Origin of the sequence: Pseudomonas sp. CFBP13528 (genome assembly GCF_005233615.1) — a bacterium.
GTDB lineage: Bacteria > Pseudomonadota > Gammaproteobacteria > Pseudomonadales > Pseudomonadaceae > Aquipseudomonas > Aquipseudomonas fluorescens_AM.
Window position 1 is genome coordinate 1 of the sequence record NZ_QGAJ01000024.1, and the last position, 56,340, is coordinate 56,340.

General features: G+C 59.2%; 44 protein-coding genes, 8 tRNA genes and 3 pseudogenes. 22 read left to right on the top strand and 33 right to left on the bottom strand.

The window, feature by feature from the left end; genetic code table 11:
* Positions 1–383: 383 nt before the first annotated feature.
* Complete coding sequence (locus tag PspCFBP13528_RS25980; RefSeq protein WP_137201804.1) at positions 384–1,124, bottom strand: FKBP-type peptidyl-prolyl cis-trans isomerase; 741 nt, start codon at positions 1,122–1,124, stop codon at positions 384–386.
* A gap of 246 nt (positions 1,125–1,370) precedes the next feature.
* Between PspCFBP13528_RS25980 and PspCFBP13528_RS25985 the strand changes: the two genes are divergently transcribed.
* The 3 genes from PspCFBP13528_RS25985 to PspCFBP13528_RS25995 all read left to right on the top strand — a co-directional run bounded on the left by PspCFBP13528_RS25985 (position 1,371) and on the right by PspCFBP13528_RS25995 (position 5,222).
* Positions 1,371–3,179 carry a di-heme-cytochrome C peroxidase gene (locus PspCFBP13528_RS25985; protein WP_137201805.1) on the top strand — a complete coding sequence of 603 codons (1,809 nt, stop codon included), beginning with the start codon at positions 1,371–1,373 and terminating at the stop codon, positions 3,177–3,179.
* Entirely contained in the window at positions 3,176–4,342 is a 1,167-nt protein-coding gene (locus PspCFBP13528_RS25990) for a catalase family protein (RefSeq protein WP_137201806.1), read from the top strand. Before PspCFBP13528_RS25985 ends, PspCFBP13528_RS25990 begins: the two co-directional genes overlap by 4 nt.
* A 76-nt stretch (positions 4,343–4,418) precedes the next feature.
* Entirely contained in the window at positions 4,419–5,222 is an 804-nt protein-coding gene (locus tag PspCFBP13528_RS25995; RefSeq protein WP_178084457.1) for a GNAT family N-acetyltransferase, read from the top strand.
* Here the strand turns inward: PspCFBP13528_RS25995 and PspCFBP13528_RS28125 are convergent.
* Positions 5,212–5,310 (bottom strand): annotated as a pseudogene (locus tag PspCFBP13528_RS28125) (LysR family transcriptional regulator); the annotation flags it as partial. The gene PspCFBP13528_RS25995 and the pseudogene PspCFBP13528_RS28125 sit on opposite strands and share 11 nt — an antisense overlap.
* 104 nt (positions 5,311–5,414) lie before the next feature.
* Positions 5,415–5,915: an Lrp/AsnC family transcriptional regulator gene (locus PspCFBP13528_RS26005; protein ID WP_065888210.1), complete on the bottom strand. Its 501-nt coding sequence runs from the start codon at positions 5,913–5,915 to the stop codon at positions 5,415–5,417.
* Between the two features lie 119 nt (positions 5,916–6,034).
* Between PspCFBP13528_RS26005 and PspCFBP13528_RS26010 the strand changes: the two genes are divergently transcribed.
* From PspCFBP13528_RS26010 to PspCFBP13528_RS26020, 3 genes are all read left to right on the top strand, one after another.
* Complete coding sequence (locus tag PspCFBP13528_RS26010) at positions 6,035–7,069, top strand: histone deacetylase family protein (protein WP_137201808.1); 1,035 nt, start codon at positions 6,035–6,037, stop codon at positions 7,067–7,069.
* A gap of 48 nt (positions 7,070–7,117) precedes the next feature.
* Entirely contained in the window at positions 7,118–8,170 is a 1,053-nt protein-coding gene (locus PspCFBP13528_RS26015; protein ID WP_137201809.1) for an ornithine cyclodeaminase, read from the top strand.
* A gap of 148 nt (positions 8,171–8,318) precedes the next feature.
* Complete coding sequence (locus tag PspCFBP13528_RS26020) at positions 8,319–9,734, top strand: amino acid permease (RefSeq protein ID WP_065951123.1); 1,416 nt, start codon at positions 8,319–8,321, stop codon at positions 9,732–9,734.
* 153 nt (positions 9,735–9,887) lie between these two features.
* Here the strand turns inward: PspCFBP13528_RS26020 and PspCFBP13528_RS26025 are convergent.
* From PspCFBP13528_RS26025 to PspCFBP13528_RS26040, 4 genes are all read right to left on the bottom strand, one after another.
* Positions 9,888–9,964 (bottom strand) — tRNA-Asp (locus PspCFBP13528_RS26025).
* Between the two features lie 19 nt (positions 9,965–9,983).
* Positions 9,984–10,059: transfer RNA gene (locus tag PspCFBP13528_RS26030), tRNA-Val, on the bottom strand.
* Positions 10,060–10,236: 177 nt separating this feature from the next.
* Positions 10,237–10,313: transfer RNA gene (locus PspCFBP13528_RS26035), tRNA-Asp, on the bottom strand.
* A 19-nt stretch (positions 10,314–10,332) separates the two neighbouring features.
* Positions 10,333–10,408: transfer RNA gene (locus PspCFBP13528_RS26040), tRNA-Val, on the bottom strand.
* Between the two features lie 159 nt (positions 10,409–10,567).
* Here PspCFBP13528_RS26040 and rdgC point away from each other — a divergent pair.
* The 3 genes from rdgC to sugE all read left to right on the top strand — a co-directional run bounded on the left by rdgC (position 10,568) and on the right by sugE (position 13,030).
* Positions 10,568–11,488: a recombination-associated protein RdgC gene (gene rdgC, locus PspCFBP13528_RS26045; protein WP_137201810.1), complete on the top strand. Its 921-nt coding sequence runs from the start codon at positions 10,568–10,570 to the stop codon at positions 11,486–11,488.
* A 156-nt stretch (positions 11,489–11,644) separates the two neighbouring features.
* Positions 11,645–12,610 (top strand): bile acid:sodium symporter family protein, encoded by a 966-nt coding sequence (locus PspCFBP13528_RS26050; RefSeq protein ID WP_137201811.1) that lies wholly within the window; start codon positions 11,645–11,647, stop codon positions 12,608–12,610.
* Positions 12,611–12,715: 105 nt separating this feature from the next.
* A complete protein-coding gene (gene sugE, locus PspCFBP13528_RS26055) occupies positions 12,716–13,030 on the top strand; it encodes a quaternary ammonium compound efflux SMR transporter SugE (protein ID WP_065951125.1) in 315 nt (104 codons plus the stop codon).
* Positions 13,031–13,077: 47 nt separating this feature from the next.
* On the opposite strand, the gene PspCFBP13528_RS26060 is transcribed toward sugE, so the two are convergent.
* The 11 genes and pseudogenes from PspCFBP13528_RS26060 to PspCFBP13528_RS26110 all read right to left on the bottom strand — a co-directional run bounded on the left by PspCFBP13528_RS26060 (position 13,078) and on the right by PspCFBP13528_RS26110 (position 28,417).
* The gene (locus PspCFBP13528_RS26060; RefSeq protein WP_161594772.1) at positions 13,078–17,007 is read right to left on the bottom strand and encodes a type I polyketide synthase; all 3,930 of its coding nucleotides are present in this window, start codon (positions 17,005–17,007) and stop codon (positions 13,078–13,080) included.
* A complete protein-coding gene (locus tag PspCFBP13528_RS26065; RefSeq protein WP_101221117.1) occupies positions 17,007–17,822 on the bottom strand; it encodes an enoyl-CoA hydratase/isomerase family protein in 816 nt (271 codons plus the stop codon). The genes PspCFBP13528_RS26060 and PspCFBP13528_RS26065 overlap by 1 nt, the downstream gene beginning before the upstream one ends.
* A gap of 22 nt (positions 17,823–17,844) precedes the next feature.
* Positions 17,845–18,756, bottom strand: a pseudogene (locus tag PspCFBP13528_RS26070) (class I SAM-dependent methyltransferase).
* The gene (locus PspCFBP13528_RS26075) at positions 18,746–18,997 is read right to left on the bottom strand and encodes an acyl carrier protein (protein WP_065951129.1); all 252 of its coding nucleotides are present in this window, start codon (positions 18,995–18,997) and stop codon (positions 18,746–18,748) included. The pseudogene PspCFBP13528_RS26070 and the gene PspCFBP13528_RS26075 overlap by 11 nt, the downstream one beginning before the upstream one ends.
* A 57-nt stretch (positions 18,998–19,054) precedes the next feature.
* Positions 19,055–20,083: a fatty acid desaturase gene (locus PspCFBP13528_RS26080; protein WP_083217978.1), complete on the bottom strand. Its 1,029-nt coding sequence runs from the start codon at positions 20,081–20,083 to the stop codon at positions 19,055–19,057.
* 73 nt (positions 20,084–20,156) lie between these two features.
* A complete protein-coding gene (locus tag PspCFBP13528_RS26085; protein WP_137201813.1) occupies positions 20,157–21,857 on the bottom strand; it encodes a fatty acyl-AMP ligase in 1,701 nt (566 codons plus the stop codon).
* Positions 21,858–21,859: 2 nt separating this feature from the next.
* Positions 21,860–23,026 carry a 3-oxoacyl-[acyl-carrier-protein] synthase III C-terminal domain-containing protein gene (locus PspCFBP13528_RS26090; protein WP_161594773.1) on the bottom strand — a complete coding sequence of 389 codons (1,167 nt, stop codon included), beginning with the start codon at positions 23,024–23,026 and terminating at the stop codon, positions 21,860–21,862.
* Between the two features lie 31 nt (positions 23,027–23,057).
* Complete coding sequence (locus PspCFBP13528_RS26095; protein WP_137201815.1) at positions 23,058–23,804, bottom strand: 3-oxoacyl-ACP synthase; 747 nt, start codon at positions 23,802–23,804, stop codon at positions 23,058–23,060.
* 255 nt (positions 23,805–24,059) lie between these two features.
* Positions 24,060–25,934 (bottom strand): MFS transporter, encoded by a 1,875-nt coding sequence (locus PspCFBP13528_RS26100; protein ID WP_101221122.1) that lies wholly within the window; start codon positions 25,932–25,934, stop codon positions 24,060–24,062.
* Positions 25,935–25,991: 57 nt separating this feature from the next.
* Complete coding sequence (locus PspCFBP13528_RS26105) at positions 25,992–27,140, bottom strand: TDT family transporter (RefSeq protein WP_137201816.1); 1,149 nt, start codon at positions 27,138–27,140, stop codon at positions 25,992–25,994.
* A 77-nt stretch (positions 27,141–27,217) separates the two neighbouring features.
* The gene (locus PspCFBP13528_RS26110) at positions 27,218–28,417 is read right to left on the bottom strand and encodes an MFS transporter (protein WP_137201830.1); all 1,200 of its coding nucleotides are present in this window, start codon (positions 28,415–28,417) and stop codon (positions 27,218–27,220) included.
* Positions 28,418–28,523: 106 nt separating this feature from the next.
* Here PspCFBP13528_RS26110 and PspCFBP13528_RS26115 point away from each other — a divergent pair, with 106 nt between their 5' ends.
* Positions 28,524–29,063 (top strand): TetR/AcrR family transcriptional regulator, encoded by a 540-nt coding sequence (locus tag PspCFBP13528_RS26115; protein WP_137201817.1) that lies wholly within the window; start codon positions 28,524–28,526, stop codon positions 29,061–29,063.
* A gap of 130 nt (positions 29,064–29,193) precedes the next feature.
* Here PspCFBP13528_RS26115 and PspCFBP13528_RS26120 read toward each other — a convergent pair whose 3' ends face one another.
* The 4 genes and pseudogenes from PspCFBP13528_RS26120 to PspCFBP13528_RS28010 form a co-directional block, all read right to left on the bottom strand.
* Complete coding sequence (locus PspCFBP13528_RS26120) at positions 29,194–29,973, bottom strand: ABC transporter permease (protein ID WP_065888200.1); 780 nt, start codon at positions 29,971–29,973, stop codon at positions 29,194–29,196.
* Positions 29,970–30,902 carry an ABC transporter ATP-binding protein gene (locus PspCFBP13528_RS26125; protein WP_065951136.1) on the bottom strand — a complete coding sequence of 311 codons (933 nt, stop codon included), beginning with the start codon at positions 30,900–30,902 and terminating at the stop codon, positions 29,970–29,972. Before PspCFBP13528_RS26125 ends, PspCFBP13528_RS26120 begins: the two co-directional genes overlap by 4 nt.
* A 135-nt stretch (positions 30,903–31,037) precedes the next feature.
* On the bottom strand, positions 31,038–31,655 hold the full coding sequence (locus PspCFBP13528_RS26130; RefSeq protein ID WP_137201818.1) for a glutathione S-transferase: 618 nt from the start codon (positions 31,653–31,655) through the stop codon (positions 31,038–31,040).
* 108 nt (positions 31,656–31,763) lie between these two features.
* Positions 31,764–31,901 (bottom strand): annotated as a pseudogene (locus PspCFBP13528_RS28010) (cysteine protease); the annotation flags it as partial.
* Between the two features lie 112 nt (positions 31,902–32,013).
* Between PspCFBP13528_RS28010 and PspCFBP13528_RS26135 the strand changes: the two are divergent.
* Together PspCFBP13528_RS26135 and PspCFBP13528_RS26140 are read left to right on the top strand one after the other, a co-directional pair.
* Complete coding sequence (locus PspCFBP13528_RS26135) at positions 32,014–34,461, top strand: acyl-CoA dehydrogenase (protein ID WP_101221124.1); 2,448 nt, start codon at positions 32,014–32,016, stop codon at positions 34,459–34,461.
* A gap of 75 nt (positions 34,462–34,536) precedes the next feature.
* Positions 34,537–34,944: a PA2817 family protein gene (locus PspCFBP13528_RS26140; RefSeq protein ID WP_065951139.1), complete on the top strand. Its 408-nt coding sequence runs from the start codon at positions 34,537–34,539 to the stop codon at positions 34,942–34,944.
* 138 nt (positions 34,945–35,082) lie between these two features.
* Here PspCFBP13528_RS26140 and PspCFBP13528_RS26145 read toward each other — a convergent pair whose 3' ends face one another.
* The gene (locus PspCFBP13528_RS26145; protein ID WP_065951140.1) at positions 35,083–36,015 is read right to left on the bottom strand and encodes a LysR family transcriptional regulator; all 933 of its coding nucleotides are present in this window, start codon (positions 36,013–36,015) and stop codon (positions 35,083–35,085) included.
* Positions 36,016–36,104: 89 nt separating this feature from the next.
* On the opposite strand from PspCFBP13528_RS26145, the gene PspCFBP13528_RS26150 reads away from it, so the two are divergent.
* Complete coding sequence (locus PspCFBP13528_RS26150) at positions 36,105–36,731, top strand: alanyl-tRNA editing protein (protein ID WP_137201819.1); 627 nt, start codon at positions 36,105–36,107, stop codon at positions 36,729–36,731.
* A gap of 57 nt (positions 36,732–36,788) precedes the next feature.
* Here PspCFBP13528_RS26150 and PspCFBP13528_RS26155 read toward each other — a convergent pair whose 3' ends face one another.
* Both PspCFBP13528_RS26155 and PspCFBP13528_RS26160 read right to left on the bottom strand, forming a co-directional pair.
* Positions 36,789–38,363 carry an alkaline phosphatase D family protein gene (locus tag PspCFBP13528_RS26155; RefSeq protein WP_065951142.1) on the bottom strand — a complete coding sequence of 525 codons (1,575 nt, stop codon included), beginning with the start codon at positions 38,361–38,363 and terminating at the stop codon, positions 36,789–36,791.
* Positions 38,360–38,914, bottom strand: coding sequence for a GNAT family protein (locus PspCFBP13528_RS26160; protein ID WP_137201820.1), 555 nt, complete (start codon positions 38,912–38,914; stop codon positions 38,360–38,362). Before PspCFBP13528_RS26160 ends, PspCFBP13528_RS26155 begins: the two co-directional genes overlap by 4 nt.
* A 188-nt stretch (positions 38,915–39,102) precedes the next feature.
* On the opposite strand from PspCFBP13528_RS26160, the gene PspCFBP13528_RS26165 reads away from it, so the two are divergent.
* The 5 genes from PspCFBP13528_RS26165 to PspCFBP13528_RS26185 are packed head-to-tail and all read left to right on the top strand — an operon-like array spanning position 39,103 to position 44,508.
* Positions 39,103–39,510, top strand: coding sequence for a biopolymer transporter ExbD (locus PspCFBP13528_RS26165; RefSeq protein WP_137201821.1), 408 nt, complete (start codon positions 39,103–39,105; stop codon positions 39,508–39,510).
* A 2-nt stretch (positions 39,511–39,512) separates the two neighbouring features.
* Positions 39,513–40,253 (top strand): energy transducer TonB, encoded by a 741-nt coding sequence (locus PspCFBP13528_RS26170; protein WP_137201822.1) that lies wholly within the window; start codon positions 39,513–39,515, stop codon positions 40,251–40,253.
* Between the two features lie 24 nt (positions 40,254–40,277).
* Complete coding sequence (locus tag PspCFBP13528_RS26175; protein ID WP_137201823.1) at positions 40,278–42,563, top strand: TonB-dependent receptor; 2,286 nt, start codon at positions 40,278–40,280, stop codon at positions 42,561–42,563.
* Between the two features lie 24 nt (positions 42,564–42,587).
* Positions 42,588–43,235 carry a MotA/TolQ/ExbB proton channel family protein gene (locus PspCFBP13528_RS26180; protein ID WP_065949098.1) on the top strand — a complete coding sequence of 216 codons (648 nt, stop codon included), beginning with the start codon at positions 42,588–42,590 and terminating at the stop codon, positions 43,233–43,235.
* Positions 43,236–43,290: 55 nt separating this feature from the next.
* Positions 43,291–44,508, top strand: coding sequence for a phospholipase D-like domain-containing protein (locus tag PspCFBP13528_RS26185; RefSeq protein WP_137201824.1), 1,218 nt, complete (start codon positions 43,291–43,293; stop codon positions 44,506–44,508).
* Here the strand turns inward: PspCFBP13528_RS26185 and PspCFBP13528_RS26190 are convergent.
* Entirely contained in the window at positions 44,468–46,165 is a 1,698-nt protein-coding gene (locus PspCFBP13528_RS26190) for a M24 family metallopeptidase (protein WP_137201825.1), read from the bottom strand. The genes PspCFBP13528_RS26185 and PspCFBP13528_RS26190 overlap by 41 nt on opposite strands.
* 82 nt (positions 46,166–46,247) lie before the next feature.
* Between PspCFBP13528_RS26190 and PspCFBP13528_RS26195 the strand changes: the two genes are divergently transcribed.
* Entirely contained in the window at positions 46,248–47,729 is a 1,482-nt protein-coding gene (locus PspCFBP13528_RS26195) for a PLP-dependent aminotransferase family protein (protein WP_137201826.1), read from the top strand.
* 70 nt (positions 47,730–47,799) lie between these two features.
* Here PspCFBP13528_RS26195 and PspCFBP13528_RS26200 read toward each other — a convergent pair.
* From PspCFBP13528_RS26200 to PspCFBP13528_RS26215, 4 genes are all read right to left on the bottom strand, one after another.
* Positions 47,800–47,875, bottom strand: a tRNA-Gly gene (locus PspCFBP13528_RS26200).
* 3 nt (positions 47,876–47,878) lie between these two features.
* Positions 47,879–47,954, bottom strand: a tRNA-Glu gene (locus tag PspCFBP13528_RS26205).
* 105 nt (positions 47,955–48,059) lie between these two features.
* Positions 48,060–48,135, bottom strand: a tRNA-Gly gene (locus PspCFBP13528_RS26210).
* Positions 48,136–48,138: 3 nt separating this feature from the next.
* Positions 48,139–48,214, bottom strand: a tRNA-Glu gene (locus tag PspCFBP13528_RS26215).
* Positions 48,215–48,584: 370 nt separating this feature from the next.
* Here PspCFBP13528_RS26215 and PspCFBP13528_RS26220 point away from each other — a divergent pair.
* Positions 48,585–49,343: a hypothetical protein gene (locus PspCFBP13528_RS26220; RefSeq protein ID WP_065949101.1), complete on the top strand. Its 759-nt coding sequence runs from the start codon at positions 48,585–48,587 to the stop codon at positions 49,341–49,343.
* Positions 49,344–49,460: 117 nt separating this feature from the next.
* Complete coding sequence (locus PspCFBP13528_RS26225; RefSeq protein ID WP_101221133.1) at positions 49,461–50,273, top strand: alpha/beta hydrolase; 813 nt, start codon at positions 49,461–49,463, stop codon at positions 50,271–50,273.
* A 35-nt stretch (positions 50,274–50,308) separates the two neighbouring features.
* Here the strand turns inward: PspCFBP13528_RS26225 and PspCFBP13528_RS26230 are convergent, their stop codons facing one another.
* The 3 genes from PspCFBP13528_RS26230 to PspCFBP13528_RS26240 all read right to left on the bottom strand — a co-directional run bounded on the left by PspCFBP13528_RS26230 (position 50,309) and on the right by PspCFBP13528_RS26240 (position 54,767).
* Complete coding sequence (locus PspCFBP13528_RS26230) at positions 50,309–52,276, bottom strand: methyl-accepting chemotaxis protein (RefSeq protein WP_137201827.1); 1,968 nt, start codon at positions 52,274–52,276, stop codon at positions 50,309–50,311.
* Between the two features lie 114 nt (positions 52,277–52,390).
* A complete protein-coding gene (locus PspCFBP13528_RS26235) occupies positions 52,391–53,803 on the bottom strand; it encodes a PLP-dependent aminotransferase family protein (RefSeq protein ID WP_101221135.1) in 1,413 nt (470 codons plus the stop codon).
* Between the two features lie 202 nt (positions 53,804–54,005).
* Positions 54,006–54,767 (bottom strand): SDR family oxidoreductase, encoded by a 762-nt coding sequence (locus tag PspCFBP13528_RS26240; RefSeq protein ID WP_137201828.1) that lies wholly within the window; start codon positions 54,765–54,767, stop codon positions 54,006–54,008.
* 228 nt (positions 54,768–54,995) lie between these two features.
* Between PspCFBP13528_RS26240 and PspCFBP13528_RS26245 the strand changes: the two genes are divergently transcribed.
* Complete coding sequence (locus PspCFBP13528_RS26245) at positions 54,996–56,003, top strand: NADP-dependent oxidoreductase (RefSeq protein WP_137201829.1); 1,008 nt, start codon at positions 54,996–54,998, stop codon at positions 56,001–56,003.
* Positions 56,004–56,340 lie beyond the last annotated feature (337 nt).

The following is a 56,340-nucleotide window of genomic DNA, read 5'->3' on the forward strand; positions in this document are numbered from 1 at the left end:
TCACATGGAGCCCGAATACATTAGCGCAAGCCTGATTTACCGTTCATCGTGACTGGATAGCAAAAGGTGGGCTGACCATACATTTGGTTACTTTGGGGCTTTTCCAAAGTGACCCGCCGTAAGGGCGGAACCGATAGCAGCCGTGACCGCAAAAACGGATATGTACCCGGTCTGCTCCAGCATCCTGGTCGGCCCAGAGGCCGCCATCGGGGGCAAGCCCCCTCCCACATCTAGTTCTCAGAACATCAGGTAGATAGGGCTCTGGCTGTCAGGCCGTTATGGCTGGCAAGCCCCCTCCCACAGAAAATGTTGCATCGTTTGAGCAGGCCCGAAAACAACAACGCCCCGTCGAGACGGGGCGTTGTCGTTGGTTGCAGCGCCGATTACTTCTTGGCGGCAGGTGCAGCAGCTGCGTCAGCGGCTTCAGCCTTGGCTGGGTCCTTGATGGCCAGCAGTTCCAGGTCGAATACCAGCACGGAGTTGGCTGGAATCGCCGGGCTCGGGCTCTGGGCGCCGTAAGCCAGGTCGGACGGAATGTACAACTCGACCTTCTCGCCCACGTGCATCAGTTGCAGGCCTTCGACCCAACCCGGGATCACACCGCTGACCGGCAGGTCAATCGGGCTGCCACGGTCCACGGAGCTGTCAAAGGTAGTGCCGTTGGTGAGCTTGCCAGTGTAGTGAACAGTCACTACGTCGGTTGGCTTTGGCTGGGCGCCGTCGGCTTTCTTCACGATCTTGTACTGCAGACCGGAAGCGGTGGTGACCACGCCGTCTTTCTTGGCGTTGTCTTCGAGGAATTTCTTGCCGGCCGCTGCCGACTCTTCGCTCATTTTGGTCATGCGTTCTTCAGCGCGCTTTTGCAGTGCGGCAAAGGCTTCAACCAGTTCGTCGTCCTTGAGCTTCTGTTCTTTCTTGCCGACAGCATCTTCAATGCCTTGGGCTACCGCTTTGGAGTCCAGGTCATCCATGCCTTCTTGAGCAAGGCTTTTGCCCATGTTCAGGCCGATGCCGTAGGAAGCTTTCTGCGCCGGGGTTTTCAGCTCTACGCTGGTCTGCGAATCACAACCCGCAAGTACCAGGCTAACCAGGGCCACCGCCGCCGCCAACCGATGCTGTTTCATGCTATTTCCTTGTTCATGCGCCAAAAGGGCATTCGAATAAAGTCGCGAGCTTATCAGGCGGCCACGACCAATGGCTACCGGCATGTGAGCAGGAAACGTCTGATAAGTTCACGTGTTTAAAAGCAATTTCATTCATGATGCAGGTCTGCGACGGATCGTGGGACCTGTCACTCCAGGCTCATGGCCACTTGCCGCCCCCTTGGCGTAGTGGCATAACAACGCCACCCCTCGACAAGGATAGTTAACTTGCGCATTTTTACCCGTGTCCTACTCCTGATCCTCCTGGCACTGGGCCTGATTCTGGCCGTGGTGCTCTATTACACGGTTAACCCCAGGCTGCCGGACTACATGCCCGTGGAGCAGGTGCACTACCAGGACCAATGGAGTGCCGCCGACCGCCAGACCTATTACTTCACGCCCCAGGGTACCCAAGTCAAAGGCCTGCACTACGATTGGTTCACCGCGTTGGAGCTGCCCTTTTCCGAGCGCCGTTTTGCCACGCCGGAGTACCTGGCCCGTTTTGGCTTCCTGGTGGACCCAAAGCAGGCGCCCAGCGCGCAGAACCCCGGCAACCTGCCCGTGGGTTTCGCCCGGCATAAAAACGCCGGCAGCAACGTTGAATACCTGGATATCACCTGCGCCGCCTGCCACACCGGCGAGCTGCACTTCAAAGGCCAGGCCCTGCGTATCGACGGCGGCTCAGCCCAGCATGTGCTGCCATCGAGCGTGCCGACCTTGCGCGGCGGCAGCTTCGGCCAGGCCCTGGTCGCCAGCCTCGCGGCGACTTATTACAACCCGTGGAAATTCGAGCGCTTCGCCCGCCAGGTCCTGGGTGAGCGCTACGACGCCGAGCGCAGCCAACTGCGCCAGGACTTCAAGCAGTCGCTGAACCGCTTCCTCAAGGTCGCCTGGAACGATACCCACCGTGGCCTCTACCCCACCGAAGAAGGGCCGGGCCGCACCGACGCCTTTGGCCGCATCGCCAATGCAAGCTTTGGCGATGCCATTTCCGCGCAAAACTATCGCATCGCCAACGCACCGGTGGATTACCCGCAATTGTGGGACATATGGACCTTCGACTGGGTGCAATGGAACGGTTCGGCCCAGCAACCCATGGCGCGCAACATCGGTGAAGCCCTCGGCGTCGGCGCGACCCTGGACTTCTTCGACAGCGCCGGCCAGCCCCTGCAGGGCGATGCGCGCTACCCTTCCAGCGTACGCGTGCGCGACCTGAACCTGATCGAAGAGACCTTGCAACGCCTCAAGCCACCCACCTGGCCCGAAGACCTGTTCGGCGCCATCGACAAGCCGCTTGCGGCCCAGGGTCGTGCACTGTTCGCCGAGAACTGCGCCGGCTGTCACGTGCCCACGGTCACGCAAGAAGGCGGCCGGCCGGTGCAGCAATTGAAGATGCTGCCAGTGGACTACATCGGCACCGACCCCGGCACCGCCTACAACATCGCCGACCAGCGTTACGACCTCAGTGCCCTGCAATGGGACCCGGCGGAGCTGGCCGGGCTCAACGTCCAGCTGCACCCCACGCCGACCGAGCCACTGGACCTGAAAAAGATGTCCGTGGCCAAGGGCCTGGCCTACGTCACCGCGTTCGTCGAGGACCACGCCTACCGCGCCGCCGGCGTAAGCCCGGCCGAGCGCCCGCGCCTGGACGGTTACGGCCTGCCCATCGGCGTGCGCGAGTTGCGCGCCTACAAAGCGCGGCCACTGGCTGGCGTCTGGGCGACACCGCCGTTCCTGCATAACGGTTCGGTGCCGACGATCTACCAGTTGCTCTCGCCCCAGGACGAGCGCAGCACCACCTTCTATAAAGGCACCTTCAACTATGACCCGCGCCATCTCGGCTTTGAGACCGACGCGTTCAAGAATGCCTTTGTGTTCGATACCAAAATCACCGGCAACCACAACAGCGGCCACGAATTCCGTGCCGGCCAGCGTGGCAACGGCGTCATCGGCCGTGGCTTGCTGCCGCAGGAACGCTGGGCGCTGCTGGAATACCTCAAAGTGCTGGGCGGCCCGCTGGAGCAACAACTGCCATGATGATTCGATCCCGCTATGACCAACCCTCCCTGCTCGCCCGCCTCTGGCTGCGCATCGGCAGGTTTCTCGGCAAAACCCTGCTGTGGCTGGTGGGTCTGGGCCTGCTCGGTTGGCTCGGCGCCAGCGCCTGGTACGCCTGGCAACACAGCGGCCCGGTATCGCCGGACGAACAGATTCCGCCCGGTGAAGCCGCCATGACCCAGGGCATCATCCAGACCGCCGTGCGCATTGTCGATCAGCACCGCGAGGGCACGCGCTACCTGCGCGACGCCCACGCCAAGGCCCATGGTTGCGTGAAGGCCGAAGTCAGCGTGCTGGCCGACCTCGATCCGGCATTGCGCCAGGGCGTGTTCGCCACGCCGGGTAAAACCTGGCAGGCGATGATGCGGCTGTCCAACGGCAATGCCTACCCGCAATTCGACAGCATCCGCGATGCCCGCGGCATGGCCATCAAGCTGCTGGACGTACCCGGCAAACAGCTGATGGCCGATCAACAAGCGCGCACCGAGCAGGACTTCGTGATGTTCAGCCACCCGAACTTCTTTGTCAGCGACGTGGCCGAATATGCGCAGAACATCGGGGCCCAGGCGGATGGCAAGAAAGTGCTGGCGTTCTTCCCCAAGGCCGACCCACGCACCTGGCAGATACGCCACCTGTTCATCGCCCTGGCAACCCTCGCACCCGCCCCGGCCAGCCCGACGCAGACCACGTACTTCTCGGTTTCGCCTTACAAGTTCGGTGCGGCCAACGCCAAGTTCCGCGTCGCCCCCGACCCGCAGAGCTGCCCCGAATACGTGTTGCCCAAACAGAACCAGGACCTGCCGAACTTCCTGCGTAGCGCCCTGAACCAGCAGCTCTCCACCGACCGCGTACCGGCGTGCTTCGTGTTGCAGATCCAGCGACAGAACCCGCAGACATTCATGCCCATCGAAGACACCAGCATCGAATGGAGGGAAAGCGACGCGCCTTTTGAAACCGTGGCCAAGGTGCGGGTCCCGGCGCAGGACTTCGACACGCCCGCGCTGAATCTCGCCTGCGACAACCAGTCATTCAACCCCTGGTTCGGCGTGGAAGAACACCGCCCCATTGGCGGCATCAACCGCCTGCGCAAGGCGGTGTACGAAGCGGTCAGCGATTACCGCCACAGCCGCAACGCGCCGTAGGCTCAGTGCCTGCCTGCCAGCAGAGGAAACCGATGTGAGTCCCGCTTACCTGTATCGCCCGGCAACCGCCGCCGACATGCCCGCCGCCCATGCACTCTCCGTGCACCTCAAATGGCCTCACCGCGAGGAAGACTGGGCGATGGTGCAGCGCACATCCGAAGGCTTCGTCGCCGAGCAGGACGGTGTCTTGGCAGGCATCGCATTCGCCTGTCATCAGGGGGCTTATTCGTCCATCGGCCTGGTGATCGTCAGTCATCAGCACCAGAGCAAAGGCATCGGGCGTCGCTTGATGAATCTGTGCCTGGAGGCCGTAGACCCGCGCACGCCGATCCTCAATGCCACCGAGTCAGGCGCGCCGCTGTACGCCAGCATGGGATTCGTCGAATTTGCACGGATCCAGCAACATCAGGGCGTGCCGCAGACGCTGGCCCCCCTACCCGCGACCCGCCACGCGCAATGTCGCGTATTGAGCCGAGTCGACTACCCGAAGGTGATCGAGCTGGCCAACGCCGGCAGCGGCCTGGACCGCACCGGTGTACTCAACGACCTGCTGCCGACGGCCGAGTACGTGGTGGGCATCGAGGCAGAGGGGTACCTGCAGGGGTGCGCCCTGCTCCGCCAATTTGGTCGCGGCCACCTCATTGGCCCCGTCGTCGCGCACCACCCGGAGCAGGCCCGACACTTGATCACGCACCTTCTTCGGTTGATCCCGGGCGCGTTCGTGCGCTTCGATATTCCCAGCGCATGCGGATTGGCCGACTGGCTGGAGAACCTCGGGCTGCCCTGCGTGGATAAAGCGCCACGGATGGTGCGGGGTGTACCGCCCCAATCAAGCGCCGGGGTCACCGAGTTTGCGCTGGTGACCCAGGCGATCGGCTAATGAATGCCCGCTCGCCGGCGCGTGCAATCGTGCCCTCTTCACAGACCAGAATGAACAAGTGCAAGGATAAGTGATCCAGGTGCTGCATGACGCCCCTCCCGTTGCAATGTGACGCGAAGCGAACGCTGCCTTTGCCTTCAATTTCCCCGATTGCTCTACTGCACACCGAGCGTAGTGCGGTGCCCATCCCGATTAACCCTTGCTCAATTTGGGTATGGCAATGCGACTACCGGTCTTGATTTCACGCAATGCCAGACTCGATTGAATAGACGCAATACCGACCTGGCGCCTCAGTACTTGCTCGATAAAGTCGCTATAGCTGTCGAGGTCCTCTGCCAACACTTGAAGCACGTAATCGGCGTCTCCGGTGATCTTGTGGCAGGCCAATACTTGCGGCAATTGCGCAATCACTGCCTCGAAGGCGTCCGGCGCGTGATCGGCATGGGTGGAAAAGCGGATGTGCACGAATGCCATGATATCCAGCCCGAGCATTCTTCGATCCAGCGTTGCCTGATAACCCTTTATCACGCCCGCCTCTTCCATTCTCTTGCGCCGTCGCCAGCAAGGCGTGAGGCTCAATGAAAGCCGCTCACTGAGTTCGGCATTGGAAATACTCGCGTCCTCCTGCAACAACTCAAGAATGGCCAGATCGGTCTCGTCGAGGCTGATTCGCCTGGATATATTTTTCTTCATTACGCTGTTCCTGAGTTAAATCGCCCGATAAATATGCATAAGCACGAAAACAAAGCAAAGAAATCGCGTCCTGACCAGAACAGAATATTTGCACTGGTTCACATTAACGGATGCGCAGAATGTTTACAGTTTTCAGTGATTCCCACCGTCTGCACCATGGCACCGAGTTGAAGGATGGCGTGCTCAAGCCGTCGTTCGAGCAGCCCAGTCGGGCCGACACCGTTCACGACCGTGTCAAGCAAACAGGCCTTGGCCGGGTAGTCGAACCGCGCGTGTTTGACCGCTCGTGTTACGTCAACGCGCACAGCGAGCGCTACGTGAGCTTCCTGGAGAGCGCCTGGTCGCAGTGGTGCGCCACAGGGCGCACTCATGATGCCCTGCCACTGGTATGGCCTGTGCGTGACTTGGCCAACGATCAAGTGCCAACGTTCATTGACGGCAAACTGGGCTTCTATGCAATGGATGCCGGCTCGCCGATCACCGCCACGACCTGGCAGGCAGTCAAGACCAGTGCCGATATCGCCCTGACGGGCCTGGCACTGATCGATGAAGGCCACGACAGTGCCTTTGCCCTGTGTCGTCCGCCGGGCCATCACGCGGCGCGTGAGTACATGGGGGGCTACTGCTATCTCAACAATGCGGCCATTGCTGCACAGCAGGCAATCACTCAGGGCGCCAAACGTGTCGCGGTACTCGACGTCGACTTTCATCACGGCAACGGTACCCAGAACATTTTTTACCAGCGCAATGACGTCATGTTCATCTCGCTGCACGGCGAGCCGGCCGTGTCCTATCCCTACTATTCGGGGTTCAGCGGTGAAACCGGCGCGGGCCACGGCGAAGGGTTCAACTTCAACTACCCATTGCCGAAAAACACCGCCTGGGAAAACTACCGCGACGCCCTGCTTCATGCCTGCAGGAAGCTTCAGCAATTCGCGCCAGAAGTATTGGTGATCTCACTGGGCGTGGACACCTTCAAGGACGACCCGATCAGTCACTTCCTGCTGGAAAGCGAGGACTTCATCGGGATCGGCGAGCTGATAGCGAGTGTGGGTTGCCCCACCCTCTTCGTGATGGAAGGCGGCTACATGGTCGATGAAATCGGCATCAATGCGGTGAACGTACTGCATGGCTTCGAGAGCAAACGCGCCTGATCCCCCCCGAATCTACAACGTGTAACTGGACAGATTGGAGAATAAAAAATGACGCTTTTCCTGGATGTCGATGATGCCGCACGCCTGTTCGCCAAGGTTGGCATCCGCCGGGCAATCCGTGAGATGGCCACCTACATCGAAGCAGACTATTTACGCTGGGCGCAGTTTGACAAGTCGCCGCGCACGGCCAATCACTGCGCAAATGGTGTGATCGAGCTGATGCCTACCGATGATGGCAAGCAGTATTCCTTCAAGTACGTGAATGGCCATCCGGACAATGGTCAGCAGAACCTGCTGACGGTGATGGCATTCGGTCTGCTGGCCGATGTCCACAGTGGCTATCCGACCCTGCTCAGCGAGCTGACACTGACCACCGCCGTTCGTACCGCTGCAACCTCGGCACTGGTCTCGCGTGCGCTTGCCCGGCCTGGGGCAACCTCGATGGCCCTCATTGGCAACGGCGCTCAAAGCGAGTTTCAGGCGCTGGCCTTCCATGAAATGCTGGGCATCAACGAAATTCGCATCTTCGATATCGATCGCGATGCCTCACTCAAGCTGCTGCGCAACCTGGCGGCTTTCCCGACGATCAACGTGATTCACGCCGACTCCGTACAGGAAGCGGTCAAGGGCGCGGACATTGTTACCACCGTTACCGCCGACAAGGCCTACGCAACGATCCTGACGCCCGAGATGATGGAGCCCGGTATGCATATCAATGCCGTCGGCGGCGACTGCCCGGGCAAGACTGAACTGCACGCCGACATCCTGCGCAACGCTCGGGTCATCGTGGAGTTTGAACCTCAAACGCGGATTGAAGGTGATATTCAGCAACTGGAGGCCGACTCACCCGTCATCGAGTTTTTCCGGATTGCGCAAGGCGACATCCAGGGACGCGAGAGCGATGAACAGGTGACGGTATTCGATTCCGTAGGCTTTGCCCTGGAGGATTTCTCGTCGCTTCGCTACCTGCAGGCGATGGCGCACGAACATCAAGTCGGCCGGCACATCCACCTGGTACCCACGCCTGAAAATATAAAAAACCTGTTCCAGATGCTTGATCAGCAACCGACCAACGCCGCCCATCTGCGCACGGCCAGTTGACCTGCGAGTGACGCCCCAAGGCATCTGCAGCGGGCCGTCACTGCCCAAAAATAAAACAACACCGTCACCCGCCATTGCCTCCTGACAGTGGCGCTGGGTATCCATTTTTCTGCCAAAACTCAAAAACATAAGATCAAGAGGTTTTGAAATGAAATCGAATTCATCACAGCGGGCTGAGCAGCCTGCGCTGCAGCGCACGCTCAGCAATCGTCACATCCAGTTAATGGCCATGGGCGGCGCCATTGGCACGGGTTTGTTCATGGGCTCCGGAAAGATCATCGCCCTCTCCGGCACCTCGATCATCCTCATCTACATGATCATCGGCCTGTTCGTTTATTTCGTCATGCGCGCCATGGGCGAAATGCTGCTATCGAATTTGAATTTCAAGACCTTTGCGGATTTCGCCGGCGCTTACCTGGGGCCTCGCGCCGCATTTTTTCTCGGATGGTCGTATTGGCTGAGCTGGAGCGTTGCAGTGATCGGCGATGCCGTCGTCGTCGGAGGCTTTTTCCAGTACTGGTTCCCCGATCTGCCTGCCTGGATACCGGCTATCGGGATGCTGACGACCCTGTTTGCCTTGAACGTGCTGACGGTCAGGCTTTTCGGTGAGGTCGAATTCTGGTTCGCGATCATCAAGATCATCGCCGTGGTGACGCTGATTGGCGTCAGCCTCGTGATGATTGCCAGCTCGTTCGTATCCCCCAGTGGCGTTACCGCGTCCCTGGGCCATCTGGTGGATAAGCAGGCTGCATTCCCTAATGGCTTGCTGGGTTTTTTCGCCGGTTTTCAGATGGCGATATTCTCCTTTGCCGGTACCGAACTGATCGGCACCGCGGCGGCAGAAACCCGGTCGCCGGAGAAGACCCTACCCAAGGCAATCAACTCGATTCCGCTGCGAATCATCCTGTTCTACGTGTTGGCATTGGGCTGCATTATTGCCGTGACGTCCTGGCAGCAGGTTTCACCCGTGAAAAGTCCTTTTGTCGAACTGTTCCTTGTCGCAGGCTTTCCCGCAGCAGCCGGTATCGTGAACTTCGTAGTTCTGACATCCGCCGCTTCATCGGCCAACAGTGGCGTATTCTCATCCAGCCGTATGCTGTTCGGGCTGGCCAATCAAGACAATGCTCCGGGTATTTTTCGGCGGCTATCGGGCAATAGCGTGCCTCTGCTGAGCCTGGCCTTCACTACATCACTGATGCTGATGGGCGTACTGGTGCTGTTTATCGTTCCGCAAGTCATGACAGCATTCACCATCGTTTCCACTGTGTCGGCGGTTCTGGTGATATTCACCTGGTCGACCATCCTCGCCTCTTACATTGCCTATCGCAAAAAGCGTCCTGAGCTTCACGCAAAATCTGCTTACAAGATGCCGGGCGGCGTCCCAATGGCAGGGCTCTCACTGGCTTTTATGGGCTTCGTTCTCTGCCTGCTGGCATTGAGACCTGACACCCGTGTTGCCTTGATGGTCATGCCAGCATGGTTCATATGGCTGGCCATTGCTTATCAGCTGACCCGTAGCAGGAAGCCCAAAACCACAGCGCAATCGGCACGTCAATTCGGTTGAGTTGCGCTAAAGAGGCTTGGCGCAACTTAACTCTCTATTAAAAACCGTGGCTGGAGATGCAATTGCAGCGCAATTGTGCAGACGAAAAAAAGCCCGCTCAATGAGCGGGCTTCTTGTGGCGACCTGGCGTTCAGTGTTCCAGGTTGCCGAATATGGCGCAGCGGACGGGACTCGAACCCGCGACCCCCGGCGTGACAGGCCGGTATTCTAACCGACTGAACTACCGCTGCGCGTAACACATAAAGCGAATGGTGGGTGATGACGGGATCGAACCGCCGACCCTCTGCTTGTAAGGCAGATGCTCTCCCAGCTGAGCTAATCACCCTTCGTTTCGGTGTGGGCGCATCATACACCAAAAAATCGTAATGTCTTGATTTAAATGCACTTTATTTAAAAAAAGTTTACCGCACGACTTTTTGCCATATTTCGGGCAATAAAAAGCCCGCTCAATGAGCGGGCTTTCCGTGGTGACCTGGCGTTCAGCATTCCAGGTTACCGAATATGGCGCAGCGGACGGGACTCGAACCCGCGACCCCCGGCGTGACAGGCCGGTATTCTAACCGACTGAACTACCGCTGCGCGTAACACATAAAGCGAATGGTGGGTGATGACGGGATCGAACCGCCGACCCTCTGCTTGTAAGGCAGATGCTCTCCCAGCTGAGCTAATCACCCTTCGTTTCGGTGTGGCGCGCATTCTACGGAGCGCTCCGAGGTCTGGCAAGCACTTTCTTAAATCTTTTTTTTCAGCCCTTCCAATGGCTTACGCAGGGTTGGCCTGCGGCGTGATCAAGAGAATAATGCCCCCCTTTGTATAGAGGAGAGACTCACCCCATGTGGTTCAAGAACCTGCTTATCTATCGCCTGACCCAAGATCTGCCTGTTGATGCCGAGGCGTTGGAAGCGGCCATGGCCACCAAACTGGCGCGCCCGTGTGCAAGCCAGGAACTGACCACCTACGGTTTCGTTGCCCCTTTCGGTAAAGGTGAAGACGCGCCCCTGGTCCACGTCAGCGGGGATTTTTTACTGATTGCCGCGCGCAAGGAAGAACGCATCCTGCCGGGCAGCGTGGTACGGGACGCGGTTAAAGAGAAGATTGAGGAGATCGAGGCCGAGCAGATGCGCAAGGTCTATAAAAAGGAGCGCGACCAGATCAAGGATGAAATCATCCAGGCCTTCCTGCCCCGCGCCTTTATTCGTCGCTCGTCGACCTTCGCCGCCATCGCGCCGAAACAGGGTCTGATCCTGGTCAACTCGGCCAGCCCGAAACGCGCGGAAGACCTGCTCTCCACCCTGCGCGAAGTGATCGGCACCCTGCCCGTACGCCCGCTGACCGTCAAAACTGCACCGACGGCGATCATGACCGACTGGGTCACCACCCAGAAACCGGCGGCCGACTTCTTCGTGCTCGACGAATGCGAACTGCGCGACACCCACGAAGACGGCGGGATCGTGCGCTGCAAGCGCCAGGACCTGACCGGCGAAGAAATCCAGTTGCACCTGACCACCGGCAAAGTCGTGACCCAATTGTCCCTGGCCTGGCAGGACAAGCTTTCCTTCATGCTCGACGACAAAATGACCGTCAAGCGCCTGAAGTTCGAAGACTTGCTGCAGGACCAGGCCGAACAGGACGGCGGCGACGAAGCTCTGGGCCAACTGGATGCCAGCTTTACCCTGATGATGCTGACCTTCGGCGAATTCCTGCCGGCGTTGATCGAAGCACTCGGCGGTGAAGAGACCCCACAAGGCATCTAAGCCATGTGAGGCTCTAAAATGTGGGAGGGGGCTTGTCCCCGATAGCGGTGTATCAGTCAAAAATCCATTAGCTGATACACCGCCATCGGGGGCAAGCCCCCTCCCACATTTGATTGCGTTACCACGTCAAAAATCGAACAAGAAAGGACACTTTCCATGCGCGCACTCGCCGCCTTGAGCCGCTTCGTCGGCAATACCTTCGCCTACTGGGTGTTGATCTTTGCCGTCGTCGCATTTCTCCAACCCAGCTGGTTCCTCGGCCTGAAAACCGCCATCGTCCCACTGCTGGGCCTGGTGATGTTCGGCATGGGCCTGACCTTGAAACTCGAAGACTTCGCCGAGGTCGCCCGCCATCCGTGGCGTGTCGCTCTAGGCGTGGTCGCGCATTTTGTGATCATGCCCGGCGTGGCGTGGTTGTTGTGCCAGGTCTTTCACCTGCAGCCGGAAATCGCCGTTGGCGTGATTCTGGTCGGCTGCTGCCCAAGCGGTACGTCATCCAACGTGATGACCTGGCTGGCCCGTGGCGACCTGGCACTGTCGGTGGCCATCGCCGCCGTCACCACCCTCCTCGCCCCGCTGCTCACCCCGGCGTTGATCTGGCTGCTGGCTTCGGCCTGGCTGCCGGTGTCGTTCATGGAGCTGTTCTGGTCGATCCTGCAGGTGGTGTTGCTGCCAATCGTGCTCGGCGTGCTCGCGCAACGCTTGCTGGGTGATCGGGTGCGTCATGCGGTCGACGTGCTGCCGCTGGTCTCGGTGGTCAGCATCGTGATCATCGTCGCCGCCGTGGTCGCCGCCAGCCAGGCGAAGATTGCCGAGTCAGGCCTGTTGATCATGGCCGTGGTGATGCTGCACAACAGCTTTGGCTACCTGCTCGGCTACTTCACCGGGCGCCTGTTCACGTTGCCATTGGCGCAACGCAAATCCTTGGCGCTGGAAGTGGGCATGCAGAACTCCGGGCTCGGCGCCGCGTTGGCCAGTGCGCACTTCTCGCCACTGGCGGCGGTGCCCAGTGCGCTGTTCAGCGTCTGGCACAATATTTCCGGGGCATTGCTGTCGACTTACTTTCGACGTATGAGCGAGAAGGAAGATCGCCGCGCACTGGAGAACACCCCGCACACTTGATCGAGCGGCCCATGTTCGGCACTCTTAGCCCCTCGCGGGGACGACCCCGCGACGCCAATGCGCGTTGAGTCCGGGGACGACCCCGCCTGAAGAAGCGAGGTCACCATGTCCTGGATCATTCTGTTTTTCGCCGGGTTGTTTGAAGTCGGCTGGGCCGTCGGCCTGAAGTACACCGACGGCTTCAGCAAGCCCCTGCCCACCGCACTGACCATTGCCGCTATGGTTATCAGCCTAGGCCTGCTGGGGCTGGCGGTGAAGGAACTGCCATTGGGCACCGCCTACGCCGTATGGACGGGAGTGGGCGCCGTGGGCACGGTGATCGCCGGGATTATTCTGTTTGGGGAGTCCATGGCGTTGTTCCGGTTGGCCAGTGTGGCGTTGATTATTTGCGGGTTGATTGGGCTCAAGATCAGCACGTAACCGCGTAGCGCAGCACCCGCTGCAACTTGCCTCAGTAATTAATCAGCTCACGTGCGCTCCAGGGCACCCAGGGTTTGCAAGATATGCTGGGCAAGTTCGTTCGCGCACTCGATCTGAATATTGTGCCCTGCATCAAAATTGATCACTTGGCAATCAGCCAGCGAACGCTGCAGGGCGGTCTTCTCGGCGGCCGAAGAAAAGTTGCTCTTCTGGCCGAAATACAGAGCGGCAGGCGCCGAGATGCCTTTGAGCAGATCAACGTAATGCTTGCGCAGCCCGTGAAAACGCAGTCCTACACGCGAGCGCAAACGTGCATCCCAACGCCATCGGTAACCGTGTTCATCATCGCCAGACAACACACGCTCACACAACTGACGGGCAAACGAGTCGGAAACGGTCATATAGCTCATTTTGATAAGTTGGACTGCCTCGGCGACGCTGCGTATCAACGGCTGGCTGGGTGTTGTACGTAGATGATGCAGCTCTTTGGCAATCTGAAGCTCCATGTCCAAGACATCGACGGTGGGCGGAATGAAGGTTTCCAGCAGAAACAGCGTTCTAACCCATTGCCGATTTTGATTGGCGAACAGGGCCGCGAGTACCGAACCCAAGGAGTGGCCAACCACATGCACCTGGGTGAGTGCGAGCGCCTCGCAAAGAAGGGTGATATCGCTGACGTAGTCCACCAGTTGGTAGCCCTTCCCGTCTTCTATATGCGAAGAAAGCCCGTGCCCGCGCAGGTCTGGGGCAATCACGCGATAACCGGCAGCCACCAGATACAGCGCCATATCGTGCCAGCTATAAGCCTGGTCAAGTAGCCCGTGGATGAGTAAGACAGCCGGTTGCCGGTCCTCGCCCCACTGACAGACATTGATCCGATAACCATTGATCAGCAGCTCCCTATCCATGAAGCGCACTTGATGTCTGCTCGCACTGAGATGGGCGGCAGGCAGCTCGGGTACTGGCGCGGTGTACGCTGCTGCAGGGTGAGTCAGGGACTGCTGTATGAAAGCTTCCAGCCTGGCGACTGAATGATGCTCGAACAAATCCTGAGGTTTTAAATCCAGACCGAAAGTCGATTTGATCTTCAGCAGTAACTCAACCGCCATGAAAGAGGTCAGCCCGAGCATCCGGAAACTGGCTGTTTTGTCCAGGGTTTGCGCCTCGAGTCCCAGACTGAGGGCGATGATCGAAGTCATATCATGTGCTGCCCGCCCCTGGGGCTCACCGACCTTGGGCGCCGAGTCCGCAAGCCCTGCCGCGCCTGGTGCGATGGTCGGTGTAAAAAACGGCTGACTGAATACGATCCCCGTGTTGGGGCCGTTTTGCGGGATCAGCATAACCGGCGCGTCACTGAAGACCGGTCGAAAGGAGGTACGCTCGAAAGCATATACCGGGATATCCATCACCGGTTCTGGGCGCGGTGCCGCAGAGGCACACAAGGCCGCCCACTCAATAGGTACGCCGCGCTCGTATAACCAACTCACTGCACGATAAAGCTGAGTTTGCGTTTCTTTGGCCAACGATGAACACATCGCAAACCTGGCAAATGGCTGGCATACGGCATTCAACGCGGCACCCGGCCCGACCTCCAGTCCTATATATGTTCCCTTACCCAGTAAGTTTTCAATGCTCTCGCGAAACCGTACTCGCTGGTGCATATGTTGACAAAAATAGTCGGCATTGAACGTGCCGCCATCTGCCGGTAGCCCTGTGAGATTGGCGATGATGGGGACTTGCGGCGCACCATAGGTGACCGACGCTGCCACCGCCTCAAAGGCAAGAGACGCCGGCAACATGGAGGGGGAATGAAAGGCTTTTTCCACTCGCAACTCAACCCATTGCATAGGAAGAGTATCGAGCAGGCATTGGAATCGTTTCACCGCCGGCAACGGCCCGCTGACGACTGTTTGATGCTGGCTGTTGTCTGCGGCAATCACCACTGCCTGCTCAGGTTCAAAACAGCAGCGCTCAAGCAGCGCTTCAACATCACGGGTGCTCGCCAAAACGCAGAGCATCGCCCCCGGCGCCGTCATTTGCTCCATCAATCGTGCTCGGGAAACGACCAGGCGCAACGCGTCAGCCAAGGAAAATACCTGGGCAATGCAGCACGCTGCGTATTCACCAAGACTATGCCCGATCAAGTACCTGGGCTTGACACCCAAGGAGATCCATAACTTGGCCAGGGCATACTCCAGACAAAAAATGGCAGGCTGGCAATTTATTGTTTTTCGCAACACCGCTGTGTCTGATTCCAATACCAGCGTCTTGATCGACAAACCGTGATTAGCCATCGTGATCGCTTCGCACTCATCAATGGCCTGGCGAAATACCTCGAAGGCGGCATATGGCATTGTCCCCATGCCTGGGTAATGGGAACCCTGGCCGGTGAAGAGAAATACACACTTGGGCCTCTTCCCAAACGCCTTCGGCCTATCAGCGCCATTGGAAAATGAGCGCAGTTTTTCGCACAAATCCGCCTTGTTCGAGAAAGCAATGGCCTTGCGTATGGATAAATCGGCCCTGTAACGATTGGCGGTGTAGGTGAGCGTCTGCGCACCTCTATGCGTCGGTTTTAAATAATCAGCATAAGCACGCGCAATGGCTTTGATGGAATACTCAGAGTGTGCGGTTATCTTCAGCACCCCGGCGCCCTCAACCCAGGACCTCTCACCTGCACAGGCGGCCGGGGGCTCTTCCAGCACCATATGCGTATTGGTACCGCCGAACCCGAAGGCACTCAGGCCCGCAATGCGCTTGTTGTCCGGTTGCCATGCGCTGAGTGCCGTCACTATCTTCAGCCGCGTGTGATCCAGAAACTCATCAATCAACGGATTCAATTGACCGATATGAATTTGCGGTGGGATCAATTGATGCTTGAACATCAGCAGAATCTTTAACAAGCCCGCCATGCCCGCGCCGGACTCGCAATGGCCGATATTGGCTTTGACCGCGCCCAGAAGGCAGGGCGTAACGATTGAAGCCTGCCCTCCACCATATACCTTGGACAACGCTTTTATCTCGATCGGATCACCCAACGGCGTACCCGTGCCATGGGTTTCGATATAACTGACGTCCTGCGGCTGCACTGCGGCTTGACGTAGTGCGCGCGCGATTACCTGCTCTTGTGCTTTGGCGCTGGGAGCCGTCAGGCCATTTGTCATGCCGTCCTGATTGATCGCACTGCCACGTATGATCCCCAGGATTTCGTCACCTTCGGCCAAGGCTCGCGCATAGGGTTTCAACATGACCAATCCTGCCCCCTCGCTACGCACGTAACCATCGGCGCTTGCCGAAAAGGTTTGGCACCGGCCGGTAGGCGACATGAATCCAGCCGCAGCGAAGGCGAGGTTGGTTTCCGGGGCCAGGATTACATTGATGCCGCCAGCGATGGCCAAATCGCATTCCCCTGCGTTCAAATGTGCACACGCCAGATGTATCGCGCTCAGGGAAGATGAACACGCGGTATCCACCACCATGCTGGGGCCCTGAAAATCAAACTGATAGGAGATGCGATTGGCCAGGGGGCTGAGCGTTGACCCAGTGCCTACATACCCTTCCATGAAATTAATATCGCGATTGAGGATTTTATTGAAGTCCCAACCACTGGCGCCGATGAACACACCGGTGTTACTACCGCGCAGCGAATACGCTGTGTAATGAGTACGCTCAATCAAGTGCCAACTCATCTCCAGCAACAGGCGCTGCTGGGGGTCTAGCTTTTCTGCCTCACGCGCGCTGATATTGAAAAAGGCAGCGTCGAACTGATCGATACCCTCCAGGAAGCCCCCCCACTGCGTCGCCGCTGATGAACGTCTGTCCCGATGATGCAGTGGCGGAATATAGGCATTGTTCCACCGATCGGCAGGCACTGCGGTGATGCAGTCTTTGCCCTCGCACAAGTTCTGCCAATATTGCTCAGCATCATTGGCGCCGGGCAAGCGCAGCGACATACCGATGATCGCGATACGCTCCATTACCGGCCCCATTGCCGCGTGTCCATCTCCAGCTCCGTCTGGCGCGACGCGTTGATATGCTTGAGAAATTGTCCAACCCGCTGCTGACAGTCAGGGCTGCCAACGACTTCATGAAACAGACGATGTTCATCGGCAAACAACGAATGATCCAGGTCCGTTGACAAATTGACGGCCCTCTTGGCATTCGCAATAGCCGCCGCAGGCGCGCTGGCGATACGTATTGCCAGCTTTCGCACATAAGCATCCAGCGCCACAGGCATTACAGCGCGATTCACATAGCCATAAGCTTCAAGTTGCTCGGCATTATAAAATTGACCGCTGAGCATCATTTCCAGCGCGCGGGACCGACCGACGAGGCGCGGCAATAATTGCGTTCCTCCTTTACAGGGCAACAACCCCAGCGACACTTCCGGGTGCCGGATAAACGCTTTGCCAATCGCTGCAAAGCGCATATCAAGCGCCATCAGGAACTCACTGCCAGCGCCGCTGGCACGGCCAGCGAGCTGTCCGATGGTGACCTTCCCCCAGGCGTGAAAGCGTTCAATCAACTCATACATCGACAGCAGTGCCTGGTTGGCCACCTCATCGCGATAATTCTGGAACAACTGCAGATCCGCGCGGGCGATGAAAAAATCCGGGTCCGCACTGTTGAACACAATTACCTTAACGTTCGAACACTCTGCTTGCCGGGCGGTGTAGCGGAGCAACTCGTCCGTCAAGTGGGCATCGAGCAGGTTGACAGGAGGATTGTTTATCGTGACAAAGTCCACCCCTTGCTGGTGCACGACGCTCAATAATTTAAAGTCGCCAGTCATCACGCCCCCCTTACGGAAAAACTCATCGCGTGGACGTCCAGGGTTTATCCAGGCACTTCAATTTAATCCGACAAAGATCCAGGTTTCCGCTCTGAAAACCGAGAATGGAATATTTAAGGTAGCGTTCATAGGTTTCGACCTGATCCAAACCGACCAGCTCGATTGCTCTCTCGCGGTGGGTATCAAGACGCGAAATCCACTCACGCAAGGTATTTACATAATCAGATCGGTCGTTGCGTAATTCGACAATTTCAAAATGTCCTTGAACCGCTTGGACAATATCCAGCAAATGCGGAGGATCGGTTTCTTGAAAAATCTCCTTGGATAAGAACGCTGTCGCCCGGGTGCCCACCATCTCTTGACGGGGCTTTCGGGAGCCATACGCGAACGTCTGAACAGACATATACCCACCGGGCACCAGCAGTGCATCCTGACAATGTTTGAAAAACGCCTTGTATGACTCCAGCTTCTGGGCTTGGCTGTCATCCAGTTTCGCAAAGTGCTCGAAAGCACCTATCGAGATAATGCTGTCGTACGGTTCGAGCGGGTAATGGTCCTGCCAATTTTCAACGCGAACTTCACACCCACCAAGGCCCAACTCGGCTATGTAGTCAGCCTGAGCATTGCTGAGCGTCAGCCCGGTAATCCGTTCAGCGCCACAGGTCGCAACGACCCGCGATAACGCCGCCCCCTAACCACAACCTATGTCCAAAACCGAACGCGCCGTGTCCGCGCCCGAGGCACGGATATGATGATCAAGTTTATTGATCTGAGCGTGTTCCAATGAGTCTGACTCAGATAAAAACATCGCACCGGAATACACCATGGCGTCATCCAGCCAAAGCTTATAAAACTCATTGCTCAGATCATAATGCGCTTGTATGGCACGCTCGGATGACCCGAACTTCGCAGAATGGGGCATCTTATTCTCCATCGCTCGCCAGGTACGTACTCAGCGTTTCAATCGTTGGGTGATCGTATAGCAGCGTGGCGTCCAGCTTACGACCGACCAGCGTTTGCAATTTCGCGGTCAACTCGACCACAGACGCAGAATCAATACCGTAGCGATCGAAGGCCACATCGGTCGCCAGCTCCGTCGCCGGAACCTCGAGCAAATCCGCCAATGACTCAAGTAAAAACTCTTCAATAACTTCCCGTTCCAGCACGATTGCCATTTTTATAGCGCCTCATAGCCCAGTTGTCGTTTGGATGCCGTAAAAAATATGAACGTATTAAGGCCGTGTCTTTTTTGCGTCACGCTTTTCTTTGGAAGGCTGCCGCATATCGGAAACCTGACCGCACGCTTTAAGTACATTTAAAATACCCAACCCCAAGTCCAGCTCATACCATTCATAGGCCATGCGTGCTGAGTAAGGAAACGCATGATGGTTATTGTGATAACTTTGTCCGAGTGTGGGCACGGCCATCAGCAAGGGAATAGAGTTTGTACTGCGGTCGGCGGTGCGGTAGGGGCGTGAGCCCACGCTGTGAGACAGCGTGTTAATACTCCAATACGTCAGATGGTTCATCACAAAAATGCGCACAAACCCTCCCCACAGAATTCCCAGCACGACGCCTTGCCAACTCATGTAAATAAGTCCGGACAGCACTCCCGGAATGACAAAACCGGCCGCCAGCCAATAAATGTAATTGACGTGGACGTGCAGGATATCGGGGTCCTTGTACAGGTCCTTCACGTATCGATTCCATCCGGGAGCGCGAATGCTCAACGGCGTCCAGATCCATCCCACGTGTGAATGCCAAAAGCCTTTCATATGCTGCCAGAACCCTTCGTTATAGACAGTGGTCCCGCCTGGCCTTATATACATGGAATGTGGATCGTTAGGGCGATCGCTATGGATATGATGTTTGCGGTGTATCGCCGCCCACCATATGACCGGCCCTTGAAACCCCATGGACCCCATGCCCGCCAGACAAATCCTGAGCCACCGTTTGGCGCTATATGACTTATGAGCGAATAGGCGATGAAACCCGAGTTCAACGCCACACACGGCAATGGCATGCATCATCAGCAACATGCCTATTTCAACCATTCCAATCTGGTACCAGCCAATAACGTGCAAGTAAATGGCAAGCATGACTGCGATAACCGGAACAAAGGTAACGACACCGGCAAGCACCCGGTCGATCATTCTGCTCTGAGGCTGCTCAAAGCGACGTGCCAAGGGCCCGTCGTACTGCTGTTCAATTCCGGGCAAGTCAAGTTCATGCTCATCCGGAAGGCTGGGTACACGTTTCATCAAATACTCCAGACATCTGAAACGCCTCACCCACTGTTTCTTCAAGACATGTGAGCGGCGTGATTTTTAGAATTCAATGGTCTAGGTCAGTCTTGCTTGGCGACGGAGTGAGATAGAGTTCCCTGCATTTAAACCGCTGCAACTTTCCGCTTGAAGTTCTGAACAGTCGATTGGGCTTGACGAACACTATGTCATCAGGGCTTATGCCGTGCTGCCGGGTGATTAATTCGCGTATATCCGCAGCCAAAATAGACAGTTGATCAGCGGAGCGCGGCCTCAACTCGATCAGCACGACCAGTCGCTCTTCGCCCGCCACTTCGATGCCTAGTGCAGCACAGCTGTCATGTCGAATGTCCGGATGGGACTCGACGGTATGCTCTATGTCCTGTGGGTACCGATTTTTCCCACGCACGATAATAAGGTCTTTGATCCGTCCGGTTATATACAGCTCACCGCGCTCTATAAAGCCTAGATCTCCTGTGCGTAAATAGTATTCGGGCAAACTTGCTATTTTCGATTGGAATGCTTGACACGCGTCGGTGGCGCCTGGCCAATAACCTTTAGCGTTGCTGTCACTGCTTAGCCAGACCTCACCCACTTGACGCTCTTCACAGAGCACGCTGGTTTCGGGGTTGACGATGTTCACCTTATGACCGCATCGTGGGTAACCGCAACTGCTGACTTCAATACCATGAGCACTACCAGGGTCAACTGGCACGACGCTATGCTCTCGTAGTTTCCGACCATCTATATACAAGCTGTTGACGTCACTCAGCTTGGTGCTGCCGGTGACAAAAAGAGTGGCTTCGGCAAGACCGTAACACGAGTAAAAGGCCTTCTTGTTGAAGCCCCATCGAGAGAATTTCTCGCAGAAACCTTCAAGGGTTGGTTTGCGAATGGTTTCTGCGCCCGTGAACGCCAGGCTCCAACTGCTCAGATCGATACCAGACCTGTCAGCTGTGTCGATACGCCGGGTGCACATCGCATACGCAAAATTAGGCCCGCCCGAGGTCGTGGCCCGGTAGTCCGAAATCAGCTGAAGCCAGCGCAACGGGTTTTGCACAAAGGCCAGAGGGCTGAACACTATGCTATGTGCGCCTAAGAAAAGAGGCTGCAGCACATTTCCAATCAAGCCCATATCGTGAAACATAGGCAACCAGCCAACCACCACTGCGCGCTCGTCATGTTCAAAGGCCTGCTGTATGGCACGTTGGTTAGTCAGAATATTTTCATGGGTGAGCATGACGCCCTTTGCGACGCCAGTGGACCCGGACGTATATTGAATAAGCGCTAACTCATTATATTTCACAGAGAAACCTGAGCGGTCCCATTCGACATTATCCAGGCCTGCCAAATCAATAACTTGGACATATGAAAGGCCATCTGATTGCAAAACGTGGTTGACCGCAGATACTAATCCGGCAGCGCTCAGAACGAAGGTTGACCGAGCATCCCTTGCAACGGCCGTCAGACGCCTTTTATCCGCTGTCGTCAGAGGCGCAGATAACGGAACCGGGACAGCGCCTGCATAGAGACACCCGAAGAATGCCTCAATAAAATCCAGCCCCGCGTGAAATACCAGCAATATATTGCGACCCTGCATGCCATGCTCAGTCAGATAACTGGCAATTCTCCTGGCTCGGGCATCCAATTGCGCAAACGTCAGGCTGTACGATTGTGAAAGGGAATAATCATGAAACGTGTAGGCTGGTTGCCCGGCATTTACAATCGCCCTTTCCTGCAGCATTCCCCCCAGCGAGTTGATGTGATGCATGTTCAGCCTTCCACACACGTCAACAAAGCGTAGGCAATCGAAAACCGACCCGACTCAGGCACCATGCACAACACTTTGTCACCAGCTTTGAACATGCCGTTGCCGAGTGCCTCCTCCAACATGAGATAAATACTGGCGGAGCCGACATTTCCCTTGCTTGCCAGATTGGTAAACCACTTTTGCGTGGGCACCGTAAAGCCAATATCCAAATAGGCTTTGACCAGCTCTTCAAAAAAGAAATACGAGCTGATATGCGGGAGAAAGTGATCGATCTCGTCGGGCTTGATCATGCCCCGCGCCATTAATTTTTCAGTCTCTACCAATACCGACCCGGACAAGCCCTTGGCCAGTAAGTCGGTATCCTGGCGAAGCAGCATCAATCCCGCTTCTTCGGCCTGGGAAATAGTCTTGTAGGATTGGTACGTATCGCCAGCCTGCAGGTTCTTCGTCTTCGTACTTCCCAAGTACATGCACGCAGGGTATTTATGCGCGTAGGAATTCAACGTTATCCATTCGATCTTCAACGAGATACTTCTTTCACGCGGCGCGCTTTGGACAACCGCTGCGCCAGCACCGTCTGATAACATCCACCGTAAAAAGTCAGCGTTGAAATATTGGTATGACGCTTCCTGACCGCGCGGAGCACTGATCTGACTTTCTTTTTCGAAACGGCTTCCTTGTAAAGCGACGGATGCCAGTTCAGAACCTACCGCCACCGCAATATCATGCTCGTTTGCCAAAATCGAATTATTCACACTTTTAAGAGCGGCCATGCTGGAGACGCATACGCCCCCTGCCGAAAGAATGTCCATGGGTCCGCCGCCCAGGCGGCCATGTACCATCGAGGCAAATCCCGGGACAATCAGATCGGGACAGGTCGTCGCAGTAGCAAGCATCTCGATCTGATCGATAGACAGCCCCCCTTTGCGCAAAGCATCCTGAACGGCATTTGCAGCAAGCTGCTCATTCAGGTGTGTTTGCTGACCTTGGCGATCAAACGCATAATAGCGCTGGACTATCCCATTGGCATTTAATATTAAGTCCTTATAACGACTGGGGTTGCCATTAACTAAGCCAAGGTGTTTTTCAATATCGTCGTTGTGAACGGGATCATTAGGCAGAAAGGCGCCAAGGGACGTAATATAGGCGGCGCGTTTTTCACAATTCAAAGCACTCTCCTCCACCCTGCACCGATAACACTTAGAAACTGCCCATCTCTTCGAATTGCAAGACATAGAGGCGGCTCGCCACTTGTGCTACACGTGCAATTTGAAACGCGACTGATGGCGTAATGTAAGGCGAGGCAATCATTTTGATGAAACCCTCGTAGTGGCCTGCATCGTTGCATGAGTGATAGATCAAATTACTCATTTGCTGATCCGTGAGCGCTAGCGCCTGTTTCAGATTTTGCGCCCATCGACCGGTCAGCTTTCTCCCCACACCTTCAATAATGAAGGTCACACCGAATGCAGGAAGGGGATTTGGCGCACTGGTTTGCTGGAATACATAAGCGGACAATGCTTCATAACCGATATTGCGCGGGTACTGAGTGATGTTCTTTAGATCGCCGCCCACGGCGACGTAGTCTCGCTCAAGCAGATGGAAATCCTGGTGCTCGCGACTCACGTGTGCGATGAGTGCATTGCGAATGACTTCATGCCCCTCGTCCATATTTGACGCCGCACGGAGCATCCAGCGCGGACCGTCGTGATAGCACATATTGATGAGAAAATCTCTATACTCAACAAGAGTAATAGTGCGCTCATTGATGGATCGAACGATGGGGGTGGCATTCAGTTTCTTTTCGAATTCGTACCATGTCACGGCTAAAGACAACCCTAGCCATCTCGCCGCCAGATTATCCACTTTCGACAAATTGGCACCCACGGGTGACTGCTCGTACAACTCATCAATAGAGACGCTGTGCTTGATTTCTGGAAGTTGCATTTCACACCTTTGCCATTATTAACACACGCCTGCACAGCCGCTTCTAAACAGTCGAGCGCTGTTTGTTCCAACTGACGTGTTTTTGTAATGCTAGAGGTGCTTACAGAAGTTAAATGTAGGGAAAATCTCAAACAGTCCAAATTATCTTTTGAGTTGACGTTGCGTCTTACAGGCAAAAAAGATAAGCCGCATTCAGACCTGGTCCATGTGGCTGTACCGGCATTGGCCGGCGCAGCCATCGCAGCATAGGTCAAGCTAGCGTACGGCTCCCCGTAGTTCATTGACCAATTCATACAGTTGTGAAGGCGTCGCAACGGGCACAGTGACCGGTTGACCGGCGACCAATGTCACGCGCGACCAAAACCGCCGAAACACGCCTTTTTGTGGATCACGACTGAAAAAGCTCCCCCACAACCCCTGCAACGCCAGCGGAATCACCGGTACCGGTGTCTCTTCCAGAATCCGCGTCACGCCACCGCGAAACTCATTCATCTGACCATCGCCGGTCAACTTGCCTTCCGGAAAGATGCACACCAGCTCGCCGTCCTTCAGGTATTCGGCAATCCGCGTGAAGGCCTTTTCGTAGATCTGGATGTCTTCGTGACGCCCGGCAATCGGAATCGCCCCGGCGGTGCGGAAGATAAAGTTGAGCACCGGCAAGCGGTAGATCTTGTAGTACATGACGAAACGAATCGGCCGACGCACTGCGCCACCAATCAGCAACGCATCGACAAACGACACATGATTGCAAACGAGCAAGGCCGCGCCTTCATCCGGAATCCGCTCCAGGTTGCGGTGCTCGACGCGGTACATGGAATGGCTGAGCAGCCAGATCATGAAGCGCATGGTGAACTCGGGCACGATCTTGAAGATGTAGGTATTGACCGCGATGTTGAGCAGCGACACCACCAGGAACAACTCGGGGATCGACAGCCTGGCCACGCTCAGCAGCAGGATCGACACGATGGCCGACACCACCATGAACAGTGCATTGAGAATGTTGTTGGCCGCGATCACGCGCGCGCGCTCGTTTTCGGCGGTGCGCGACTGAATCAGTGCGTACAGCGGCACGATGTAAAAGCCGCCGAACACGCCCAGGCCGAGGATATCGAACAACACCCACCAGGCTTGCCCGTAGCCGAGCACTGCCAGCCAGTCGTTGGCCTGGACATTCTGGGGGAAGCCGCCGGAATGCCACCAGAGCAGCAGGCCGAACACCGTCAGGCCGAACGAGCCGAACGGCACCAGGCCGATTTCCACCTTACGGCCCGAGAGCTTTTCGCAGAGCATCGAGCCCAGGGCGATCCCCACCGAGAACACGGTGAGGATCAGGGTGACGACGGTTTCGTCGCCATACAACCATTCCTTGGCGTAGGCCGGAATCTGCGTCAGGTAGATCGCGCCGACGAACCAGAACCAGGAATTGCCGACAATGGACCGCGACACCGCCGGGGTCTGTCCCAGGCCCATGCGCAACGTGGCCCAGGACTGGGTGAAGATATTCCAGTCCAGGCGCAATTGCGGGGTGGAAGCCGCCGCCCGTGGAATGCTGCGGCTGGCCAGGTACCCCAACACCGCCACGCCGACAATCGCCACGGCCACTACCGGCGCGTAATGGGTGGACGACATCATGATGCCCGCGCCGAGGGTGCCGGCAAGAATCGCCAGGAACGTGCCCATTTCCACCAGACCGTTGCCGCCGACCAGCTCATCGTCATGCAGAGCCTGGGGCATGATCGAATATTTCACCGGGCCGAACAGCGCCGAATGGGTGCCCATGGCGAACAGTGCCAACAGCATCAACGCCAGGTGGTTGAATAGAAAACCGGTGGCGCCCACGGCCATGATCACGATTTCACCGAGCTTGATCGCGCGGATCAACGCGTCCTTGTTGAATTTCTCGCCAAACTGCCCGGCCAGCGCCGAGAACAGGAAGAACGGCAGGATGAACAGCAAGGCGCACAGGTTGACCCAGATGGAACGGTCGCCCTCGATGGTGAGCTTGTAGAGAATCGCCAGAATCAGCGATTGCTTGAAGATGTTATCGTTGAAAGCGCCCAACAGCTGGGTGATGAAAAACGGCAGGAAACGCCGTGTGCGCAGCAAGGTGAATTGTGAGGGATGGCTCATCGTCCGTGTTCCTGCGTGGCCTGTTATTGATCAGGCCACGACTTTACCTAATCCTGCTTACTTATTCGCTAACCCCGCAATGCACGGCGAAACAAAAAGCTCGCCTTTGTAGGCGCCCTTCACCGTGCGCTTGGCCACGATCAGCCACATCAGCGCCAGAGCCACCACCAGCACACTGCCCAATACGCTGAAGAACCCCAGGTGCAGCAGGCCTGCTAGCTTGAGCGTGGCCAGCGCGTAAACCCCCAGCGGAAAGGTAAAGCCCCACCAGCCCAGGTTGAACGGAATACCGGCGCGCAGGTAACGCAGGGTGATCAACACCGCCATCAACATCCACCACAAGCCGAAGCCCCACAGGGTGATGCCTGCCACCAGACCAAGCCCGTTGGCCATTTCGCCGACACCCGGCAGGCCATTGGCGGCGAAGATCGCGGGCGCATCGCCGCCCAGCAGCAACATGCCCAGGGCACCGGTGCCGATGGGGCCCAGCGCCAGCCAGCTCGACGCCGCCATATTGGCGTGGGGCAGTTTGTGCAGGGCCATGCGCAGCATCAGGATGGTCAGGATGCTGAAGGCGACCGGCAGGGAGAACGCCCAGAGTACGTAACTGGTCACCAGCATCACCAGTTGCCCATGGGCATCCGCCAGGTGCGGCGCCAGCAGGCCACCGCTGGCGGCGGCGACTTCGGCGGCCACCACCGGGAGCAGCCACACCGCAGTCATCTGGTCGATGCTGTGTTCCTGGCGGGTGAACATCATGAACGGAATCAACACACCACAGGCCAACGCCATGACCACGTCCAGCCACCACAGGGCTTCGGCCAGGGGAATCACATCGCTGCCCCAACGCGGCAGTCCGAACAGCAGCAAACCATTGAGAAGAGTGGCCAAGCCCATGGGGATGGTGCCGAAAAACATCGAGACCGTCGAATGCCCGAAAATCCGGCGCGCCTCGTGGAAAAACATCACCCAACGCGCGGCATACAGGACGCTGAACAAGACGAACAAGCCGATGGTGAACATCCACAGGCCTTCGGCAACCGCATGCAAGCCGGGCAGATTGACCGGCAGTTGCGCCAGGGCCAGCGCCAGCACGCCGGTGCCCATGGTCGCGGCAAACCAGTTCGGGGTGAACTGGCGAATCACTTCCCGGGGACGGGTCAGGTGGCTGAAGGGTTTATAGCTGGTGGTAGTCGAGCAGGTCATGATGGCAATCCTCTTCCTCGCATGAGGTTGCAGCCATCATAGAAGCGTATCGAATATCTATATAACGGGTAATATCTCTAACAGTTATCTGTTTTACAGATGTTCAGCACTGGCGTGCGCTGCCATGACAGTCCGGCCAAGGCACCCACGGCGAGCAGAATAATCAGCGCGCCGTACGCATCCGTGGTCGCAATCAGACCGAATTCGCGACTCAGGTTACCGGCCAACAGCGCCGGCAGGCAGAACGCCAGGTAACTCAGTACATAGAACGCCGACATCAACCCCGCTCGCTCGTGAGGCAGCGCCAACCCTACGATGCTGCGCACACTGCCCATGAACCCGCCGCCGAAACCCAGGCCGGCAACCACACTGGCAGCAAAGAACAGCCACAGGCTGGCACTTTGCACAGCCACCAGCAACAGTGCCACGCCGGTCGCCAGCAGTACCGCCGACAGCCGCATGACCTTGTCCGCAGGGTGCTCGCGCAGGCTGTAGATCATCACCGCACCACTGAGGGTGATCACCGCCACCAGGCCACCGCCAATCAGGTGCGACGTCGACCCCGTCGCGGCCCGCACCAACGAGGGCGCCAGGGATGAAAAGAACCCTCCCAGCGCCCATACCGCCACATTCAGCGGCATTGCCAAGGCCAGGGCACGGCGTGCCTGCTTCGGTACATGCAGAGTCGGCGCCAGGGACTTCAAGGCCCCCGGAATGCGGCTGACGGTTTCCGGCAAGCGCCAGACATACAACGCCTGAAGCACCATCAATCCGAGCAGGGCGAAGTAGATCAGTTGGGTCGGCCACGGTGCGTATTCCACCAGCAAACCGCTGCCCAGGCCGCCACTGGCCATCCCCAGCATCGGCGCGAGACTGTTGAGCATCGGCCCGCGCAGGCGGTCGGTGTCAAGCAACGTCGCACCCAAGACTGCCGTCGCCGTCCCGGTGGCGAAGCCCTGCAGCGCGCGCGCGGCGATCAGGTACGCGGTGCTATCGGCGTTGATAAATAACAGCATCGCCACGATATTCAGGATCAACGCGACGAAAATCACCGGCTTGCGCCCGACGTAATCCGACAGCGAGCCCACCGTCAGCAGCGCCGCCAGCAGGCTCACGGCATACACGGCAAAGATCAGCGTCAGCATCGCCGCGGAGAAATGCAGGTTGTCCTGATACACCTGATACAAGGGCGTCGGCGCGCTGGATGCGGCGAGAAAGGTCAGTACGGTGATGGCCAGGAATGTCAGGCTGGAACGTTGAGACAGGTTGTTGGGCATAGGCTTGCTGGACATAGGCACGCTCCGCTAAAGCTAATATTTTGCTTTTGTGAAGTGTGCTACCCGTCGACGCTTAAAGCAAATTCTTTGTGTTAAGGTTTTATCCATGGCGATCAAAGAAGGCCTTCGCCCGGGGGGCCGTAGTGCCCGGGTACAAGAATCGGTGCATTCGGCCGTCCGCGAACTGCTGCAGGCCCATGAACGCGCCACCATCACCGTACCGATGATTGCGACACGCGCGGGCGTCACCCCCTCGACCATATACCGGCGCTGGGGCGACCTTTCCGCAGTGCTGGCCGATGTAGCCCTGGCACGCATGCGCCCGGACACCGAGCCGGCCACTACCGGCAGCCTGCGCGGCGACCTGCTGGCCTGGGCTGAGCAATACCTGGACGAAATGAGTTCGGAGCCCGGGCGCAACATGATGCGCGACGTGCAATGCAGCCTGACGCCGGGGTATTGCGTGAGTATCTTGAGCGGGCAGCTACAGGTCATTGTCGATCGTTACCCGGAGCAGGCAGCCCCCAGCGTGGATCGCCTGATCAACCTGCTCGCGGCACCCACGGTATTCCGAATTCTGTTCTCGACAGAGCCCCTGAGCATCGAAGAGCTGCATGCCCTGATCGACCTGGCACTGACAAACTAAAGCCTTGCACAAAACAAATGTGGGAGGGGGCTTGCCCCCGATGACGGTGTGTCAGCTGCAGATGAGCTGGCTGACACACCACTATCGGGGGCAAGCCCCCTCCCACATTTTTAACCGCGTTTAACCAGTATTACGTACGCATCCCACGCCCGCTGACCAGCAACCGCGCGCATCCGACGTACAAGACGATGGTGGCAACGATCATGAAGGTGATCGCCACGCTGATCTTGATATCCGACACCCCCAGGATGCCGTAGCGGAAGGCGTTGACCATGTGCAGCACCGGGTTGGCCAGGGACACGGTCTGCCAGAACGGCGGCAGCAACGTGATGGAGTAGAACACCCCGCCCAGGTAGGTCAGCGGCGTGAGTACGAACGTCGGGATGATCGAAATATCATCGAAGTTGCGCGCAAACACGGCATTGATGAAGCCCAGCAGCGAAAAGATCGTCGCCGTCAGCACTACCACCAGAATGGTGACGCCCAGGTGATGCACTTGCAGATGGGTGAAGAACAACGACAGCAAGGTCACGATCACGCCCACCATCAGGCCACGCAGCACGCCGCCCAAGGTATAGCCGATCAGGATCGTGTGCGGCGACACCGGTGAAACCATCAGCTCTTCAATGGAGCGCTGGAACTTGCTGCCAAAGAAGCTCGACACCACGTTGCCGTAGGAGTTGGTGATCACCGACATCATGATCAGGCCCGGCACGATGTACTCCATGTAGGTGAAACCACCCATGTCACCGATTTGCCGACCGATCAGGTTACCGAAGATCACGAAGTACAGCACCATGGTGATCGCCGGGGGCAGCAAGGTCTGCGGCCAGATTCGGGTAAAGCGCTTCACCTCGCGGTAGACGATGGTCTGCAGCGCGACGAGGTTGGGTTGCAGTTCAGAACTCATACCGCCACCTTCGCCAGATTTTTCTCCACCAGGGACACGAACAACTCCTCAAGGCGATTGGTTTTGTTACGCAGGCTCGATACCTCGATGTTCTGGGTCGCCAGTTGGCTGAACAGCGCGGTGATACCCATGGCTTTGTCCACCTGGACTTCCAGCGTGTGGCTGTCCACCAGACGGCTCGGGTAGCCCAACAGTTGCGGCGGCGCCGACAGATTGTTCTTCAGGTCGAGCAGGAAAGTTTCCACATGCAACTGGCCCAGCAGGTTGCGCATGCTGGTGTTCTCGACAATGGTGCCGTGGTCGATGATGCCGATGTTGCGGCACAGCTGTTCGGCTTCCTCGAGGTAGTGCGTGGTGAGGATGATGGTGATGCCCTTCTCGTTCAGCTCAGTGAGAAAGGTCCACATCGACCGACGCAACTCGATGTCCACGCCTGCGGTGGGTTCGTCGAGGATCAGCAGACGCGGTTCATGCACCAGCGCGCGGGCGATCATCAGACGCCGCTTCATGCCACCGGACAACGAGCGCGAAGGCACGTCACGCTTGTCCCACAGGCCCAGTTGGGTCAGGTACTGTTCGGCGCGCTCCTTGGCGATTTTCATCGGGATGCCGTAGTAGCCGGCCTGCGTCACGACGATGTCGAAGGTCTTTTCAAACTGGTTGAAATTGAATTCCTGGGGCACTACGCCGATCGAGCGCTTGAGCGCCGCCGGGGATTTGTCCAGGTCATGACCGAAGATATTCACCGTGCCGCTGGTCTTGTTGACCAGGGTCGAGAGGATACCGATGGTGGTGGATTTGCCGGCACCGTTGGGGCCGAGCAGCGCGAAGAAGTCACCTTCGGCAACGTCCAGATCGATACCACTCAGGGCCTGGAAACCGTTGCCGTAGGTTTTGGTTAGCTGCCGGATGGACAGAGCGGAACTCATATCGGATTACGCACCAAAGAAAAGAATAGAAACAATAGATGAGGGCGCACCGCAGGTAGTTCAACCTGCGATGGGGTGCGAGCATGGTGCGTGCCCGCGCCACACAAGTACAGTCACCTGTATTAATAGTGTGTATCAGGTCAACGCGGTCATCACTGCCCTGCGGTAGGCCGGACGTTGTTGCAGGCGCTGGTACCAGGCCTCCAGGTTGGGCATTGCCGGGCGTTCGATAGGCATCTCGAACCAGGCGTAGATAAAGCAGCCCAGGGGGATATCGCCCATGCCGAACGCCTTCCCGGAGAGGTACGGTTGCGCGCCCAGGGCCTGTTCGACGGTGCTGAGTGCATCGATGCAGGCTTGGCGCCCGGCATTGATACTGTCCCAGTTGCGCTTTTCGGGGGGTGTACGCAGGATGCCCCAGAACACCGCTTTGAACGGATCGGCGAGCGTCGACGTGGTCCAGTCCATCCACTTCTCGGCGCTGGCCCGGATTTGCAGGTCACGGGGGTAAAAATCCGACGCATGCTTGGCGCACAGGTAGCGCACGATGGTGTTGGATTCCCACAGTACAAAGTCGCCATCTTCGATCATCGGCACCCGGCCATTGGGGTTCAAGGCCCGGTACTGCGGGGTGTCGACCACACCAAACGCCCCGCCCGCATCAATTGCCTCATAGTCCAGGCCGAGCTCCTCGGCGCACCACAGTGCTTTCCTGACGTTTGATGAATTTTTACGACCCCAGATTTTCAGCATGACCGCGCCTTATCGTTGTTGAACATGGGCTTGATGAACGCCGCAGCATACGCCGGTTCACACGTGGCTCAAATCACTGTGCATGACGCCTGGCATTGAGTCAGCGCAACGCACAGCCTTACACGCAGCGTGGTGAATACTGACTGCATGGTCATATAAATCCCCATGGGTTCCGCGACGTTTCTGGGCGAACTCCACCACCACAGGGCGGTCACTATCGATGAAGCGGCTGGGACTCAGGTACATAGCGCACTGATGGCTATCCCCAGTACAACTTGTAACACCCTGATCACCCCGCTTGGCCGGACGCCGTCTAAGCTCCCTGGTGGTTTCGCCCTGGTTTCACGGAGGATTGAATATGCTGTTGTTGTGGATACTGGTTCTGGTGGTCGGCATTGCCTACCTGGCACACCGCCGCACCGCGCCCCTGCCCGCCTTGGGTGTGGTCGCCGTTTACCTGTTGGCGATGGGCGCCTGGAGCCATGCACCGGGTTGGCTGCTGCTGGTTTTCTGGGTGTTGATCGCCATCGTGGCCGTGCCCCTGTTGCTGCCCGACCTGCGCCGCCAATATTTCACCAAGCCGCTGTTCAGCTGGTTCCAGAAAGTCCTGCCGCCCATGTCCGAAACCGAGCGCGACGCCATCGACGCCGGCACCGTATGGTGGGACGGCGAACTGTTCAGCGGGCGCCCCGACTGGGACAAATTGCTGGCCTACCCCAAGGTGCAACTGACTGAAGAAGAACAGGCGTTCCTCGACGGCCCCACCGAAGAGCTCTGCGCCATGGTCAGCGACTGGGAAATCGGCCAGGCCATGGACCTGCCCCCCGCCGCCTGGGAGCACATCAAGACCCATGGTTTCTTCGCGCTGATCATCCCCAAGGAGTACGGCGGCAAGGGCTTCTCCGCCTATGCGCACTCCCAGGTCGCGATGAAACTGGCGACCCGCAGCGGCGACCTGGCCTCCACCGTGATGGTGCCCAACTCCCTGGGCCCTGCCGAGCTGCTGCTGCACTACGGCACCGACGAGCAACGCAACCATTACCTGCCGCGCCTGGCGCGTGGCGACGATATCCCGTGTTTCGCCCTGACCGGCCCGCTGGCCGGCTCCGATGCCGGCGCCATGCCCGACACCGGCGTCATCTGCAAAGGTGAATGGGAAGGCAAGGAAACCCTCGGCTTGCGCCTGAACTGGGAAAAGCGCTACATCACCCTCGGCCCGGTCGCGACCCTGCTCGGCCTGGCATTCAAGGCCCATGACCCGGACCACCTGCTGGGCGAGGAGGAAGACCTGGGCATCAGTCTCGCGCTGATCCCTACCGACACCCCCGGCGTCGAAATCGGCCGCCGCCACCTGCCCCTGGGCGCCGCGTTCATGAATGGCCCCAACTCGGGCAAGGACGTCTTCATTCCTCTGCAATTCCTCATCGGCGGCCAGGAGATGCTGGGCAAGGGCTGGATGATGTTGATGAACTGCCTGTCCGTGGGGCGTTCGATTTCCCTGCCTGCGGTGGGTACCGGCGCCGCCAAGTTCACCAGCCTGGTGACAGGCCAGTACGCGCAGGTCCGTGAACAGTTCAACGTGCCGCTGTCGGCCTTCGAAGGCATCCAGGAAGCCCTGGCGCGCATCGGCGGCAACGCCTGGCTGATGGACAGCGCGCGCATGCTCACCGCCAATGCCGTGGACCTGGGCGAGAAGCCTTCGGTGCTGTCGGCGATCCTCAAGTACCACCTCACCGAACGCGGCCGCGAGTGCATCAGCCACGCCATGGACGTGCACGGCGGCAAAGGCATCATCATGGGCCCGAACAACTACCTGGGCCGTAGCTGGCAAGGCGCGCCGATCTTCATCACCGTGGAAGGCGCGAATATCCTCTCGCGCAACTTGATGATCTTCGGCCAGGGTGCGATTCGCTGCCATCCGTTCGTGCTCAAGGAAATGGCCCTGGCCGGTCGTGAAGACCGTGATCAGGCATTGAAGGAGTTCGATGGCCTGCTGATGCAACACATCGGCTTCGCCGTGAGCAACGCCGCCAGTACGTTGGTGTTGAACCTGGGCATTGGTCACTTTGAAAAGGCCCCGGGCAACCGTCTGAGCCAGGGTTATTTCCGTGCACTGAACCGTCAGGCCGCCGCGTTCGCCCTGCTCGCGGACCTGAGCATGATGCTGCTGGGCGGCGAGCTGAAACGCCGTGAGCGGCTGTCGGCGCGCCTGGGTGATGTGCTGAGCCATATGTACCTGGCATCGGCGGCGCTCAAGCGTTACCACGACCTGGATTCGCCGGATCACCTGGAACCGCTGTTCGCCTGGGCCATGGAAGAAAGCCTTGGCGAGTCCGAGCGCGCGCTGGATGAACTGCTGAGCAACTTCCCGAACAAGATCCTGGGCTGCCTGTTGCGCGTGATCGTGTTCCCGTTCGGGCGTCGCCATACCGGGCCATCCGACGCTCTGGATGCTGAGGTTGCCGCGGTGCTCGGCCGCGCCAAGGGCGACCCGACCCTGGAAGAGCTGCTGGCTGGGTGCTATCGCCCACAATCGGCGCAAGACCCGGTGGGCGCATTGCAACATGCCTATGACCTGCTCGGCGCCAGCCACCCCCTGCAGAAAAAACTGCACACCGCGCTCAAGAGCGGGCAGGTCAAACCGACTGCCGGTGAGTCCGCCATTGATGCCGCGCTCCACGCCGGCGTGCTGCAACCGGCCGAAGCGCAAACCCTGCGCGATGCCGAAGCGGCGCGGCGCAAGGTGATTGACGTGGATGATTTCAGCAAGCAAGAGCTGGTGCAGGCTGAGGGTAAGGTCCGCTGATACCGGCGGTCATATAAAAACGGGCGCGAGAGGCATATACTCTCGCGCCCGTTTTTGCTTTAGAGGACTTATCTCGTGTCCAACGTCGTTGCCGATCATCTCGTCTTGCTCGACCACCTGCGTAGCATCCTGGTTGCCGTCGGCGAAGCCGAACAGGTACCCGAGGAAAGCCATACGCTGTTTCTGGAACGTTTCGACGAACTGCGCGCCCTGTTGCCGATCGATCCCATTGAAAGCCAATACCTGGGCCAGGACCTGATGAGCCAGGTCATCCTGCGCTACCCGCAGATTGCCCATCTGGTACCGCGCGACCTGCTGTGGTTCTTTGGCGGCGATTGCCTGCATTTCATGCCCGACGACGAACTGGACCTGTACCAGGCCCTCGAAGAACGTCGCTATGAAGCCGAGCTGAACGACGAACCGTTCGACTGGAACCAGGAAAAGCAGTTGCTGGCCATGCCGGATGACCAGAGCAAGCACTGATTATCAGTACACCGAAATCCAAATGTATGGCTTGTTTGGGAGGGGGCTTGCCCCCGATGAGGGAGTGCCAGTAGGCGCATTTTTGACTGAACCATCGCCATCGGGGGCAAGCCCCCTCCCACATGTTTAACCCCATTTCTACCGGCTGCGCAGTGTCGGCTCCTTCGCCATGCACTCCACCAGGTAATCAATAAACACGCGCAACTTGGGCGGCAAGTACCGCGTAGGCGAATGCAACAACCACGCCTCGCCGTGGTACGACGCAATAAAATCCCACGCCGGCAATACCTGCACCAACCGCCCGTCTTCCAAGGCGTGCCGAGCCGTGAAATACGGCAAGCTGCCAATCCCCACATGCTGCAACACCGCATCCAGCCGCACGCCCGTGTGGTTCGCCGCATACCGCCCGCGCACGCCGACCGTCACCGCCTTGGCGCCCTGACGAAACTTCCAGCGAGAGTCACCTGGGGTTTCACCCAGATAAATGCAACTGTGCTCCAACAGATCATGGGGATGGCTCGGCGCGCCATGCTCGGCCAGGTACTGCGGCGTCGCGCACAGCAAATGTTCGATCGGCAATAATTGCCGCCCGATCAAACCGGGCGGTGGGCTGTCGGTGATACGAATGCTCAGATCGACATTGTCGTCGATCAGATCCACAGGCCGATCCTCAAGGATCAGTTGCACATCCACCTTGGGATAACGCCGCAGAAACGCCGGCATATGCGGGTGCACCACAAACCGCCCCACCGCCTTGGGCACGCTGACCCGCACCAGGCCCTCGGCTTCATGGGTAAATTGCCCGCTGATCTCCATGACCGAACGCGCCGCGCTGACCATTTCCCGGCACCGCTTGAACACCTCTTCGCCACCCTCGCTAAGGCGCAGCTTGCGCGTGGTGCGTTGCAACAGGCGGGTCGCCAGTGCCTGTTCCAGGCGCGAAATACTGCGGCTCACCGCCGACGGTGAAACGCTCAGTTGCCGCGCCGCTTCGGAGAAACTGCCGGTTTCCACCACCCTGACGAAAATCGCCATTTCACCCAGCAGCGGCAAAGGAAGATTGATGCTCATGACGCACAGGTCCATTGATATTTGAATGGATTATCACCCATCAGCGCACTACTTATACTGCCCGCATCACCTGGATGCGGATGTAGACGATGACCGAGCGCCTGTTTTTCACCCATGATCACCTGACAGCCGAACTGGAAGTGCTCAACTGCACGCCGCACGAAGCGCAATTTGCCGTGATCCTGCAGTCGACGATTTTCCATCCTCAAGGCGGTGGTCAACCATTCGACACCGGATGGCTGGGCGACAGCCAGGTACTGCGTGTCATGCAGGAAGCCGCGCATGTGGTGCATTACGTCAATCACCCCCTGGAACCCGGCCCCATCACTGCGCGGGTCGATGCACAACGCCGCGCGCTGCACACGCGCCTTCACTCAGCGGGCCATCTGATTGGCAATGCCGGCGAACGCCTGGGCTGGATGCCGATCAAGGCCCATCATTGGCCCGGTGAAGGCAAGATCACCTTTATCCGTGGCGAAGCCGCGCAAGACATGGATGCGCAGGTCCTTCAACAACTGGTCAACGGATGGATAGCCGCAGATTACCCACGCCACATGACGCTGGAAGAAGGCACCCGAGAAGTGGGCTTCGGTGAATTGCCGGCATACGCCTGTGGCGGCACTCATGTTCAAGCACTGAGTGAACTGGGCCAGGTGACGATCCTGACCCTCTCGGAAAAGAAGGGCGCACTGTCGGTACGCTACGAAATCAACTGACACACCGAGGATCAAAATGTGGGAGGGGGCAAGCCCCCTCCCCCATTTGAATCCAGGCTACACAGCCAGCGCCCCCGCCCTGCCCGGCTCCACCACAAACGATTGCAACGTCGAGACCGTGGCCGCCGGGTCGCGTGGGTCGCTGATCACGCGAAAGTGCGTGAGCATCTTCTGCGCGTCCAGTTCCACCGACACATACCCACGCTGGCGACTGTCAAAAAATTTCACATGGGGATTGAGCGGCAGGATGTTCGTGAAGGCCTCATAGGGCGGGCCATCGGAGGTCACCGACGAGCCGACGAATTCGGTCGCCACGATTGATGAGTCTGGGTCATGGGCATCGGCGTGCAGGTCCGTGGTCCAGAACGAGTGGATATCCCCGCCCCAGAACACCGGGTTACTCACGCGATTGCGCTGGATAGACGCCAGCATTCGCTTGCGGTTGGCCATATAGCCATCCCAGCCATCGGTCCAGCGGCCGACCTTATGGAGCGTCAGGTCACGCTGCAGCAGCGGCGCTACCAGCAAGTCCTGGGCGATCACGTTCCATTGCGCCCGGGACTGGGCAAAGCCCTGGTCCAGCCAGGCTTCCTGCTGCCACCCGAGCAAGGTGCGGGCGGGGTCACGCAAGTCGCTGCAGGGGGTGGTGACAATATGCCCTTGATGGCTGCCATTGGCCGCGATGCACGGTTGCTCGGAACGGTACTGGCGGCCGTCGAGCACATGGAAGCGCGCGAGCCGCCCATAGTCCAAGCGCCGGTAAATGCGCATGTCCGGCCCCTTCGGCACGCTGCTCGCACGCAACGGCATATGCTCGTAGAACGCCTGGTAAGCCGCCGCCCGTTGCTGGAGAAACTGCGCCACGGGGATTTTCGGGTCCTGGGACCAGCGGCTGGCATAGTCGTTCTGCACTTCGTGATCGTCCCAGGTCGCCACGCTGGGTGCGGCGGCGTGCAAGGCCTGCAAATCGGGATCGGTCTTGTACAGCGCGTAGCGGTTGCGGTAGTCGCTCAAGCTCACCGCATTACCGCTGCCGTGGGCGCGAAAAACTTTGCCGGAGTCCGCTGCGTAGGAGCTGTCGTAGATATAGTCACCGAGAAAAAACACCAGGTCGGGCCGCTCGGCAGCGAGATGACGGTAGGCGCTGAAATACCCGCGCTCCCAATGCGAACAGGATACGAACCCGAGCCGGGCGGACGCCATCTCATGCCGCGCAGGCGTTGTGCGTGCTTGGCCAATCGGGCTCTGCGCGCCAAGGCCCTCGAACTGATACCAGTACGGCCGGCCCGCCGCCAGCCCCGCCACCTCGACATGGACCGAATGGGCAAAGCGCCCGGTCGCCATCACCTCGCCCTGTTGCACAATGCGTGTCATCGCCGCATCGCTGGCCACCCGCCAACGCACCGCCACCGTACGCTGTAATCCACCGCGTCCGTCCTCGGCATTGAACAACGGCGCCAGGCGCGTCCATATCACAAAGCCATCAGGCAATGGGTCACCGGACGCAACGCCCAGGGTGAACGGATAATCCACCCCGGCACTGCGCGCAAACGGGCTGAGGATGGAAAACACCGTAGCAACCGCCAGCCCGCCGAGTACCCGGCGCCGAGCGCGGTCTACATCGCCGTTCACAGGCAGCGCTCCCAGTCATCACGCACGGTGGCAAACCCGAGCAAGTCCTCATACACGCCGTTCTTTAGAAACGACTGGCGCATGCAGCCTTCATAGCGCAGACCGATCTTTTCCATAACGCGTGCCGATTCTTTGTTACGGCTAAAACACTGGCTACCCACCCGCTGCAATCCGAACCTGGTAAACCCGAAGTCCATCACCGCGCTCGCCGCTTCCGCCGCATAGCCCTGATTGCGCGCATGTGCCGCAACCCAGTACCCCAAGTGGCCATATCGATGCCGAGCATTCATACGCAGGCTGACCATGCCGATCAATTCGTCGGTGCCGCTCACATGCATCCCCAGGTTCAGCAGCCCAGCGGCACGATATTCGTCGGCGATCCCTGCAATGAAACCCTGTGCACTTTCCAAGGTGTAGGGCGACGGAATGTTCGCCGTGTTGTCGGCGATTCCTGGCCCGTTGGCGAGCGTGAAAAGCACCTGGGCCTGATGCATTTCCAGTGCGCGTAACAGCAGTCGCGGGGTCAATAATTGAGGCAATGCAGTGGGCATGGGCGCCGGCTCTCACAATAAATCTCTCAAGCATGTATGCCCTGAGTGTCAGTTTCATTACGTCCAAAACTGACTGGCAAGTTTTCTGAAAGACGCGTCCTAGAGGCTTCAAACCGTCAATTAAAGTTAACCATTCGGTCATTTTTGCTTGCTAGCGTGTTGCCCCTAATTCAATAAGGGGTAACGGAATGAGAACCTGGGATGAACCCAAGAAGCGCAAGGCGCACATCGAACTGATCCCGATGATCGACGTGATGATGTTCCTCCTGGTGTTTTTCGTACTGGTGAGCCTGAACGTGATTCCGGCCCAGGGCATGAAGACTCAGTTGCCCAGCGCCAGCAGTTCACAGCAGCTCAAACCGCAGAACAAATTCATCCTCACCCTGGGCCTGGAAGGCCAGTTGCAACTGGACGGCAAGGACCTCTCGGTCGACGCGCTGGTACCGGCGCTGAAGGCGGCAGAAAAGCCCGATACCAAGTCGACGATCATCGTCAACAGCGACAAAGGCGTGGAGGTTTCGCGCCTGGTGGAAGTGATGGACACCCTGCGCCTGGGTGGCTTCACCTCCGTGTCCATTGCCACGCGTAAGTCCTGATCATGTACCTGCTGTTTCGTGTACGTCAGTGGCTGGGCAGTGTCCCGGCCTTGGTCGCGCTGGTGCTGATTGCACTGGGTATCCAGTCCCAGACCTTGAAGGTCGAGCCGGTGTACGACGAGTCGGCGGTCGAGCTGGCGTTGGTCGAGCCGGAGCCGCAAGCAGTCCCGCAGCCCGTGGTCGAACAGGAGCCGCCACCGCCACCTCCGTTGATCGAGGAAGAGCAAGCCGAGCCCGCCCCACCGCCACCACCGCCGAAACCGGTGCCAAAACCCGAACCCAAGCCCAAGCCCAGACCTGTGCCCAAGCCTGCGCCCGTGGCCGCCAAGCCCACACCCACACCCACGCCGACGCCGGCAGCCGCAAAACCTGCGCCCGCGCCGGTTGCGCAGGCGGCCCCGACACCCGCCCCGCCCGCGCCGCCGAAGGTCGACAGCCAGGCCCTGGAAGGCGGTTACCTCAAGGGCTTGCGCAACGAGCTGGACACCTACAAGCAGTACCCCACCGGACGCCAGGCCTCCCTCGAACGCCCGAGTGGCGAAGTGGTGGTGTGGCTGCTGGTGGACCGCCAGGGCCGGGTACTGGACTCCGGCCTGCAGACCCAGGCCTCGAGCATGTTGCTCAACCGGGCCGCCACCAACAGTTTGCGTCGCATCAAGCAAGTCAAACCGTTCCCCGAGCAGGCGTTCGGGGGCCGCAATGAGCAGCGCTTCACCGCCACCTTCAACTACAGCGTGCAATAAGCACCCGCCACCAGGACGACAGTGATGAAGTTCACCCGCATTCATCTGGCACTCGTTGCCGCGACCAGCATGACCCAGGCAATGGTCATGGCAGACACCAGCGACAGTGACGTCGGCACCATTGGGGTCCAAGGCAAGGCCAGCGCCGGGGGTGGTTACATGGTGCCCGAAGAAAGCATCAAGGGCCGTTCCACCGTGACCAAGGAGGCGCTGGACAAACAGACGGCGACGGGCAACGCCATCGACAAGCTCAAGTACACGCCGGGCTTGAACATTTCCAGTGAGGACAACACCGGCCTGTCGGGCTTTCGCTTCACCATGCGCGGCATGAACTCCGACCAGGTCGGCATGTCGGTGGACGGCATGCCGATCAACGATTCGGGCAATTATGCGCTGTACTCCAACCTGCTGGGCGACCCGGAAAACATCGACCAGATCTTCGTCACCCAGGGCGCCTCGGAGTCCGACGGCCCGCACATCGGTTCCAGCGGCGGCAACATCGGCATCGTCACCATTCGCCCGACCAAAGAGACCGGCGCCTTCGTCAAACAGATCGTCGGCAGCAACGCCACGCGCAAGACCTTCGCGCGACTCAATACCGGCGAAGTCAACGGCCTGAGCAACTGGCTGTCGGCATCCCATACCGAGGGCGATATGTGGCGTGGTTCGGGTGCGGTGCGCGCGGACAAGGTGGAATGGAACAGCTTCTTCGACGCCGGCAACGGCAACACCGCCAACCTGATCCTCAAGTACCACGAGCAGGACAACAACAGCTACAGCCAGTTGACCAAAGCGCAGTTCCAGCAAAACGGCCGCCATTACGACCCCTACCCGGCAACGCCGACGGTGGGCAGCAACGGCAAGTACAACAGCTACTACGCCCTGGCGCAGAACCCGTTCCAGACCTTCACCGCGGTGCTCAATACCCAGTTCAAACTGGCCGACAACCTGGCCTTGTCGGTGATCCCGTATTACTTCTGGGGCAATGGCAGCGGCGTCGGCTCATCGAGTTATGCGCTCAACCGTGGCTCCAACCAGGGCGGTGTATTCGACCTTGGCAATCTGCCAACCGCTGCCCAGTACAACGCCGACGGCACCCCGAACAGCGGCGTGTACTACCGTCCTTCGCGCACGCAAACCTGGCGTCCGGGGATCACCACCAAACTGACCTGGGACCTGGGCGACCACAGCCTGCAATTGGGTTACTGGTACGAGCGCGCACGCCAGAGCCAGACCCAGCCGTTCATCCCGCTCAAGAGCAATGGCAAGCCGGTCGACACCTGGCCGGATTCGAACAGCGCCATCGTCGACGCCAACGGCAACCAAGTCCAGGGGCGCGACCGCTTCACCGTGACCCCGGCGCAAAAAGTCTGGGCCCAGGACACGTGGTACATCAACTCGGACTGGACCTTCATCGCTGGCCTGGCCTACATGAACGTCGAGCGTGACGGCACCAACCACGGCAGTCTCAACGAACAACCGGAAAAACGTAACCAGACCTACAACAAACTGCTGCCCAACGCCGGCCTCAAATACCAGCTGGACGAGCGCGACCAGTTGTTCTACAGCCTGTCGCGCAACATGCGTGTGCCGCAGAACTACGCGCTCTATGACAAAGGCGCCGGCTCCATCGACCTCGAGCCGGAAACCAGCTGGAACCACGAACTGGGCTGGCGCTACAGCGGCGGCGACATGACCCTGGCCGCAACCTTGTTCTACATGGACTTCAAGAATCGCCAGGTCTCGTCCAAGGACATCAATGGCGATTCCGCCGATATCAACGTCGGCGCCGTCACCAACAAAGGCCTGGAACTGGAGTGGAGCGGCCTGCTGCCCCACCATTTCAACTACTACACCTCCTACACCTACACCAAGGCCGAGCAGCAGGACGACATGACCGTCTACAACGCAGGCCAGGCCATCCTGCTGCCCACCAGCGGCAAGCAGTTCGCCAACGTGCCGAAGAACATGCTGGCGGCCAACATCGGTTACGACGACGGGCGCTTCTACGGCACCTTCGGCGGCAAGTACACCAGCAAGCTCTACGGCGACCTGACCAACGACGAAGGCATCTCCGCGCGCACGGTGTTCAACCTCGGCGCCGGTATCTATCTGCCGGTCGACAAAAAGGTCGTGAAGGACGCCACCCTGCGCCTGAACGTCGACAACCTGTTCGACAAGAAATACCTGGACGGCGTCTACACCACCAAGACCAACGCCGCCAGCTACAGCGGTTTTCGCGATGGCGACCCGGCGTACATCGTCGGCCTGGACCGCACCGTCACGGTTTCGCTGGAAGCGAATTTCTAAGACTGACCCAAGAGGAACGCAAGCATGGATATGAACCTGCTCCACGACATCACCTTCTATGTGATGTATGCCGCGATGGCCATCGCGATTTTCATCGCCATCGAGCGCGGTATCTACTTCGCTTACGTGCGCCGTCAGGCCCGCACCCTGATCGAGGCCCTGGATACTCACGTGCACAGCGAACGCGACCTGCCGGAACACCTGACCCGTCGCGACAGCCTGCCGCTGAACATGATCCTGCCGGTATTGGCCCAGAAGGCATCCCACGGGTCGCGCAAGGACCTCGACGACGAAATCGACACCCAGTACCTCAAGACCCGCGCGCCGCTGGCCCGTAGCCTTTGGATCATCGAGACCATCACCACGGCGGCCCCGCTGCTCGGCCTGCTGGGGACCATCCTGGGCATCATCGACACCTTCAAGGCCCTGGCAACGGCAGGCGTATCGGACCCAGGGCAGATTTCCGGTGGCATCGGCACGGCCTTGTTCGCCACCGGGCTGGGGATCGCCATCGCGCTGTTCTGTGTGGTGTTCCATAACTTCTTCCAGGACAGCCTGGAGCGCATCAACGACCAGCTCAAGATCCTGCTGATCCGCGCCTCCAGCGGGGCCCGCGCCCACGATGAAGTGCCGCTGCGCGTGCCCACGCCACTGCACAGCCGCACGGCCTGACCTGCACGGCGGGCGCGTCATGGCCCGCCTGTTCTTTTTGCGCGATGAGACGCTTATGTCCCTTTCGATGAAGTTGCGTGTCGCAGGCCTCGCCTGCTGGCTCCTCAGTCCGCTGGCCATGGCGGACTTTTCAATTGCAGGGTTTGAACTGGTACACACCGTGCCCGTGGACACCCCATTGGGCACTGCCGATCTGCGCCAGCCGGGCCCGGTGTGGATAGAGCTGTTCGACGGCGCAAAAAACCGCATCGATATCGGCCAGTTCTACGCGGCCGATCATCCCGGCTCGGTGATGGGCACGGTCATCGAACACCTGGAAGCCGCCGGTAAACGCGGGGTAAAGATCCGCTTCCTGCTCGAAGAAAAAGGTATCAAGTTATCGGATGCGGCCACCCTGGAGCGCTTGCGCGCCATTCCCAACCTGACCTTGCGCGTGCTGCCCTTCGGGCAGTTGAGCGGCGGGATCATCCACGCCAAATACATGGTGGTGGACACCAGCCAGGCGTTTATCGGCAGCCAGAATTTCGACTGGCGCTCCCTGGAACATATCCACGAAACCGGGCTGCGTATCAGCGATGCACGCGTGGTCGGGCAGGTCCAGGCGATCTTCGACCAGGACTGGCAGGCCCAACAGGCCCTCAGCGAAAAACAACCGGTGCCACTGCCGACCGCCGATCAGGAGCCTGCGCGTACCGGCAACTATCTGGTGGCCAGCCCGCAACGCTACAACCCGCCGGGCGTGGGGGATTCACAGCGGGAACTGCCGCGCCTGCTGGGCGAAGCGAAGCACGAGGTGCGCGTGCAATTGCTTGACTATGCGCCGCTGTCCTACGGCCCGGATCGGACCCGCCCGTACTACGCGGTAATCGACAATGCGGTGCGCGCCGCCGCTGCGCGTGGTGTGTCGATCAAGCTGATGGTGTCCAATTGGAACACCGATCCGCTGGAACTGCCCTACCTCAAGAGCCTGGCGGTGCTGCCCAACATACAGATCAAGATCGTCACGCTGCCCCAAGCCAAGCAAGGATTCATTCCCTATGCACGGGTGATCCACAGCAAGACGATGGAGATCGACGGGCAAGTGGCGTGGGTCGGCACCAGCAACTGGTTGGGCGGCTACCTGGATAATTCGCGCAATCTGGAGGTGGTGATGCGCAGTGAGGCGATGGCCAGGCGCGTAGGGCAGTTGCATGAGCAATTGTGGGACGGGCCCTACGCTCAGCCCTTGGACATCAATGCCCATTACCCCGCTCCGCATCCTGGCGTGCAGTGACCGAGGTGGGCAACATCAGCATGTCCTCGAAGAACCCACCGACCGGCTCAGTGGGATGGCACAGCTGGATCTCCAGCACCCAGGCCATTTCACTCGGTGGGATTTCCAGCTCGGCCAACTGTTTGCTCTCGAACAACGCATGGGGAAAATCCGCCAGGCGATGCCCCGCCAGATTGCGTGCCAGCCGCCAGCCCTTGGCCAAGGCGCTCTGTTCGGCGAAGTCGTAGAGTTCGCGTCCGGTCAGACCGCGCAGCCAGGCCTGGCGGGTTTCATCGAACACCTGGTGCAGTGCGGTGGTACAGGCCAGGTGCAGGGGCGAGTCGCCGAAGACAAACGTGTCGCCGTAGTCGCCTTCGTAGCCGTCCCACACCGGGCCAAGGTCCACCACCACGATATCGCTGGGGCGCAGCCTGCGTTGGCGGTCGATACCTTCGCGGGGTGGGCGTACCGTGTCGGCGCCGAAACGGATATAGGTGGGATGCCAGGTGTGCGAAGCGCCCATGGCCTGCAGTTGCCCGGCGGCCATTTCCAACGCCTGGCCGGTGGTCATGCCGACTTTCAAGCGGCTGGCGATGGCTGCCAGGGCGCGTATGGATTTCTCTCGCGCCGCCAGCATGCCGTCCAGGGAATAACGCGGGCCGACTTTTTCCCAGATCGGGTCGAACGCCGGCGGTGCCGTTTCAGCGCTTGACCGACCACTGGCGACAAACGCCTCCGCGACGAACCGATGCCCCGGCAAACCCGCCTCCAGGCACTGGGTTCGCACCTGGCTGAGCATGGCGCCGCTCCCGCAGGCATAGACCTGGGCCACCTCCCAGCGATGACCATGACTCAATGCAACTTCCTGCACCCTGCCCTCGGATGAGCGCACGGGATGCCAGCGAAACCGTGGGTGTTCGAGCGCTGCTTGATCCAGGAAGGCGCTGTCGTAGAAGTCCGCCGAGTGCGCGCCGCCCCAATACAACGTCACCTCGCGATTACGTTTGAGCGCGGTCAGCAGGATCGGCTTGATGCCGGCATAGCCGGTGCCCGTGGCGAACAGGACCACGGCGGCGGCGTCATCGTCCTGCCAGGTACAGGCACCAAACGGACCTTCCAGTTGCAGGCGGTCTCCCGGGGCCAGGCCATCCAGAATGCCTTCGGAAAAGTACCCGCCGCTTACCCGACGAATCTGGAAAACCAGGCGTCCACCGTCCTCGGCAGGCAGGTTGGCAATCGAGAAACTGCGCATATCCCCGTGTTCCAGGCGGAACTTGAGGTACTGCCCTGCCCGCACCGCTACAGGTGCGTCCGGCAACAACACCAACTCGATAACATCGGGGCCGATTGCCTGCTTGCTGAGTACGCGCGCGTCAAACACCAGCGCGGGGGTGTCCAGCGACCAACCGGGGATTTCCAGACGCATATCGGTGCAGGCATGACTCTGGCACAGCAACATTTCGTTGGCGGCCAGGGGGTAACAAGGTGCAGGCGCGTCCGGGGCCAGGCGTCTGGCTCGATATTCGCCTTCGGCGACCACCACCTTGCACGAGCCGCATGCACCACGGCGGCAGGAGAACGGCACGGCCAGGTCGCTGGCGAGCATGGCGTCAAGCAACAGCTCGTCGCCGGCCTCAAAGGTTTTGCCCGAAGGGGACAGTTCGATGACATACCGCATAGGCTGAGGACCCGAGAGTGAGTGAAGCCTGATTGTTACGCTAGACTAGGCCCATTAGAACCTCCAGTTTCGGATACTTCAGATGGTCCAGATGCGTAAATGGCGTCCTCTACTCAAGCTCGACGCAGACCCGCCACACGCTTCCTACCGCAAGATAGCCGAGGGCCTGGTGACCGCGATCGTCGAAGGGCGCCTGCCGCCCGGCACGTTGCTGCCAGGGACGCGGCAAATGGCGCAGTTGCTCGACGTCAACCGCAAGACGGTCATCCTCGCCTACGAAGAAGCCTTGACCAAAGGCTGGCTGATCAGCGAGCCGCGTCGCGGCACTTTCGTCAATGCCCAACTGACGCCCAAGCAACTGCCCGGCCATGCCCTGCAGTCCTTCGCGCCGCCCATTCTGGCGCAGCCGGTTGTGCCGTATTTCACCCATAACGCCCAGGTCACTGCGCTGCAGCATCGGCATGACGCGCTGTTTTTCGACAACGGCACCAGCGACCACCGCCTGCTGCCGCAAGCGGTGCTGCATCGTTACTACCGCAACGCCCTGCGCAACAGCTTTGCCTCCAACACCGTACGCTACGGCAGCGAAGGCACCGGCTATCACTTGCGCTGCGCCCTCGCCGAGATGCTGCGCAGCAATCGCGGGCTGGCCGTCAACGCCGACAATATCTGCCTGACCCAGGGCACCCAGATGTCGCTGTACCTGAGTGCCAGCCTGCTGATCAAACCGGGCGACGTGGTACTGGTGGAGCGCTTGAGTTACCCACCGGCGTGGGAAATTTTTCGTCAGTTGGGCGCGCAACTGGTCACGGTGGACATCGACGAAGAAGGTTGCCGTACGGACCAGATCGACCGCTTATGCCAGCAGCATAAAGTGCGCATGATCTACCTCACGCCGCATCATCAGTTCCCGACCACCGTCAGCCTGCACGCCGCGCGGCGACAACAACTGCTGACCCTCGCAGCGCTGTACGACTTCTGCATCATCGAGGAAGACTACGACCACGAATTCCACTTTAACGGTCGCCCCTACCTGCCGCTTGCCAGTGACCGTTCCCAGCGCCATGTGATCTATATCGGCTCGCTCTCCAAAGCGTTGGGCTCGACGTTTCGTTGCAGCTATGTAGTGGCCCCCACTGAGGTGGTCGAAGCCCTGCACCGCAATGCGGCGCTGATGCTGGGGGATGCCGACGCCGTCGCTCAGAAAATGCTGGCGGACCTGATCAATGAGGGTGAACTGAAAAAGCACCTGCGCCGCGTGTCGAAAGAATATCGAGGGCGTCGAGAGACGTTGCAAACCTGCCTGCACGAGTCGCTGGGCGAGCGTATCCAGGTGCGCGAGCCCGAGGGCGGCCTGGCGCTGTGGGTGCGTTTCGAGGATGAAATCGACGTTGAGCGGATGGTAAAAACTGCCCTTGACCACGGACTGGTGGTGCGCAGCGGCCGGCAATTCTCGCCGACGGGCCAGCCGGAGAATGCGCTACGGTTGGGCTTTGCGTCGCTCAATCAGGAAGAAATCCGTCAGGCTACGTTGCGGCTGGCTCAAGCGGTGAATGCTCTTTAGCACGATCAGCGCTGTTATATAAATCACAGACAAAAAAAAGCCACTCGATTGAGTGGCTTTTTATTTGAATTGGAGCGGGAAACGAGACTCGAACTCGCGACCCCGACCTTGGCAAGGTCGTGCTCTACCAACTGAGCTATTCCCGCAAATGGCGTCCCCTAGGGGACTCGAACCCCTGTTACCGCCGTGAAAGGGCGGTGTCCTAGGCCACTAGACGAAGGGGACACGCTACTGAAACACATGGTGTGTATTTCAGTGCCCAGAGGCCTCATCCGAAGATGGGGTCCTGGTTTCACTCAATGCCGCCCGAAGGCCACACTGCTTGTAAATTGGAGCGGGAAACGAGACTCGAACTCGCGACCCCGACCTTGGCAAGGTCGTGCTCTACCAACTGAGCTATTCCCGCATATGGCGTCCCCTAGGGGACTCGAACCCCTGTTACCGCCGTGAAAGGGCGGTGTCCTAGGCCACTAGACGAAGGGGACACACGTACAACATTCACTCCCTACCGCGTTTCGCTGTGTGCTTTACGCTGTAAGTGGCGCGCATTCTATGGATGGATTCAAAGGTCGTCAACCCCCAAGGATAAATTTATTTAAATCAATGACTTCGCCCTGGTTTACCAGCCTGCTCGGGCATTCTGGCTGCCCGAACCCTGGCGCCTATATTCTGGCGCCCGACAAGGCGCTATAGTTGCCACAGGCAGCTGATGGCAATATGCAGTCACGCCGCAGACACTTACCTATATAGAAGAAACTACCTGGGCAACTGGTCGAACAGTCCTATCCGCCGGATAGCTCAGTCACTACACTCCACAGCAAACCCCTTGAAGAGGTCACACCGGTGACACCACTCATGATCACCCTGCTGGTTATAGCCGGGATCGCAATACTGATCGCCATTGGCTACATGAACCATGTGGTGGAAAACAATAAGCTGGAAAAGCAGCGTACCGAGATCGAGCTCAATGATCGGCTGCGTCGCTGTGGTGAAATCACCGAGACTTTTCCCGGCCAATTGATGACCCCGGCGCTCAAGCTGTTGCTGACCCGCCTGGAACTCAACGTCAACCAACGCCTGCTGAACCTCAACAAATCCAGCGCCGCGCTCAAGGCACGGATCGCCGAGCTCAACGCACTGATCGCTCAGGGCGAATCGATTCCGGTGGCCAACCCGCCCGCGCCGATCCAGACCGAAGCCAAGGCCAAGGATGTGCGCTTTTTGCTCGAAGCGCTGCATGGCCAAGTCACCCGCGCGGCCCAGGACGGCTTCCTGCCGGCCAACGAAGCGAAGCACTGGATCAAGGAAATCCGCCATATCCTGGTGCTGCTGCACATCGAATTTTTCAACAACCTCGGCCAGCATGCCCTGCAGCAAGGTCAACCGGGCCAGGCGCGCCTGGCGTTCGAGCGCGGCGTGCAGTACCTGCGCAAACAGCCGGAACCGGTGCTGTACAGCGCACAGCTGAAAACGCTGGAGTCGCAATTGGCGCGCGCCAACTCCACGGTGTTGACCAACAGCCAGCCAGCCGAAGACGAAGTCAACGAACTGACCGAAGGCCTGAAAGTCGTCGACGCCGATGCCGAGTGGAAAAAGAAAGCCATCTACGATTGATAGCCTTCTGGCTATGTGGCGACGTTCCGTCGCCACGTGCCATCAAAATGCACCTATCCCCCCGCCCCCGACTAGCGTAAAAAAGTGCCCCTCACTCCGTGAAGTTAGAGGCCCGCTATGCCTGTCGCCGTGATTGATGGACAACCGCTGCACTATATCGACCAGGGCACCGGCCCGGTCGTCTTGTTAGGTTCGAGCTACCTGTGGGACCGCGACATGTGGGCACCGCAGATCGAAGCGCTGTCGCAGCAATACCGTGTGATCGTCCCTGAACTGTGGGGCCATGGCGAGTCGGGCACACTGCCCGCAACCACCCGCTCCCTTGACGACCTGGCACGTCAGCACCTGGCGCTGCTGGTCCACTTGGACATCCCGCAGATCAACCTGGTGGGCCTGTCGGTCGGCGGCATGTGGGGCGCCCGCCTCGCCTTGCTGGCACCTGAGCGCATCAACAGCCTCGTGCTGATGGACACCTACCTCGGCGCCGAGCCGCACGCTACGCGCGAGTACTACTTCTCGCTGTTCAAGATGATTGAAGACGCCGGCGCCATTCCTGAACCGTTGCTGGACGTGATCGCGCCGATCTTCTTCCGCCCGCAAATCGACCGCGAATCAGCGCTGTATCAGGACTTTCGCCAATCGCTGCAGGACTTTTCCCGGGAACGCCTGCTGGACAGCGTGGTGCCCCTGGGCCGCTTGATCTTCAGCCGCGAAGACATCCTCGATCAGCTTCCTCGCCTGGATTGCGATACAACCCTGGTCATGTGCGGCGAACAGGACAAGCCTCGCCCACCCGCAGAAGCCGAGGAAATGGCCGAACTGATCGGCTGCGCCCTGACCTTGATCCCCGACGCCGGGCACATCTCCAGCCGGGAGAATCCGGAGTTCGTCAATGAAGCGCTGCTGACATTCCTCGCCAACAACGCCTGACCCCCTCCCCCTCTGATCGCAGCGACCGGCTGCGATCAGAGGCGGAAGTGCCCCACCATGCCCCTGAGCTCCGCGCCCAACTGCGCCAGCTGGATGCTCGACGCGGCGTTGCCTTGCATGCTCAACGCCGACTGATCGGCACTCGCCCGGATGCTGGTGACGCTGCGGTTGATCTCTTCGGCCACCGAGCTTTGCTCTTCGGCTGCTGCGGCAATCTGCTGGTTCATCTGCTGGATCAATGACACCGCCGCGGCAATGCTGCCCAAGGCGCTTTCGGTTTCCAACGCATCACTGACCGCCAGTTTAACCAGCTCGCCACTGTGCTGAATCTGCTGCACCGACGACTGCGCCGCACTGCGCAAGGTGCTGACCAGACGTTCGATTTCCTCGGTCGATTGCTGGGTGCGCTTGGCCAGGGCCCGCACCTCGTCGGCGACCACCGCAAAGCCGCGTCCTTGCTCGCCTGCGCGGGCCGCTTCAATCGCGGCGTTCAGGGCAAGCAGGTTGGTTTGCTCAGCGACGCTCTTGATCACATTCAACACCGCGCCGATGTTCTGGATCTCCGCGCTAAGGCTCTCGATACTGGCACTGGCACTGTTGCTGGAGGTGGCCAGCAATTCGATGCGCTGCAAGCTCGTGCGCACCACCTGCTGGCCACTGTCGACCTTGTCATCCGCCGTCTGCGCCGCTTGCGCGGCCTCTTCGGCGTTACGTGCCACGTCGTGCACCGTGGCGGTCATCTGGTTCATTGCCGTAGCCACCTGCTCGGTCTCCTCCTTCTGGCTGCTGACCTCGATGTTGGTATGCTCGGTCACGCTGGACAACGAATGCGCCGAACTGGCCAGTTGCTCGATACCCGCCTGCAACCCGCTGACCATATGGCTCAGGCCGTTGCCCATCTGCTGCATCGCCTGCATCAACTGGCCGATTTCATCGCGGCGGCTGACCTCCATGCGCCCAGTCAGGTCACCGGAGGCAATCTGCTGCGCCACGGCGATTACCCTGCGCAGCGGCGCCACGATCAAGCGGGTAATCCCCCATGCCGCCATCAGCCCCACCAGCAACGCCAGGGCAGATGAACCGATGATGAGCCGCGCGCTGTTGGCCAGTTGCGCCTGCATCGACTGGTCTTCGGTGTCATAGGCCTGGTTGACCCGGCTGACCACCTGATCGGCGCGATCATGCAACTGTTGGTAAACCACTTTTTCCTGTGCCAGCAGGCCGGTGTATTCGCCAAGCTTTTCGCTGAACGACGCGATATGCCCGGACACTTCATTCAGCACGGTCTGGTAACCGGGGTCCTTGACCGAGGTTTTCAGTTGCTCGGCCTGAGCCAGCGCCTGGTCGGCCTGTTCGATCCTGCCCTGCCCGGCCTCGTCCGCATCGGCCTTGCGGCTCTGATCCAGGCGCAGCCGCGCTTCGTTCATCGCCTGCAGCATCAACCGCGCCACCTGGCTCACCTGCCCCGCCTGCTCGATAAACTCGGCACCTTCCTTGCCCTGGCTTTCCTTCAGGGCATAGGCGCCGTCGTCCGCCAGGCCGGCCTGCAACACATCGAGATTATTGGCCACGCTGGACACCGACCAACTGGCCATTTCCAGGGCCAGGTCCTTGGCCTGGGTCAGTTCGACAAACTCGTCGAACGCCTTGCGGTAGGCGGCCAGGGCTTGCTCCACCTCGGTCATGACCGGCACGTTGGCGGCGGACTGGGCCTTGAGGCTGGCCGCCAGCGCAGTCAGTGCGTCGACACGCTCATGCAGGGCATCCACCGATTTGGGATCGGCGTGCAAGGCATAATCCTGTTCGATCAGGCGCACCTTGAGCAGGTCACTGTTGAGCGAAGACATACGCTTGAGGCCTTCGAAGCGTTGACCAACGGTTTGCAGGGACCCTACGCCAATGGCCGCGACCAGTGCCGTCAGCAGCAGCACCAGGGTGAACCCCAAGCCCAGTTTTTTCGCCATACCGAGGTTGGCAAAACGTCGTTGCGCGCCCGAAATCATTGCACTTGAGTCCTCTCGCAATGGCAGATGCCATACACCCGCGTTACCAGCAGCGAGATTGGCAACCACGGGGCACTGAGCACAAGTCATCGGCGCCACAATAATGGCAAAAAGCTACACGCCCGTCGTTTTCAGAATGGTCGAGGTCGATCTGGCAGGCCCCAGGGCACGGAACAGCGCCAATGCGCGCTGATCCGCCGCATAGGCCACGTTGATGCGCAGCCACTCGCTGCATTCACCCTTGGGGTTGAACAGCATTCCCGGCGCCAGCAACACTCCCAGCCTGCGGGCACACGCCTGCACACGCGAAGGGTTCTGCGCGCCAGGTCGCGCCCACAGGAACATGCCGCCGGCGGGGACCGCAAACACTTGCCATTCTTCATCCTCCAGCACCTGCAGGGTGGCGGCCATTTGCGTATTCAGACGCTTGCGCAGGCGCTGTACCCACTTGCGGTAGGTACCGTTGGCCAGCAAGGTCGCCACCATGGCTTCGGCAAAACGCGAAGTGCCAATGCCCGTCAGGGTCTTGAGATGCGTCAGTTGCGCGATGATCGCCGCACCGGCGCTCAGGTAGCCCACGCGCAAGGCACTGCTCAGCGTCTTGGAAAAACTGGAGACATAGATGACGCGGTCTTCATGGGGCAACGCCGACAGCCGCGTGCAACTGGCATGTTGCAGGTCGCCGTAGACGTCTTCCTCGATGATCAGGAAATCCCGGCTGCTGGCCAGCGCCAGCAAACGCTCGGCCACCGCGCGGCACAGGCTGGTGCCGGTAGGGTTGTGATAGAGGCTGTTGATGAACAGGCACTTGGGGCGATGGCATTGCAGGTGTGCCTCCAGCACCTCGATGTCCGGGCCGCTGCGCGTGCGCGGCACTTCGAGCAAGGTGACGCCGTGAAAGGCCAATTGCCGATAGAGGTTGCCATACCCCGGCGTCTCGACCACCACCGTATCGCCCGCCTTGAGCAGGGTGCGGATCAGCAGGTCCAGGGCATGGCTGGCGCCGTGAGTCGTCAGGATGCACTCCAGGCTGCTGGGCACATGGATCTGGGTCAGGCGCTTGAGCAATTGTTCACGCAGGGCCGGCAATCCCAGGGGCGTACTGTAGTTGAACAGGCCTGCGGTGTCGGTGCGGCTGACTTCGCGGATTGCGTAGTTGATGTCATCGCTCTCGCGCCAGGCGTCCGGTAGCCAGCCACAGCCGAGTTTAAGCTCGCCCAAAGGGCCGTCGGTAAAGCTGCCCCACCCCAGTTCGGCGCCTTCGTGCCACGGGTTCTCCTGAACGGCCACGGGTTGTGCCACCACGAACCCGGCGCCGTTTTTCGAGGCTAACAGGCCCTGGGCCACCATCCGCTCGAAGGCCTCGATCACGCTGGACTGGCTCAGCAGGTTGTCGAGGGCCAATTGCCGGACGGACGGTAAGCGTGTGCCGGGGCTCACCCCATTGTTGCGAATCCATCCCGCGACTGCGCTGATGATTTGCTGCACCACCGGTACTGGGGCTTGTCGATCAATCCCTAAATCCATGAGCCACTCACTTCAACTGTTTGTTATTCAACCCAAACAGTTAAGCACAGAAGCTCAAAAAAACCCGGTCTTGATATTTATTAAATCATTGATTTTATTGGATTTTTTACCTAATGAAACACATTCAATCACGGCTTTTTGCCAGCTATGGAAACGCCCCACGGCACCCTATTCCTTTTCGATCAGGTTGCAGTGTGAAGTCTTAAATCGCCGTGGCACCGCCGTCCACCGCCAGGGCCTGGCCGGTGGTGAAGGCGGCGCCATCACTGCACAGATACAGCACAGCGCTGGCGATTTCCTCGACCTTGCCAATGCGCCCGACCGGGTGCATCGCCGCCGCAAATTCGGCCTTGCGCGGGTCAGCTTCGTAGGCGCGTCGGAACATGTCGGTATCGATCACCGCCGGGCAAACGGCGTTGACGCGGATTTTCTTTTTCGCGTACTCAATGGCTGCCGACTTCGTCAGGCCGACCACCGCATGCTTGGACGCCGCATAGATGCTCATTTTCGGCGCCGCGCCCAAACCCGCTACCGACGCCGTGTTGACGATGGCTCCCCCACCCTGCGCCAATAACAGCGGCAGTTGATGCTTCATGCACAACCACACACCTTTGACGTTGACCCCCATGATGGCATCGAACTCATCCAGCGTACCGTCGGCCAACTTGCCCTTCTCGATCTCGATCCCGGCATTGTTGAAGGCATAGTCCAGGCGGCCGTAGGCGGCCAGGGTCTGCGCCATCAATTGCTGCACATCCGCCTCCAGGGTGACGTTGCAGCGCACAAACAACGCTTGGCCACCGGCTTGCTGAATCAGCGCCACAGTGTCCTCGCCGCCCGCCACATCGAGGTCGGCCACCACCACTTTCAAGCCTTCGGCGGCAAACGCCAACGCACTGGCGCGACCAATACCAGCGGCGCCGCCGGTCACCAGGGCGACCTGGCCGGAAAATGTCATGCTCATGGGAAATGTCCTGTGGGATTAATAGCCGTCGGGCGAGTCTAGCCAACGATGGGAGCGCTGCGTCAGCACTATCAGAAGGCCGGTTGGTGCTGCATGAGTCCTGGTGATAAGGCCATAAGGGCGAGTATCAACCCTGTCTATCGGCAAGCATTCGCGTGGCTCGGATAACCTTGCTCGCGGGCCATTCCTTGTCTATCACTGATACTTCATTTCTAAAGAGTTGCCGCCATGACTGCCCAGACCAACCGCCAGTTCCTGCTTGCCAAACGCCCGGTCGGCGCGGCCACGCGGGACACCTTCACCTATCAGGAAGTCCCGGTCGGCACACCGCAGGACGGGCAGGTACTCGTGCGCAACGAGTACCTGTCCCTCGACCCCGCCATGCGCGGCTGGATGAATGAGGGCAAGTCCTACATTGCGCCCGTCAGCCTTGGCGACGTCATGCGTGCCTTGGGCGTGGGCAAGGTGATTGCCTCCAACCATCCGGACTTTGCGGTCGGCGACTACGTCAACGGCGCCTTGGGCGTGCAGGATTACTTCCTCGGCGAGCCACGCGGCTTCTATAAGGTCGATCCGACACTCGCGCCACTGCCACGCTACCTGTCCGCGCTGGGCATGACCGGCATGACCGCCTACTTCGCGCTGCTGGACACCGGCGCACCCAAGCCGGGTGAGACCGTGGTGATTTCCGGCGCCGCCGGCGCGGTCGGCAGCATTGCCGGACAGATCGCCAAACTCAAGGGCTGCCGCGTGGTGGGCATCGCCGGGGGCGCCGACAAGTGCCAGTTCCTGGTGGACGAATTGGGCTTCGATGCGGCCATCGACTACAAACACGAAGACGTGCCCGCCGCCCTCAAGCGCGAGTGCCCCAAAGGCGTGGATGTGTATTTCGATAACGTTGGCGGCGAGATTCTCGACGCGGTGCTCAGTCGCCTGGCGCTGAAGGCGCGGGTGGTGATTTGCGGCGCCATCAGCCAGTACAACAACAAGGAAGCCGTGAAAGGCCCGGCCAACTATTTGTCGTTGCTGGTCAACCGCGCACGGATGGAAGGCTTTGTGGTGATGGATCACGCGGCGAACTTCGCCGCTGCCGGGCAGGAAATGGCCGGCTGGATGACCCAGGGCAAGCTCAAGAGCAAGGAGGATATCGTCGAGGGGTTGGAGACGTTCCCGGAAACGCTGATGAAGCTGTTCAACGGCGAGAACTTTGGCAAATTGGTGCTGAAGGTCAGCTGACACACCCCATTTACAACTGTGGGAGGGGCTTGTCCTAATGCCAATCAGTCAAGGCTTTTTGTAGGAGCGAGGGGGGCGCCTAGCTCTTGCTCGCGAAAAACTCACAGGCACCGCGTCCATCCAGAAAGCACGCGTTATCGTTGACGTTTTTCGCGAGCAAGCTCGCTCCTACAGAGGGCAGCGTACGCTTAACTGACTGGCATTAAGCTTGCCCCCCACACCACTCCACGATGCGAAGCGAGCCGCTCTTGATCTTGATCTTGATCTGCTTTTGATCTTAGGCGCCCCGTTAAACCACGCTGGCCGAACGCAGGCTTGAATCCGTGGGCAACCCGGC

Coding starts and splice junctions, on each gene's coding strand:
- PspCFBP13528_RS25980 (WP_137201804.1), bottom strand. CDS start 1,124: ATGAAACAGCATCGGTTGGCGGCGGCGGTGGCCCTGGTTAGCCTGGTA.
- PspCFBP13528_RS25990 (WP_137201806.1), top strand. CDS start 3,176: ATGATGATTCGATCCCGCTATGACCAACCCTCCCTGCTCGCCCGCCTC.
- PspCFBP13528_RS25995 (WP_178084457.1), top strand. CDS start 4,419: ATGCCCGCCGCCCATGCACTCTCCGTGCACCTCAAATGGCCTCACCGC.
- PspCFBP13528_RS26005 (WP_065888210.1), bottom strand. CDS start 5,915: ATGAAGAAAAATATATCCAGGCGAATCAGCCTCGACGAGACCGATCTG.
- PspCFBP13528_RS26010 (WP_137201808.1), top strand. CDS start 6,035: ATGTTTACAGTTTTCAGTGATTCCCACCGTCTGCACCATGGCACCGAG.
- PspCFBP13528_RS26015 (WP_137201809.1), top strand. CDS start 7,118: ATGACGCTTTTCCTGGATGTCGATGATGCCGCACGCCTGTTCGCCAAG.
- PspCFBP13528_RS26020 (WP_065951123.1), top strand. CDS start 8,319: ATGAAATCGAATTCATCACAGCGGGCTGAGCAGCCTGCGCTGCAGCGC.
- rdgC (WP_137201810.1), top strand. CDS start 10,568: ATGTGGTTCAAGAACCTGCTTATCTATCGCCTGACCCAAGATCTGCCT.
- PspCFBP13528_RS26050 (WP_137201811.1), top strand. CDS start 11,645: ATGCGCGCACTCGCCGCCTTGAGCCGCTTCGTCGGCAATACCTTCGCC.
- sugE (WP_065951125.1), top strand. CDS start 12,716: ATGTCCTGGATCATTCTGTTTTTCGCCGGGTTGTTTGAAGTCGGCTGG.
- PspCFBP13528_RS26060 (WP_161594772.1), bottom strand. CDS start 17,007: ATGGAGCGTATCGCGATCATCGGTATGTCGCTGCGCTTGCCCGGCGCC.
- PspCFBP13528_RS26065 (WP_101221117.1), bottom strand. CDS start 17,822: ATGACTGGCGACTTTAAATTATTGAGCGTCGTGCACCAGCAAGGGGTG.
- PspCFBP13528_RS26075 (WP_065951129.1), bottom strand. CDS start 18,997: ATGGCAATCGTGCTGGAACGGGAAGTTATTGAAGAGTTTTTACTTGAG.
- PspCFBP13528_RS26080 (WP_083217978.1), bottom strand. CDS start 20,083: ATGAAACGTGTACCCAGCCTTCCGGATGAGCATGAACTTGACTTGCCC.
- PspCFBP13528_RS26085 (WP_137201813.1), bottom strand. CDS start 21,857: ATGCATCACATCAACTCGCTGGGGGGAATGCTGCAGGAAAGGGCGATT.
- PspCFBP13528_RS26095 (WP_137201815.1), bottom strand. CDS start 23,804: ATGCAACTTCCAGAAATCAAGCACAGCGTCTCTATTGATGAGTTGTAC.
- PspCFBP13528_RS26100 (WP_101221122.1), bottom strand. CDS start 25,934: ATGAGCCATCCCTCACAATTCACCTTGCTGCGCACACGGCGTTTCCTG.
- PspCFBP13528_RS26105 (WP_137201816.1), bottom strand. CDS start 27,140: ATGACCTGCTCGACTACCACCAGCTATAAACCCTTCAGCCACCTGACC.
- PspCFBP13528_RS26110 (WP_137201830.1), bottom strand. CDS start 28,417: ATGCCCAACAACCTGTCTCAACGTTCCAGCCTGACATTCCTGGCCATC.
- PspCFBP13528_RS26115 (WP_137201817.1), top strand. CDS start 28,524: ATGGCGATCAAAGAAGGCCTTCGCCCGGGGGGCCGTAGTGCCCGGGTA.
- PspCFBP13528_RS26120 (WP_065888200.1), bottom strand. CDS start 29,973: ATGAGTTCTGAACTGCAACCCAACCTCGTCGCGCTGCAGACCATCGTC.
- PspCFBP13528_RS26125 (WP_065951136.1), bottom strand. CDS start 30,902: ATGAGTTCCGCTCTGTCCATCCGGCAGCTAACCAAAACCTACGGCAAC.
- PspCFBP13528_RS26130 (WP_137201818.1), bottom strand. CDS start 31,655: ATGCTGAAAATCTGGGGTCGTAAAAATTCATCAAACGTCAGGAAAGCA.
- PspCFBP13528_RS26135 (WP_101221124.1), top strand. CDS start 32,014: ATGCTGTTGTTGTGGATACTGGTTCTGGTGGTCGGCATTGCCTACCTG.
- PspCFBP13528_RS26145 (WP_065951140.1), bottom strand. CDS start 36,015: ATGAGCATCAATCTTCCTTTGCCGCTGCTGGGTGAAATGGCGATTTTC.
- PspCFBP13528_RS26150 (WP_137201819.1), top strand. CDS start 36,105: ATGACCGAGCGCCTGTTTTTCACCCATGATCACCTGACAGCCGAACTG.
- PspCFBP13528_RS26160 (WP_137201820.1), bottom strand. CDS start 38,914: ATGCCCACTGCATTGCCTCAATTATTGACCCCGCGACTGCTGTTACGC.
- PspCFBP13528_RS26165 (WP_137201821.1), top strand. CDS start 39,103: ATGAGAACCTGGGATGAACCCAAGAAGCGCAAGGCGCACATCGAACTG.
- PspCFBP13528_RS26170 (WP_137201822.1), top strand. CDS start 39,513: ATGTACCTGCTGTTTCGTGTACGTCAGTGGCTGGGCAGTGTCCCGGCC.
- PspCFBP13528_RS26175 (WP_137201823.1), top strand. CDS start 40,278: ATGAAGTTCACCCGCATTCATCTGGCACTCGTTGCCGCGACCAGCATG.
- PspCFBP13528_RS26180 (WP_065949098.1), top strand. CDS start 42,588: ATGGATATGAACCTGCTCCACGACATCACCTTCTATGTGATGTATGCC.
- PspCFBP13528_RS26185 (WP_137201824.1), top strand. CDS start 43,291: ATGTCCCTTTCGATGAAGTTGCGTGTCGCAGGCCTCGCCTGCTGGCTC.
- PspCFBP13528_RS26190 (WP_137201825.1), bottom strand. CDS start 46,165: ATGCGGTATGTCATCGAACTGTCCCCTTCGGGCAAAACCTTTGAGGCC.
- PspCFBP13528_RS26195 (WP_137201826.1), top strand. CDS start 46,248: ATGGTCCAGATGCGTAAATGGCGTCCTCTACTCAAGCTCGACGCAGAC.
- PspCFBP13528_RS26220 (WP_065949101.1), top strand. CDS start 48,585: ATGATCACCCTGCTGGTTATAGCCGGGATCGCAATACTGATCGCCATT.
- PspCFBP13528_RS26225 (WP_101221133.1), top strand. CDS start 49,461: ATGCCTGTCGCCGTGATTGATGGACAACCGCTGCACTATATCGACCAG.
- PspCFBP13528_RS26230 (WP_137201827.1), bottom strand. CDS start 52,276: ATGATTTCGGGCGCGCAACGACGTTTTGCCAACCTCGGTATGGCGAAA.
- PspCFBP13528_RS26235 (WP_101221135.1), bottom strand. CDS start 53,803: ATGGATTTAGGGATTGATCGACAAGCCCCAGTACCGGTGGTGCAGCAA.
- PspCFBP13528_RS26240 (WP_137201828.1), bottom strand. CDS start 54,767: ATGAGCATGACATTTTCCGGCCAGGTCGCCCTGGTGACCGGCGGCGCC.
- PspCFBP13528_RS26245 (WP_137201829.1), top strand. CDS start 54,996: ATGACTGCCCAGACCAACCGCCAGTTCCTGCTTGCCAAACGCCCGGTC.